General features: G+C 26.7%; 72 protein-coding genes and 1 pseudogene (2 of these 73 running past the window's edge). 8 read left to right on the top strand and 65 right to left on the bottom strand.

Annotated elements, in window-relative coordinates; translation table 11 throughout:
- The 3 genes in view from NT01CX_RS05650 to NT01CX_RS05640 are tightly spaced (at most 17 nt apart) and all read left to right on the top strand, a layout consistent with a single transcriptional unit that may run on beyond the window.
- On the top strand, positions 1–917 hold the 3' portion of the coding sequence (locus NT01CX_RS05650; protein WP_011722090.1) for a hypothetical protein. 628 nt of this gene lie to the left of the window's left edge; 917 of the gene's 1,545 nt are visible here — the last part of the coding sequence; its start codon lies off the left edge, out of view; its stop codon occupies positions 915–917.
- A gap of 17 nt (positions 918–934) precedes the next feature.
- Entirely contained in the window at positions 935–1,819 is an 885-nt protein-coding gene (locus NT01CX_RS05645; RefSeq protein WP_011722089.1) for an ATP-binding cassette domain-containing protein, read from the top strand.
- The gene (locus tag NT01CX_RS05640; RefSeq protein ID WP_011722088.1) at positions 1,779–2,489 is read left to right on the top strand and encodes a hypothetical protein; all 711 of its coding nucleotides are present in this window, start codon (positions 1,779–1,781) and stop codon (positions 2,487–2,489) included. The genes NT01CX_RS05645 and NT01CX_RS05640 overlap by 41 nt, the downstream gene beginning before the upstream one ends.
- A 92-nt stretch (positions 2,490–2,581) precedes the next feature.
- Here NT01CX_RS05640 and NT01CX_RS05635 read toward each other — a convergent pair whose 3' ends face one another.
- The 15 genes and pseudogenes from NT01CX_RS05635 to NT01CX_RS05570 all read right to left on the bottom strand — a co-directional run bounded on the left by NT01CX_RS05635 (position 2,582) and on the right by NT01CX_RS05570 (position 13,722).
- Complete coding sequence (locus NT01CX_RS05635; RefSeq protein WP_011722087.1) at positions 2,582–5,476, bottom strand: DUF3427 domain-containing protein; 2,895 nt, start codon at positions 5,474–5,476, stop codon at positions 2,582–2,584.
- Between the two features lie 19 nt (positions 5,477–5,495).
- A complete protein-coding gene (locus NT01CX_RS05630) occupies positions 5,496–5,987 on the bottom strand; it encodes a GNAT family N-acetyltransferase (RefSeq protein WP_011722086.1) in 492 nt (163 codons plus the stop codon).
- Between the two features lie 52 nt (positions 5,988–6,039).
- Positions 6,040–6,483 (bottom strand): hypothetical protein, encoded by a 444-nt coding sequence (locus NT01CX_RS05625; RefSeq protein ID WP_011722085.1) that lies wholly within the window; start codon positions 6,481–6,483, stop codon positions 6,040–6,042.
- Between the two features lie 89 nt (positions 6,484–6,572).
- Entirely contained in the window at positions 6,573–7,082 is a 510-nt protein-coding gene (locus tag NT01CX_RS05620) for a GNAT family N-acetyltransferase (protein ID WP_242648504.1), read from the bottom strand.
- A 204-nt stretch (positions 7,083–7,286) separates the two neighbouring features.
- Positions 7,287–7,487 (bottom strand): ATP-binding cassette domain-containing protein, encoded by a 201-nt coding sequence (locus NT01CX_RS05615; RefSeq protein WP_011722083.1) that lies wholly within the window; start codon positions 7,485–7,487, stop codon positions 7,287–7,289.
- A gap of 84 nt (positions 7,488–7,571) precedes the next feature.
- Positions 7,572–8,183 (bottom strand): nucleotidyltransferase domain-containing protein, encoded by a 612-nt coding sequence (locus NT01CX_RS05610; RefSeq protein WP_256995290.1) that lies wholly within the window; start codon positions 8,181–8,183, stop codon positions 7,572–7,574.
- A gap of 105 nt (positions 8,184–8,288) precedes the next feature.
- On the bottom strand, positions 8,289–8,852 hold the full coding sequence (locus tag NT01CX_RS05605) for a class I SAM-dependent methyltransferase (protein WP_011722081.1): 564 nt from the start codon (positions 8,850–8,852) through the stop codon (positions 8,289–8,291).
- A gap of 230 nt (positions 8,853–9,082) precedes the next feature.
- A pseudogene (locus tag NT01CX_RS05600) lies at positions 9,083–9,763 on the bottom strand (MBL fold metallo-hydrolase); the annotation flags it as partial.
- 55 nt (positions 9,764–9,818) lie between these two features.
- Complete coding sequence (locus tag NT01CX_RS12250) at positions 9,819–10,001, bottom strand: hypothetical protein (protein ID WP_011722079.1); 183 nt, start codon at positions 9,999–10,001, stop codon at positions 9,819–9,821.
- On the bottom strand, positions 9,965–10,138 hold the full coding sequence (locus tag NT01CX_RS12245) for a hypothetical protein (protein WP_187146701.1): 174 nt from the start codon (positions 10,136–10,138) through the stop codon (positions 9,965–9,967). Before NT01CX_RS12245 ends, NT01CX_RS12250 begins: the two co-directional genes overlap by 37 nt.
- Positions 10,139–10,202: 64 nt before the next feature.
- Entirely contained in the window at positions 10,203–10,352 is a 150-nt protein-coding gene (locus NT01CX_RS12240; protein WP_011722078.1) for a hypothetical protein, read from the bottom strand.
- Between the two features lie 179 nt (positions 10,353–10,531).
- A complete protein-coding gene (locus NT01CX_RS05590; RefSeq protein WP_011722076.1) occupies positions 10,532–11,059 on the bottom strand; it encodes a ClbS/DfsB family four-helix bundle protein in 528 nt (175 codons plus the stop codon).
- 607 nt (positions 11,060–11,666) lie between these two features.
- Positions 11,667–12,443: a class I SAM-dependent methyltransferase gene (locus NT01CX_RS05585; protein ID WP_011722075.1), complete on the bottom strand. Its 777-nt coding sequence runs from the start codon at positions 12,441–12,443 to the stop codon at positions 11,667–11,669.
- Between the two features lie 530 nt (positions 12,444–12,973).
- Positions 12,974–13,333, bottom strand: coding sequence for a DUF952 domain-containing protein (locus NT01CX_RS05575; RefSeq protein ID WP_039225915.1), 360 nt, complete (start codon positions 13,331–13,333; stop codon positions 12,974–12,976).
- Complete coding sequence (locus tag NT01CX_RS05570; protein ID WP_011722073.1) at positions 13,330–13,722, bottom strand: hypothetical protein; 393 nt, start codon at positions 13,720–13,722, stop codon at positions 13,330–13,332. Before NT01CX_RS05570 ends, NT01CX_RS05575 begins: the two co-directional genes overlap by 4 nt.
- A 174-nt stretch (positions 13,723–13,896) precedes the next feature.
- Here NT01CX_RS05570 and NT01CX_RS05565 point away from each other — a divergent pair, with 174 nt between their 5' ends.
- Together NT01CX_RS05565 and NT01CX_RS05560 are read left to right on the top strand one after the other, a co-directional pair.
- A complete protein-coding gene (locus tag NT01CX_RS05565) occupies positions 13,897–14,682 on the top strand; it encodes an ABC transporter ATP-binding protein (RefSeq protein WP_011722072.1) in 786 nt (261 codons plus the stop codon).
- Complete coding sequence (locus NT01CX_RS05560; RefSeq protein ID WP_011722071.1) at positions 14,683–16,350, top strand: ABC transporter permease; 1,668 nt, start codon at positions 14,683–14,685, stop codon at positions 16,348–16,350.
- 161 nt (positions 16,351–16,511) lie between these two features.
- Here the strand turns inward: NT01CX_RS05560 and NT01CX_RS05555 are convergent, their stop codons facing one another.
- Entirely contained in the window at positions 16,512–17,918 is a 1,407-nt protein-coding gene (locus NT01CX_RS05555; RefSeq protein WP_011722070.1) for an APC family permease, read from the bottom strand.
- A 211-nt stretch (positions 17,919–18,129) separates the two neighbouring features.
- On the opposite strand from NT01CX_RS05555, the gene NT01CX_RS05550 reads away from it, so the two are divergent.
- Complete coding sequence (locus NT01CX_RS05550) at positions 18,130–18,780, top strand: superoxide dismutase (protein ID WP_011722069.1); 651 nt, start codon at positions 18,130–18,132, stop codon at positions 18,778–18,780.
- Positions 18,781–18,867: 87 nt separating this feature from the next.
- Here NT01CX_RS05550 and NT01CX_RS05545 read toward each other — a convergent pair whose 3' ends face one another.
- The 24 genes from NT01CX_RS05545 to spoIIIAA all read right to left on the bottom strand — a co-directional run bounded on the left by NT01CX_RS05545 (position 18,868) and on the right by spoIIIAA (position 37,823).
- Positions 18,868–19,089 carry a hypothetical protein gene (locus NT01CX_RS05545; protein ID WP_011722068.1) on the bottom strand — a complete coding sequence of 74 codons (222 nt, stop codon included), beginning with the start codon at positions 19,087–19,089 and terminating at the stop codon, positions 18,868–18,870.
- Between the two features lie 203 nt (positions 19,090–19,292).
- Positions 19,293–19,490 (bottom strand): hypothetical protein, encoded by a 198-nt coding sequence (locus NT01CX_RS12560; protein WP_039225949.1) that lies wholly within the window; start codon positions 19,488–19,490, stop codon positions 19,293–19,295.
- A 285-nt stretch (positions 19,491–19,775) separates the two neighbouring features.
- Positions 19,776–20,207, bottom strand: a complete 432-nt coding sequence (locus NT01CX_RS05535; RefSeq protein WP_338032959.1) for a metallophosphoesterase family protein — start codon at positions 20,205–20,207, stop codon at positions 19,776–19,778.
- A gap of 135 nt (positions 20,208–20,342) precedes the next feature.
- Complete coding sequence (gene spo0A / locus NT01CX_RS05530; RefSeq protein ID WP_011722065.1) at positions 20,343–21,155, bottom strand: sporulation transcription factor Spo0A; 813 nt, start codon at positions 21,153–21,155, stop codon at positions 20,343–20,345.
- Positions 21,156–21,334: 179 nt separating this feature from the next.
- Positions 21,335–22,552, bottom strand: a complete 1,218-nt coding sequence (gene spoIVB, locus NT01CX_RS05525) for a SpoIVB peptidase (protein WP_011722064.1) — start codon at positions 22,550–22,552, stop codon at positions 21,335–21,337.
- A gap of 184 nt (positions 22,553–22,736) precedes the next feature.
- Positions 22,737–24,431, bottom strand: coding sequence for a DNA repair protein RecN (gene recN, locus NT01CX_RS05520; RefSeq protein WP_011722063.1), 1,695 nt, complete (start codon positions 24,429–24,431; stop codon positions 22,737–22,739).
- Between the two features lie 10 nt (positions 24,432–24,441).
- Positions 24,442–24,897, bottom strand: coding sequence for an arginine repressor (locus NT01CX_RS05515; RefSeq protein WP_011722062.1), 456 nt, complete (start codon positions 24,895–24,897; stop codon positions 24,442–24,444).
- Between the two features lie 19 nt (positions 24,898–24,916).
- Positions 24,917–25,738: an NAD(+)/NADH kinase gene (locus tag NT01CX_RS05510; RefSeq protein ID WP_011722061.1), complete on the bottom strand. Its 822-nt coding sequence runs from the start codon at positions 25,736–25,738 to the stop codon at positions 24,917–24,919.
- An 11-nt stretch (positions 25,739–25,749) separates the two neighbouring features.
- A complete protein-coding gene (locus NT01CX_RS05505) occupies positions 25,750–26,562 on the bottom strand; it encodes a TlyA family RNA methyltransferase (RefSeq protein WP_011722060.1) in 813 nt (270 codons plus the stop codon).
- 32 nt (positions 26,563–26,594) lie between these two features.
- The gene (gene dxs, locus NT01CX_RS05500; protein ID WP_011722059.1) at positions 26,595–28,466 is read right to left on the bottom strand and encodes a 1-deoxy-D-xylulose-5-phosphate synthase; all 1,872 of its coding nucleotides are present in this window, start codon (positions 28,464–28,466) and stop codon (positions 26,595–26,597) included.
- 133 nt (positions 28,467–28,599) lie between these two features.
- The gene (locus NT01CX_RS05495) at positions 28,600–29,469 is read right to left on the bottom strand and encodes a polyprenyl synthetase family protein (RefSeq protein WP_011722058.1); all 870 of its coding nucleotides are present in this window, start codon (positions 29,467–29,469) and stop codon (positions 28,600–28,602) included.
- Entirely contained in the window at positions 29,469–29,690 is a 222-nt protein-coding gene (locus NT01CX_RS05490) for an exodeoxyribonuclease VII small subunit (protein WP_011722057.1), read from the bottom strand. The genes NT01CX_RS05495 and NT01CX_RS05490 overlap by 1 nt, the downstream gene beginning before the upstream one ends.
- A 23-nt stretch (positions 29,691–29,713) precedes the next feature.
- Positions 29,714–30,916, bottom strand: a complete 1,203-nt coding sequence (xseA, locus tag NT01CX_RS05485; RefSeq protein WP_011722056.1) for an exodeoxyribonuclease VII large subunit — start codon at positions 30,914–30,916, stop codon at positions 29,714–29,716.
- A gap of 1 nt (position 30,917) precedes the next feature.
- A complete protein-coding gene (locus NT01CX_RS05480) occupies positions 30,918–31,754 on the bottom strand; it encodes a bifunctional methylenetetrahydrofolate dehydrogenase/methenyltetrahydrofolate cyclohydrolase (RefSeq protein ID WP_011722055.1) in 837 nt (278 codons plus the stop codon).
- A 25-nt stretch (positions 31,755–31,779) separates the two neighbouring features.
- The gene (nusB, locus tag NT01CX_RS05475) at positions 31,780–32,181 is read right to left on the bottom strand and encodes a transcription antitermination factor NusB (RefSeq protein WP_011722054.1); all 402 of its coding nucleotides are present in this window, start codon (positions 32,179–32,181) and stop codon (positions 31,780–31,782) included.
- A gap of 109 nt (positions 32,182–32,290) precedes the next feature.
- Entirely contained in the window at positions 32,291–32,695 is a 405-nt protein-coding gene (locus NT01CX_RS05470; RefSeq protein ID WP_011722053.1) for an Asp23/Gls24 family envelope stress response protein, read from the bottom strand.
- A gap of 83 nt (positions 32,696–32,778) precedes the next feature.
- Entirely contained in the window at positions 32,779–33,291 is a 513-nt protein-coding gene (locus tag NT01CX_RS05465; RefSeq protein ID WP_011722052.1) for a SpoIIIAH-like family protein, read from the bottom strand.
- A gap of 65 nt (positions 33,292–33,356) precedes the next feature.
- Positions 33,357–33,989: a stage III sporulation protein AG gene (gene spoIIIAG / locus NT01CX_RS05460; RefSeq protein ID WP_011722051.1), complete on the bottom strand. Its 633-nt coding sequence runs from the start codon at positions 33,987–33,989 to the stop codon at positions 33,357–33,359.
- Positions 33,990–34,020: 31 nt separating this feature from the next.
- On the bottom strand, positions 34,021–34,605 hold the full coding sequence (gene spoIIIAF / locus NT01CX_RS05455) for a stage III sporulation protein AF (RefSeq protein WP_011722050.1): 585 nt from the start codon (positions 34,603–34,605) through the stop codon (positions 34,021–34,023).
- Positions 34,606–34,615: 10 nt separating this feature from the next.
- Positions 34,616–35,779, bottom strand: a complete 1,164-nt coding sequence (spoIIIAE, locus tag NT01CX_RS05450; RefSeq protein ID WP_011722049.1) for a stage III sporulation protein AE — start codon at positions 35,777–35,779, stop codon at positions 34,616–34,618.
- Between the two features lie 23 nt (positions 35,780–35,802).
- A complete protein-coding gene (gene spoIIIAD, locus NT01CX_RS05445) occupies positions 35,803–36,186 on the bottom strand; it encodes a stage III sporulation protein AD (protein ID WP_011722048.1) in 384 nt (127 codons plus the stop codon).
- A gap of 9 nt (positions 36,187–36,195) precedes the next feature.
- Entirely contained in the window at positions 36,196–36,393 is a 198-nt protein-coding gene (gene spoIIIAC, locus NT01CX_RS05440; protein WP_003365078.1) for a stage III sporulation protein AC, read from the bottom strand.
- Positions 36,394–36,403: 10 nt separating this feature from the next.
- A complete protein-coding gene (gene spoIIIAB, locus NT01CX_RS05435) occupies positions 36,404–36,925 on the bottom strand; it encodes a stage III sporulation protein SpoIIIAB (protein ID WP_011722047.1) in 522 nt (173 codons plus the stop codon).
- Position 36,926: 1 nt separating this feature from the next.
- Complete coding sequence (gene spoIIIAA, locus NT01CX_RS05430; protein ID WP_011722046.1) at positions 36,927–37,823, bottom strand: stage III sporulation protein AA; 897 nt, start codon at positions 37,821–37,823, stop codon at positions 36,927–36,929.
- Positions 37,824–38,092: 269 nt separating this feature from the next.
- Here spoIIIAA and NT01CX_RS05425 point away from each other — a divergent pair, with 269 nt between their 5' ends.
- The gene (locus NT01CX_RS05425; protein ID WP_011722045.1) at positions 38,093–39,532 is read left to right on the top strand and encodes an IS1182-like element ISCno1 family transposase; all 1,440 of its coding nucleotides are present in this window, start codon (positions 38,093–38,095) and stop codon (positions 39,530–39,532) included.
- A 103-nt stretch (positions 39,533–39,635) separates the two neighbouring features.
- On the opposite strand, the gene NT01CX_RS05420 is transcribed toward NT01CX_RS05425, so the two are convergent.
- The 13 genes from NT01CX_RS05420 to dapF all read right to left on the bottom strand — a co-directional run bounded on the left by NT01CX_RS05420 (position 39,636) and on the right by dapF (position 48,466).
- The gene (locus NT01CX_RS05420) at positions 39,636–40,007 is read right to left on the bottom strand and encodes a CD1247 N-terminal domain-containing protein (protein ID WP_011722044.1); all 372 of its coding nucleotides are present in this window, start codon (positions 40,005–40,007) and stop codon (positions 39,636–39,638) included.
- A gap of 23 nt (positions 40,008–40,030) precedes the next feature.
- On the bottom strand, positions 40,031–40,588 hold the full coding sequence (gene efp / locus NT01CX_RS05415) for an elongation factor P (RefSeq protein ID WP_011722043.1): 558 nt from the start codon (positions 40,586–40,588) through the stop codon (positions 40,031–40,033).
- 200 nt (positions 40,589–40,788) lie between these two features.
- On the bottom strand, positions 40,789–41,205 hold the full coding sequence (locus tag NT01CX_RS05410; protein ID WP_011722042.1) for a hypothetical protein: 417 nt from the start codon (positions 41,203–41,205) through the stop codon (positions 40,789–40,791).
- Positions 41,198–41,674: a hypothetical protein gene (locus NT01CX_RS05405; protein WP_011722041.1), complete on the bottom strand. Its 477-nt coding sequence runs from the start codon at positions 41,672–41,674 to the stop codon at positions 41,198–41,200. Before NT01CX_RS05405 ends, NT01CX_RS05410 begins: the two co-directional genes overlap by 8 nt.
- A gap of 3 nt (positions 41,675–41,677) precedes the next feature.
- Positions 41,678–42,418 (bottom strand): hypothetical protein, encoded by a 741-nt coding sequence (locus NT01CX_RS05400; protein ID WP_039243268.1) that lies wholly within the window; start codon positions 42,416–42,418, stop codon positions 41,678–41,680.
- Positions 42,419–42,429: 11 nt separating this feature from the next.
- Positions 42,430–42,870, bottom strand: a complete 441-nt coding sequence (locus tag NT01CX_RS05395; protein WP_011722039.1) for a hypothetical protein — start codon at positions 42,868–42,870, stop codon at positions 42,430–42,432.
- Entirely contained in the window at positions 42,834–43,301 is a 468-nt protein-coding gene (locus NT01CX_RS05390) for a prepilin-type N-terminal cleavage/methylation domain-containing protein (RefSeq protein ID WP_011722038.1), read from the bottom strand. Before NT01CX_RS05390 ends, NT01CX_RS05395 begins: the two co-directional genes overlap by 37 nt.
- Before the next feature lies 1 nt (position 43,302).
- Entirely contained in the window at positions 43,303–43,779 is a 477-nt protein-coding gene (locus NT01CX_RS05385) for a hypothetical protein (RefSeq protein ID WP_011722037.1), read from the bottom strand.
- Positions 43,780–44,280 (bottom strand): hypothetical protein, encoded by a 501-nt coding sequence (locus NT01CX_RS05380; protein ID WP_011722036.1) that lies wholly within the window; start codon positions 44,278–44,280, stop codon positions 43,780–43,782.
- Positions 44,261–44,776: a type II secretion system protein gene (locus tag NT01CX_RS05375; RefSeq protein WP_011722035.1), complete on the bottom strand. Its 516-nt coding sequence runs from the start codon at positions 44,774–44,776 to the stop codon at positions 44,261–44,263. Before NT01CX_RS05375 ends, NT01CX_RS05380 begins: the two co-directional genes overlap by 20 nt.
- A 21-nt stretch (positions 44,777–44,797) precedes the next feature.
- Positions 44,798–45,988 (bottom strand): type II secretion system F family protein, encoded by a 1,191-nt coding sequence (locus NT01CX_RS05370; RefSeq protein WP_011722034.1) that lies wholly within the window; start codon positions 45,986–45,988, stop codon positions 44,798–44,800.
- A complete protein-coding gene (locus NT01CX_RS05365; protein WP_039239105.1) occupies positions 45,975–47,510 on the bottom strand; it encodes a GspE/PulE family protein in 1,536 nt (511 codons plus the stop codon). The genes NT01CX_RS05370 and NT01CX_RS05365 overlap by 14 nt, the downstream gene beginning before the upstream one ends.
- A 131-nt stretch (positions 47,511–47,641) precedes the next feature.
- A complete protein-coding gene (dapF, locus tag NT01CX_RS05360) occupies positions 47,642–48,466 on the bottom strand; it encodes a diaminopimelate epimerase (protein WP_011722032.1) in 825 nt (274 codons plus the stop codon).
- Positions 48,467–48,571: 105 nt separating this feature from the next.
- On the opposite strand from dapF, the gene NT01CX_RS05355 reads away from it, so the two are divergent.
- Positions 48,572–50,305, top strand: coding sequence for an Rqc2 family fibronectin-binding protein (locus NT01CX_RS05355; protein ID WP_011722031.1), 1,734 nt, complete (start codon positions 48,572–48,574; stop codon positions 50,303–50,305).
- 66 nt (positions 50,306–50,371) lie between these two features.
- On the opposite strand, the gene pyrR is transcribed toward NT01CX_RS05355, so the two are convergent.
- The 12 genes from pyrR to NT01CX_RS05295 all read right to left on the bottom strand — a co-directional run.
- A complete protein-coding gene (gene pyrR, locus NT01CX_RS05350) occupies positions 50,372–50,908 on the bottom strand; it encodes a bifunctional pyr operon transcriptional regulator/uracil phosphoribosyltransferase PyrR (RefSeq protein WP_011722030.1) in 537 nt (178 codons plus the stop codon).
- A gap of 2 nt (positions 50,909–50,910) precedes the next feature.
- Entirely contained in the window at positions 50,911–51,825 is a 915-nt protein-coding gene (locus tag NT01CX_RS05345; RefSeq protein WP_011722029.1) for an RluA family pseudouridine synthase, read from the bottom strand.
- Positions 51,825–52,271, bottom strand: a complete 447-nt coding sequence (lspA, locus tag NT01CX_RS05340; protein WP_011722028.1) for a signal peptidase II — start codon at positions 52,269–52,271, stop codon at positions 51,825–51,827. Before lspA ends, NT01CX_RS05345 begins: the two co-directional genes overlap by 1 nt.
- Before the next feature lie 39 nt (positions 52,272–52,310).
- A complete protein-coding gene (locus tag NT01CX_RS05335; RefSeq protein WP_011722027.1) occupies positions 52,311–52,931 on the bottom strand; it encodes a TraR/DksA C4-type zinc finger protein in 621 nt (206 codons plus the stop codon).
- 93 nt (positions 52,932–53,024) lie between these two features.
- A complete protein-coding gene (locus NT01CX_RS05330) occupies positions 53,025–53,717 on the bottom strand; it encodes a 5'-methylthioadenosine/adenosylhomocysteine nucleosidase (RefSeq protein WP_011722026.1) in 693 nt (230 codons plus the stop codon).
- Positions 53,718–53,852: 135 nt separating this feature from the next.
- Positions 53,853–54,557: a DivIVA domain-containing protein gene (locus NT01CX_RS05325; RefSeq protein WP_011722025.1), complete on the bottom strand. Its 705-nt coding sequence runs from the start codon at positions 54,555–54,557 to the stop codon at positions 53,853–53,855.
- A 16-nt stretch (positions 54,558–54,573) separates the two neighbouring features.
- Entirely contained in the window at positions 54,574–55,359 is a 786-nt protein-coding gene (locus tag NT01CX_RS05320) for an RNA-binding protein (RefSeq protein ID WP_011722024.1), read from the bottom strand.
- 25 nt (positions 55,360–55,384) lie between these two features.
- Entirely contained in the window at positions 55,385–55,846 is a 462-nt protein-coding gene (locus NT01CX_RS05315) for a cell division protein SepF (RefSeq protein WP_011722023.1), read from the bottom strand.
- A gap of 2 nt (positions 55,847–55,848) precedes the next feature.
- Positions 55,849–56,520 (bottom strand): YggS family pyridoxal phosphate-dependent enzyme, encoded by a 672-nt coding sequence (locus NT01CX_RS05310; protein WP_011722022.1) that lies wholly within the window; start codon positions 56,518–56,520, stop codon positions 55,849–55,851.
- A 41-nt stretch (positions 56,521–56,561) separates the two neighbouring features.
- Positions 56,562–57,308 carry a DUF881 domain-containing protein gene (locus NT01CX_RS05305; protein WP_011722021.1) on the bottom strand — a complete coding sequence of 249 codons (747 nt, stop codon included), beginning with the start codon at positions 57,306–57,308 and terminating at the stop codon, positions 56,562–56,564.
- A gap of 9 nt (positions 57,309–57,317) precedes the next feature.
- On the bottom strand, positions 57,318–57,659 hold the full coding sequence (locus NT01CX_RS05300) for a small basic family protein (protein ID WP_011722020.1): 342 nt from the start codon (positions 57,657–57,659) through the stop codon (positions 57,318–57,320).
- A 10-nt stretch (positions 57,660–57,669) separates the two neighbouring features.
- On the bottom strand, positions 57,670–57,671 hold a 2-nt sliver of the coding sequence (locus NT01CX_RS05295; RefSeq protein ID WP_011722019.1) for a DUF881 domain-containing protein. It continues 757 nt past the right edge of the window; only 2 of the gene's 759 nt are visible here; its start codon lies beyond the right edge, outside the window; only part of the stop codon is in view: it crosses the right edge, with 2 bases visible at positions 57,670–57,671.

Genomic DNA, 57,671 nt, shown 5'->3' with positions numbered 1-57,671 from the left:
TAGTATTTTTAGCTCTATTTGTTTTTTCTTTAACTTGTGTATTTAATAAAAATATAAAAAGATTATATTCTAGTTTATTTGTTTGCTTTACTGCCCTTTGTATATGCCTAAACGTATTTTTTAGTTTTAATCATGGAAGCACTTACTTAAAGGAATACGAATCTTTAAAAGATGTTAATTATACTATTGAATCATATAATATGAATCTTAAATTAAAAAACACTTTAGAAAACACTGTTACAATAAATATAAAAATTAATAAAAATTCAGATAACATTAATATGTTATTTGATGATTTGTTTAATGTAAAGTCTTTATCAATAAATGAAGTACAATCTACCTTTAATCATGAAAATAATACCTTACAGATTAAACACAATTGCACTAAAGGAGACAAGCTAAAAATTTTAATTAAATATACAGGATTTGTTGATGTTGTAAATAATATTGGTTCCCCTATTTATTATGTTAGTAAATATGCCACTAACCTACCAATAACATATTTTTATTGGTATCCTATAGGAATTCAAAACTCTTTAATTGATTTCGATATTTCTGTGAAGGCTTATAATTCAATATATTCCAATTTAAATCTGCTTAATTGCAGTAATAATATTTATAAATTCAAAGGACAATCTTTAGGTTTAAACTTATTCTCAGGACAATATAAAAAATATACTCTTAACAATATTGAATATATAATACCTACAGCTATGGAGCTAAAATATTTCAAATCCTCTATATCAAACCTTATTAAGGATGAAAATAATCTTAAAAATTTATCTAAAAAACAGTTAGACTTTTTAAGAAATCATAAATATAAAAAAGTTATATGCTCTATTTGGGAAGATAATTCTAATAATAAGGATTTAAATCCTTTTATACAAATATTTGAAGACACTTTAATAATAAAATAGAGATAGGAGAAATAATTATGGATAATACATTATCAATTAAAAATATTAACTTTTCTTATGGAAATAGAAAGGTATTAAGTAATATATCTTTCACATGTTCTAATGGCATTACTGCCCTTTTAGGCAATAATGGCGCTGGCAAAACTACTTTAATGAGTATACTTACAGGATTAAGAAAACCACTAAATGGTGAAGCCTATTTAAATGGTACTAACTTATTAGATATAAAAAATGTTAGCTTGAAAGAAGTAGGGTATCTTCCTCAAAATTTCGAGATATTTCCAAATGTTATTGGTCATGATTTTTTATCATATGTATGTGACCTTAAAGGAATTAAAGGAATTGATAAAAATAATGCCATTGATGAAGTTATAACTTCATTTAACTTAAATAAAGTCATAAAATTACCTTTCAGAAAATATTCTGGAGGATATAAAAGAAGACTAGGAATTGCTCAAGCAATGCTAGGTAATCCCAATTTAGTAATAATTGATGAACCAACTGTTGGTTTAGATCCAGAACAAAGAATTGAATTTAGGCACTATTTAGCTAAATGTGGACATGATAGGATAACATTAATATCAACTCATATAATAGAGGATGCTGAACTATATAGTAAAAATATTTTAATTTTAGATCATAAAAAAATAGCATTCAATGGTTCTGTTGATGATATGATATCAAAAACTTCAAAAGAAATTTATACTGTTAATTGTAACATTAAGGATATAGAAGATATTAAAAATAAGGTAATTGTACTTGAAGAAAAACGTTTAGATAATGAATATGTTAAACTTAAATTCATTAAAAATAATATAAATATTGAAAATAGTAAACCCGAAAAGGAGGTTTCCCTAGAAAATGCTTATGTATATTTTCAAAAACAACAGAATAATTTATGATAATTACTTTAAAATATTTGACGTGAAAAAATATAAATTAAAGATTAGTTGTTTGATTTTGATAATATTGCTGATTAATTCATTACTTTGTCCAATACCATACAATTACTTACAAATGATATCACAATCTCATATGTTAAAAGGTTTTGATAATTTATATGATTATACTATTCCTATAATATCTGCATTTATGATAATATATGTTTTTTATAAAGACTATACTACTGAAATCTATAAACTTTTGACATTTTATAATAGAAATAATATTAATTATATATTACTTTATAGATGGATTTTTTATACTTTAATTTTTTCAATAGGATCTTTTATTACAGGATTACTTTATTATAGAAATATATCCTTTTTAGATATAACCAATCTATATTTAAGCATTAGATTTATACCAAATATATTGTTTTTATCTTCTCTAGTGTTATTGATTATGACAGTTTTGAAGAATGTTTATGCAGCTATATTAATATTAACTTCCTATTTCTTTGTAGATTTTTTATCAGGCGGTGCAATATTTAAAATATTTTCAATTGGAGCTCATGCAAATAATTTTTATTACACTATATCTCCCTTATATTACATAATAAATAGAATAGTTTTAATAATTTTAAGCTGTATTTTTGTATTTATTTCTTGCAAAATTTCTTGTAAAATTTAAAACCTAATAAAAAATCTCTCTAACAGGCACAATCATACAAATTAAATAATTGAAAGGTATTTTATTTATAGAAAAAGTATAGCATTTTATTGCTATACTTTTTCTATAAACTCTGTATATATCCCATTTGGAACTTTATTTTCTAATTTTAATATTGTAGTTATAGGTTTTTCACCATAAAATTCTTCTACATCTCCTTTTCCAATGTAAATATAAGGTTGTACTATTCTATCTATACTCTTATACTTTCTTATAAATAGATGTAGATTAACTCCTCTTTCTTTATTGTATATAATATTTTTTCCTCTTTCTGATTCTTGAGAAGTATTATTAGGACTTTGCCATTGAAATGTATGCCTGTTTATGAACTTGTCATTGTAATTTATACTTTCTTTTATATCTTCTTCTTTATGCAGATCTATAAATAAAAAGTAATCCTTACCATTTGCTAAAAGCCCACTTCCCCTAAATGAGCTATGTGTCTTAGTATAATTAGATAAAAGTGCAATATCTACCATTTGATACTGCTCATATAGCTTTAAAAATGGTACTCCGTAGTATTCTTCTCCAAATTCTTTTTCATATCTTACAACGCCATAATTTATAACATCTTCTATATAAACTCTATATTTTTTATCATTCATTATATTCTTAAACTCTTCTGTAACAGTTAAAATTCCATTATCTAAATTAAAACATCTTATATTATTTTTCAACTGTCCTGAATCATCATATTCTTGATTTAACACCTTTAAAGCATGTACTATACTTTTATCATCTACACGATTTATGTGCTTTAATATCTCTCTTTTAGCTTCATTTAAATTTATACTCTCATTGCACATTAAATACTTTATAATACTGAATTCATATATCCTTTTTAATGGCAACTTACTTGAAAATTGTCTTAATATCTTATAAAAAGTCTCATTTTGCAATAGTTTTTGTAATTCTTTATCTTTCTCTATTCGTGATACAAATCCTATATATGTTTTATCTTTACTTACAAATCTTAAAGGTTCTGGCGCCCCATCATATTTAATATAATCTAACAATAAGTACGGTACTTTTCCCCCATTTAACTTTTTAAATTCTAAATATTCTTCCTTTAAATATTTCATAGAATTAAAGTTTTCATTATTTAATTGTTCTAAAATTCTTTCTTGAACTATCCTATCCATTTGAATGTTTGTACATCCCGGTATATTCTGAAATTGCTTAGCTACAGATACTTTCAAGCTATCTTTATCATAGTATCTACCACCATTTAAGGCTAATGCTATCAAAAAAGCTTTATTGTGATTTCCTATAAAGTCTAGTACCGTTAAAAAAGTTTTATCGCTATGTTTTCTAAGTCCTCTTCCTAGCTGCTGAATAAAAACAATAGGTGAATTTGTAGGTCTTAACATTAAAACTAAATTAATAGACGGTATGTCTACACCTTCATTAAAAATATCAACAGTAAATATGACTTCTAAATCATCTTCTTCTGATTCTAGAGCTCTTATATATCCTTCTCTTTCCTCTGGGGAATTTTCTCCCGTTAAATGTACACTTTTTATTCCTCTTTTATTAAATTCCTCCGTCATGTATTTAGCATGTTCAATACTTACACAGAAACCTATGCACCTGCACTTTTCCCCTTCATGTCCATAGAAATTCATTTTATCTATTATAAAATCAACTCTTTCATTAACCTTTAATCTTTTAGTTAACTCACTTATATCATTAATATCTACATCTTCAAGATTAATACCTTCAATATCTGTAATACCAAAGTAATGAAATGGAACTATTAGCTCATTTTCAAGTGCCTCACTAAGTCGTATTTCTAAAGCTAAGTTTTCATCAAAAATTTCAAATATACTTTCATTGTCACATCTTTCTGGTGTAGCAGTCATTCCTAAAATAAATTTAGGCTTAAAATAATTCATAACTTTTTTATATGATGGACTAGCTGCATGATGTGCCTCATCTATAATGACATATTCAAATTCATCTGCTTTAAAACTCTCTAAATTATTATTCATAGACTGAATGGTAGAAAATAGATAATCTGAACCTAAGTCTTTTCTCGTTCCAGTTAGAAAACCTGTGGTCTTATTCTTATTTTTAACAAGTTTTCTAAAAGTAGCTTCTGCACCTTTTAAAATATCCTCTCTATGTACTAAAAACAACATCCTTTTAGGATTATAATTAATTACATCAAAAGCAGACATATATGTCTTTCCAGTACCTGTAGCTGCAACTACAAGTGCTTTATCTTCTCCTTGAAGTCTAAGTCTATTTAGATTACTAATTGCCCTATTTTGCATATAATTAGGTTTTATTATTTCATAGTTTTTAAACTCTAAAGTTTTCTTTTCTGTCTTTCTAATTTCTTGTATAAAGTTATTATAGCTATTTAAAAATTCATCATCTACAAAGGAAGTACTTTCCCATAACTCTAAATATTCTTTAATAACATTACAAGAGAACTTGTCTTCTTTTTTGGATATTACCTTAACATTCCACTCAACATTACTTTTTAGTGCTCTTTGAGTTATATTTGATGATCCTATAATTATTTTATAATCATCTTGATTTTCGAATATATATGCCTTAGTATGAAATCCCTTTTCATTACTTGCTACAAATATTTTTAAATCTATATTATTAAAATCTTTTATTCTCTTTAAAGCTTTAGGTTCAGTAAAATTAAGATAAGTGGAAGTTATAATCTTACCCTTTACCCCTTTTTCCTCTAATTCCTTAAAACTATCTAGTAATAATTGAAGTCCACTAAAGTTAATAAATGCAACACTAAAATAGAACTTTTCACATTCACTTAAACACTTCTTTAATTCATTTAAAAGATTTCCTTTTTCAGAATTAGTTATAAGACTCTTATCTACTAAATATTTTTCTTCTATATCCTTATTTCTAATACTTGATTCTTCGATTTCTTTATAATCAACTGTAATTGCCTCATTGATATTTACTTTCATAACTTTCTTCCCCTATGATTTAGTAATTATATTCATGATTTCCGACACATATTTTTTTAGTTAACACTTCATTTTTCCAAGGCTTTCTTATTTCAATAAGATTTAAAACATTATATCCCATTTTGGATAAAAATGCTATTATTTTATCATTATTATGATGAACCCAGTTAAAAACTGTATAACCTCCTAAGTTATTTGCAATTTTTTCTGCCTCTTTATATAGTTTCGATGCAATTTTATTCCTTCTTTCATTATTATCAACAAACAAAGATTCCACCCACACTAAGTTTCCATCAATTCTACAAACTAAGTATCCTAAAAAGTTTCCTGTACTGTCTTCAGCAATAAAAATAGGAAATTTAGAATCCATATATTCTCTAAATTCTTCCTTAGCTTGCTCTATATTTAAGGTTGATTTAATGTTTTTAAGCTCTTTTAATTCTACTCTAAATTGTGCTATTAGCTCCGATATTTTTTCTTCGTCCGAAATTTCAGCTGATCTTATAAGCATGATTTTACCTCCTAAATAACTACTAATGTTTATTATCCCTTCAAAGTGAAGTTTATATATTACATTTTCTTGCACGAACAATTATTACATCTGGTTTTTCTTTAACTCCAAAAGATTCTTCATAAAAACCATCAATTACAAAACCACTTTGAAAACACAGATTAAATATTTCTTGTAATGAACGATGGTAGTAACATTGTAACATTGGTTGACCTGAAATAGCCTCACCATTATAACTACTCGCAGACAAATATTTCTCTGTTAAAGTGACAAAACAAGGATGTTGTGTAGCAAATACAAATATACCATCTTCTTTAAGAAGGCAATTTACACATTGAAACAATATAGATATATCTGAAATATCCATCAATTCACTTACTCTTGGTCTTACAACTTCTCGATGAAATTGGTTTGACTCATCACCTATACAATTATCCCAAAATTCGGCATTAAATTCCCAAGCCTTTAAACTATCTTCAACTGAATGTTCACTCATTAATGACTTCCTCCATTTATACTAGAATCTTCATTTTATTTTGAATAAATAATGTGCTAATGTTACATATTTCGGGTTAGGTCAGGCACCTAAATGGATTTCTCCATTAAAAGCAAATCAAACTCACCATTATTTTTTTCTATAAAAACTTTAAATCCAACCTTCTTCCAAAAATCTAAAGCCTTAGTATTTTCTTTTATTACACCTAATTGAAGTATTGTTTTGCTATTCTTTTTACAGACATCAAATAAAATATTAACAATTAGATTTCCTAGTCCTGTATTATGCTTATTTATATCTATTTCTAATAATCCAATCCAAATTGCATTTTTATTATTTTTATCTTGAAAACTATATCCGTCTATAATATCTAATACTGCTATTAACTCATTATAAATATTGTATATACTTATAAATTTTTTACGAGTAATATCTATACAAGTAGGTCCATTTTCAACATCATTTTTTACATTTTCCATAGTAATAGGATAATTATTAGATAACTTTGCATACTCCTTATTCCCTTTATATAAGTTGAATATATCTTCATAGTTATTATCTTTAACTTCTAGATGATTTAATTTTAATTTTTGTTTCATATACTCTAATAACATTAATCTATTCCTCCAATGTCCTCAATGTCGCAATTTAAGACAGAACCATTATAAAGATTAATAAAATACGAATTACTTTTCATTAATTCAGCAAATATTCCTTGTCCAACTATTTTTCCTTGGTTAAAAACAATAATTCTATCAAATTCTTTAATGGAATTAAGTCTATGTGAAATAGCTAAAACAGTCTTATCTTTTAATATTTAATAAATTAATAACTTCATCCATTAGCAATTCTTCAGTAATATTATCCATAGCTGAAGTAGCTTCATCTAATATTACAATGTTATTTTTATGAAACCATAATCTAGTTAGTGAAAGTCGTTGCTTTTCACCACCAGATAAGATAGTTCCCCTCTCACCAATCATTGTTTCAATACCATCTTTCATATTATTTATTGTTTAAAATAATATTTCTCATATTAGTTCACTCTCCTTTCACTTAAAAATAAAATTCAATTCTATATAACAATATTACTCATCACATTTATTAAGTAAATATCTTAAATAATTTATCCATTGTTTTAAAGATTCATAATTAAATTTAGTTAACGCATTGTTATAATATTTAAAACCTTTTGGATTTTCTTTTTTTATTTTTGCAATACTTTTTTTAGGACCATAATAATATTCATCGCAAATGGTAAAATAAATTTCAAGACTGTCCACTAATAGCCAGTGCCATCTAAAGTAACCTTCTGAATCATTTCTTTCAACACGAAGAAGCATTTTTTCACACCATTTTACCTGCCGTTCTTTTTCTTCCTTAGACTTTTTAGACATGTTTTCAATGAATTCACAAACTTTTTCTTGCAGTTGTTTTCCTAATCCGTATTTATCAAATACTATATTTCCATCATGTATTTGAACATATTCTTCATAATTTATCTCATTTTTGAAATGTGATGTATTATAAATAAACACATCTAATAATATTCCATCCACTTCATTTTGATCATGAAATATGGTTTGTTTATCTGTAATTACCAATGCATCAAAATCACTATTTATGCCATTAGAACCATCTGCATAAGACCCGTACACAATTATGGTATGTGGTTCATATTTATTAATTATATACTCTATTATCTTATCTTTTATAATTATTACCCCCTAAGTTAATAAACCTTCTGTTAAGAGTAATGAATATTTATTACTCTTAACGAATTTGGTATGCCATTTTAATTACATTTATTTTCTCCAAATACATCTAATAAATTTTCTTTCACCTATGTTATAAAGTTTTTTATTTTCTAATTTATAATTACCTAAAGCTATAAAATCATTTTCTTTTAATATATCTAATTGAGTGATACTAAGATTATCATTAGGAACCTCCCTAAATCCATTAACCCATAAAACACCACCTGTGTTAATATGATTCATTAAATCACTATATAACTTTGGATTTAATCTATAATGATTAATTATAATTCCATCAAATTTATCTAGATTGGTAAATACGTCATCCCTTGATAAATCCATTAATTTAGTCTTTATTTTAAAACATTCATTTTTTACAAAATAGTTTAATCTACTTAGTGCTTCTTTACAAAAATCTATAGCAAACACTTCATATCCTAACTTTGCTAAATAAATGCTATTTCTTACATCACCACAAGCAAGATCTAAAATTTTGCCTTTTTTAGGGAAATACAGAATATCTTCTTCTAAAATTTTTTCATGATCCATTATATTTAACTTTCTAACTTTAAATCGTTCATCCCACCAATTACTGTCTCCCATGTACTTCATTTTTAAATCTCCCTTTTAAATTAGCATTTCTATTAAACTATGAAAATATTTTTTAAATATTAGTACATATTATTTTACCATAATATTCTTGTATGATTGTATCAAATATTACAATAAATTTAAAATTTCAGTCATCAATTCAATAGCTTTTACGATCTCCTCATTTAATTTTATCAAAACAAAAACACCTACCATTTATTGATAGATGTTCTCTGTTATATATAAATTTCTTATTTTAATAAATTATTATTTTCCAGAATATCATAACTCAGCGTACGAAATACCTGGCAATATTTTCGAAATCCATCCTGCCTAATAATATAAATATTAGGCATATAACTCATTCTTGTTTTTGAATACATAATACGTTCCAAGCCATTATCAATAGCTGTATGATTACTTAAAGCAACATCTACTTTTTTACACATTGCTTGTGCAATAAAATAATCCAATGACTTGAGATATTGTTTTACTTCATTTTTTGTCCATGGTGGTGTTGTACCTCCCCATAATGCTGCCATATGTAGCTTTCCATCTTCTTTTACAGGAAATATGTAACTTAATCCTCCAGGAGTATGTCCAGGTGTTCCATAAACATATATTGTTTTATCACCTAATGTTATTGTATCACCATCATCAACATAAATATCAATTTTATAATCTTTCCACGTTTCCGGTCTATCAGGTTTTGTTGGATGATTTCTCCAAAAAATATCATCTAATTTAGAAAGATATGTATCAACATTATACTTTTCAACAAACCATCTCCCACATCCTGTATGATCAACATGTCCATGTGTCAAAACCAGTTTTTTTATTGTATCAGGATTCCAACCTACATCTTTAATTGCATCTATTATTGCCTCAAAAGCTTTTTCTGATGGCCAAATAGCGTCTATTACTATCAATCCTTAAAAAAACTTTAAGTTTCTTTTCTACTTCTATCATACTTGTCCTCCTCAATTACTATTTTTCAAATGCAACACACCCTACTAAATAAGGATGATCAACTATTATTGCATTCTTTGCTTTACGAATCATCCATAAAATATATATGTCTCCACCTCCTGCTACAATATGAACTACACCAAACATAGCTAAAAAATAATTTTCTAAACATTTGCTTTTAAAGTACTCACACTTAAACAATTTTCTTTATATCCTTGTTCCAGCAGCTCTTCACGAATTCTATTAAATTCTTCTAAACGTTTTATTTGAACATCTGTTAATTTTTTTTTATTCTTTGATGTTTTACTTTTAAATTCTTCATAATATATCTCCCTCATATTTTGTTACCTACTTATTTACAATTGTTTAACACTTTAATTAATGTAAGTATCAAATTACTATTTATTCTACTGAAATTATTTTTACAACATCATTCCTAGCTTGATTTAAATACCAATTAGAAATCTTATCCGTATCTATAATTTCTCTAATTATACGTAAGTCACTTGAAACTATTTCCGAAATCACTTCACCATCTGGAGCAACTAACATAGTAGGACAATGCTGCTTTTCATGAGCATTGTTTGAACTAATAAGAAATCTTTAATTTTCAGCAGCTCTACTTATAAGATGACTTCTCCATACTGATAGACCTTTTCCTGTAATAGCATTAGTTAAGTATATGAACATTTGAGCCCCATTCATGGCTAGATTTACTTTTTTAAGCTAACCTAATAATTACACTCTACCTGTTGTAACTTTTTCCACTTTCGTATCTTTGTCCTAAAAGACTTGAAAGGTGCAACCGTATTTATGTGTATCCATTTCCATATTGGCCAATTAGAAGGAGTTGATGACGACCATTTTCTTCCTCCTTGCTGAAATAGCTCAATATCTGTATACTTATTAATCAATTGAATTATTTGCTCTTCTGCCTTTATAAACATAGTACATAACTCTTTAAGGGTATATTCCTCATATTGTTTATAAAAACTATCATATAGTCCACCAAGATTATTCCATTTATAATCTGGAGTTGGTGTTATAACAATATCTCCTTGTTGTTCTTGATTCTCCCAATCAAGAATAAGATTCATCCACCCCAACTGATAAGCAATCATTTGAGTAGGTGTTCTGTCAACTCCATCAATTAACCTATCTTTATCTTTTTCATTAATATCATTAAATTCTTCTATAAATAATTTTGCGCGCTTTGAAATTTCTAAAATTAATTCTTGTCTATTTTGATATTCTGCCAATTTAACACCTCATTTTTAAATACCTATTTATATTATCTAGCCTTAAATTTAAAATTTAGTATAAAACACTTACAACAATCCGTAATTTTTGCAATCAGAAAATATACTCTGCAACACAAAAATAATTCTGAATATCCTTTTCGTCCAATCCTCTGTAATGCAAATTTTATATAATTATATCATTTTTTACCTAAATTGAACATAAAAAAACAAATGCATGCTTTTAACTAAAATCATACATTTATTTATAACTTACTTTTAATCATATAATATACGACCACCAAAAATATTTCCCCTTTTCGCTTTTTAGATTTCTATTTTCCCTCTTAAGCAAATCATATCATCTTCTATATGAACTTCTACACAACATTTATTACTTATATTTAATAAACAAACCTTTAGATTGTTTTACCTCTTTCATGTAATTATAAGTTATATTGTAATTTTTTTACAATATAACTCCAAGAAACCTTTAAAGCCCCTTCCTTGGCACTTGCAGTTTATGCTCTTACCATAACTTTAGTTTTTTCTACAAAACAAAAGCCATAATCAACATTTGGCTTTTAATCATGGCTTTTATTAAATAATATAATCTTTTTAATTTTTCTTATTTTTTTCTCAGAATATCTAGTGTATGAGCACTTGCCCCTAATAGCTCTGGTCTTTCACATGTTGTAAAATGATAATCCATAAAAATCTTAAATGTATCTTCATCCATAGCATTTAAAATAGGACGCATATAATTAGCTGGTCCATCTGCTGCAATTAGTTTTATTCTTTCTAAATCTGCTATTTCATTTATCTTATTGATATCTTCAATTCTCACATAATCATATAAATCTTTTGGTTCTGATATAACATGAAAATCATCACTAAGCTTTCCATTTTTAATGCTTTCTCGAATATTGTTTTCCTTAAAGCCATATGTTAATACACTATATTCATTCATACAATATGCTACTAGTATATATCCTCCAGCTTTTGTTACTCTTTTTGCTTCTTTAAGTGCTTGTACTTTATCTTCAAAAGTATATAAATGATACATTGGTCCAAATACCAATGTCATGTCAAAAGTATTTTCTTCAAATCTTGATAAATCTAATGCCGTTCCCTGATATGCTTTTACTGAGCTTCCCTTCGACTTTAAAACACCAAGATTGTGCTTTACAAGTTCAATTGCCGTAACATCATATCCTTCATTTGCTAACTTAACAGAGTATCTTCCAGTTCCTGCACCAACATCTAAAATTTTTGCATTCTTATTATCTTCTAGATAGTTATGAATATACTTCATAGAAGTAATATATTCAACTTTTGCATATTTTCTAGTTAATCTTTTATCTTCACAAAATTTGTTGTAATATTTTTCTAATTCCCTTGTCATTTTTCTTATTCCTCATCTATTATTTATATTAATTTTTCTTTTATTATCCTCATCTTCTCAAAACTATAATCAATTCATATTCTAACAAATATATTATACATCGTCTATTTTAAACTGTCTATTTCTCATGATTCTTCCATAAAAAACTTTCTTTCTTCCATTCCTGAATCTTTTAATAATGTAGTATTTTAACAAATATAAGTAAACTTTTATACGACAGATCATACTTTTTAAAATGCATTAATTCATGAGTTAATATTATTTTTAGTTCTGCAAAGTTATAAGAAACCTTTGTCAGTGCTACACTCAACCAGACCTTCACATTATTCACATGTAACAATGTGCTCAATACAATCCTTTAAGTTAACTAACTTATCTGCAAAAAAGCTTGGATAAGCAACATAATTTTTCAACTTATTAATTGGTAACCAATGCATATATTCACGTACCCCCTGTGAATAGCTATTGCTATTTAACTCTTTTGTACCTCTTGATTTCATTAAAAAATAATAACCTTATAAATATTGATATCACTTATTTTCAATTTCACAAAACTCTGAATTTTTAATGTAATTTCCTTTATTATCTCGTAAATATGGTAATACATCTATTATTGAATTTCTTGGAATCGTTCCATATATATGTGGATAATATCGTCCACGATTGCTCTCACAATCTTCCCATTTAATTTCTGACCTAACTTTTGCAGTATCAATACATAAAATGACATATTCTGTATCCTTTTGATTGAAATGTTTAGTTACTCTCCAAAAGTATTCTATTGATGAACAATGAATAAACCCATTTTTTTCAATCTCCATATATCCATATTCATTTTCACTACAAAATTTATCCCAATTTTTCTTTTCAGTGCAATGCAATATTATCAATCTTCTAACCCCCTTTGCATTTTCCTGCATCTTTCATACCATAAGATCTCATACTCATCATTACTAATAACTCTTTGGTCTAGATGTGATATACTTTTTATACCATCCTTAGTACACCAATCAACACAAATTTCATATGCTCTCCAGTCAAGCTCATCTTCATCCCAATATACCTTAATATTTTCAATACCCATTTTATACATAGCAAATGCTCTTGTATGTCCATCTGTAAAAATTACTTTTCCATTTAGATTTTTAACTGGAATAGGATCACATTTATTTATACTATCAACATTTAACCACTTTAAAACATTTTGTAGTTTAGTCTTTGATATAAACAGTTGAGATGGTTGCACATCTAATAATTTCATTTCAAATATATTTGGCATTTTATCACTTCTTTCTAGTATTTCTGTTATTAAATATACTTTTTCTACACATAATATATTTTCTAATTATAACATTAAATCGTAAAAATTTCTCAAATTGATATTGAAATTTGTACCATTTGTAGTAATATAAAAACAATTCTAATAATTGTCAAAAACAACTGGAGGGATTTTATGAATAAAGAGACTCTACTTAATATCAAAGATTTAAAAATGAGTTTTGGATCAAAAGAAGTATTAAAGGGAATTAACTTAGAAGTAAATAAAGGAGAAATTATAGGCTATATAGGGCCTAATGGTGCTGGTAAAAGCACTACCGTAAAAATAATCTTGGGACTTTTAAAGGGATATGAAGGAAGTATTGAAATTTTTGGAGAGAAAATATCTGAAAATGATACAGATTATAAAAAACGAATAGGATATGTACCTGAAGTTGCTGATTTATATGATGTTTTAACAGCTAAAGAGTATTTGACTTTTGTAGGAGAGTTATATGGTCTTGACTATAAAGAAACTTTATCTAGAGCAAACAGACTTATGGACATACTAGGCATTGGTAATATGATTAACACCCGATTGTCTAGTTATTCTAAAGGAATGAAACAAAAGATTTCCATAATATCAAGTTTACTGCATAATCCAGACATACTATTCTTAGACGAACCTTTAAGTGGACTTGATGCAAATAGTGTGATGATAATTAAAGAAGTTTTATCTAAACTAGCATCTGAAGGTAAAACAATATTTTATTCTTCTCACATTATGGATGTTGTTGAAAAAATAAGCAGTAGAATTGTTCTCTTAAATGATGGAACTATAGTTGCTGATGGAACTTTTGAAGAACTTAAAGAAAGTTCACGTGAAAAATCTCTTGAAAATATATTTAATGACTTAACAGGTTTTACAGATCATAAAAGCATTGCTGAAAACTTTACTTCAATTATTAATGAGGTGAACTAAATGGAAAACAATAAGGAATTTAGAAGTTTAAAAATAATAGACAAGTTTAAATGGGTATATTCTAAGCTTGGAGTAGACTATAACGTTATGAGAAGTATTCTTAAAATAAAGCTTACAATGGATAAAAGAAACGTACCTACAGTTCTTAATAATCGTGAAGATAAAAAAGATAAAGATAACAATTTTAGAGTATTAATTATTACTTATTTAGTTATGGGTATGTTTTTATCCTTTTTCATAGGCATAAATGAAAATATAATGTGGCAGATGACTATTTACTTTACATTATTCATGTTTATTATTTTAAGCACATTTATATCAGATTTTTCAAATGTAATATTAGATATTAAAGATAAGATTTTAATAGGAACTAAAGGTATAGACTCTAAAACATTAAATGCAGCTAAAATTACTCACATACTTATATATATAGGTTCTATAACATTAGCACTAGGTGGATTTTCTCTAATAGTTGCTTTATTTAAGGGATTTTCCTTCTTTATATTGCTTTTTGTAGACTTAGTTTTAATAGACTTATTTATGATTCTATTAACTGCTTTAGTATATCTAATAGTTTTAAAATTTTTTGATGGTGAAAAGCTTAAGAACATGATAAATATTGTTCAAATAATACTATCATCTTTTATGGCAATAGGATATCAACTTTCAAATAAATTCTTTCAGCTAATAGATCTAGATTCAAACGTAAATATTAAAACATGGCACTACTTTTTACCTTCAACTTGGTTTGCTGCACCCTTTTATATTATAAAAACAAATGAAATTACAAAACCACTAATAGTATTATCATTATTTGCTATAGTTGCTCCACTTATGACTATTATTATTTATTATAAGTGTATACCATCCTTTGAAAGATACTTAGAAAAATTAAATTCTAATGATTGCATTAATAAAAATAAAAAAGAATCATTATATTTTAAGCTTAGCAAAATTATATGTAAGGATAAACAGGAAAGGGCTATTTTTAATTTTACTTGCACATTAGTTTCAAAAGAAAGAGAATTTAAACTTAAATACTATCCATCTTTAGCTTTAGCATTCATCTTTCCTTTTTTATTTATATTCATTATTGATAATTCTCATAGTTTTGGTAGCTATTCACAGTGGAAACTCACAATGAGCACATCTAATAAGTATTTATCAATATATATTACTATAGCACTTTTATCCTCCATGATATATTGTCTCCATTATTGCAGCGAATACAAGGGAGCTTGGATTTATGTAATAACTCCTATAAAAAACATCTCAAGCATATTCAAGGGGGCTTTTAAAGGTATGTTTTTTAAAATTATAACTCCCATTTTCATATTTGAAAGTATACTTTTTATATGGATTTTTGATTTTAGAGTTATTCCTCATTTAATAATTGCATTTTTAGCTACAATATTCCTTAGCATTATAAACTTTAGGCTTACTGATAAAGAACTTCCTTTTTCTAAAGACTTTCCAAAAGGTAGCTCCAGTAATGATTTTTCTTCTGCTATTTCAACAATATTTTTATGTATTTTAACTGCTGGACTTCATTTTGCAGCAAGTTTAAATGTATATTGTCTATATAGTTATGGATTTATATTATTATGTTTAGTGATTTTATTGTGGAAAAAAAGTTTTAATATTAGCTTAGAACAGCTAAAAAAATAAATATTATAATTAAAGAGCTGTGGCATTAAAAATACTTATCATAATATTAGCCACAGCCCATTTTTCTTAAAAGCTAAAAATCACTTTTGCTTTAACATTTAATGAAATTGTTACTAGTATAGATATAATATCCATTCATATCTATACTAAACTTTAAACTTTTATACATTATTTTTCTTTGCAAGATAAGGCATAATTACTCCAAGACCTATTAATACAAATGGCGTTATTATATTAAGTGCAAGTTGGAATTTATCAGAAGAATACATTCCTCCAATACATGCAAATGCCGTAAATGCAAAACACCAAGCTCCTAAAATAATTCCTAAAGTCTTATTTTTTACAAAATAGTACTCTCTATTAAACTTATGATCTAATCTCTTTAATGCAATATAGGCAGCAAATACCCATAAATAACGAAGTGGCATACATACAGCATTTAATTTTACTAACCATCTTACTAATTCATCCACATTTCCAATTCCAATGGTTGGTACTATAATTAAAATAGATACTATAACCAATATAAGTATATTTCCATTTTTGTATGAACCATATTTATTCTTTTCAAACATCTTTTTAGGAATAAATCTTTCGTCAGCACTATCAAGCAACATACGTAAAGGTGCATCAATAGAAATAATAAGTACAGCAAACTGATTAATCATATTTGTAATTGCATATATTATTACAAATAAATTGCCAAGTTTATAATATCCCCCCAACTTCTGAAATGCATAATATGCCCCATTAGTCATTAAATCCTTAGGTACGTTATTTGAATCAAACATCATACCAAGTGAAATAGTTCCTAGAATAGCACATACTGCAACCATAATTGATAATGCTATCATCCCTTTTGAAAAACCTGTTTCAGGTTCTTTCATTTTGTTAACATATGGTGATATTTTTTCACATCCTCCAACTGCAAACACCAAAATAGCAAGTCCAGTAAAGTATTTTAAGTCAAAGGTCGGCATAAATGTCTTAAATGACCAATCAATTTTATATAGATGTGCATTTGTAATTGATGGTGCTGCTACCATTAAAATTATAAACAATATAGACATTATAAACATTGATGTCCCTGCAAGTGTTGCTAATTTTTTCAATGGATTTAGTCCTTTTGATGCAATATAAATTCCAACTAAAAAAATTATCAAACAAATTAACTGCATAAGTTTTGTATTCATTGAACTAATACGATTGTCCTGAAAAACAGCCCAACTTGTTGCAATCATAAGTCCTGAAGGCTTTTGAGAAATGTATGGCATATGAACTATCCAATATGTCCATCCAGCATAATATGCAAGTTTAGGCCCTATTGTTTCATGTATCCATGAACTAACTCCTCCACCATAATCTTTAAATGCAGATCCTAATTCTCCAACCATTAGAGCATAAGGTACAAAATAAATAGCAAATATTATAATCCAAGAAACAATTGCTTGAAGTCCATTATACTCCGAAAAACCATTTATAACGTTTCCAAATCCCCAAACAGCAGAAAAGGCCATAAAAGCGAGCATATACCAAGAAATTCGCCTATCTTCATTATTCTTAAACATTTTATCCCCCTTATATAAATATTTTTATTTTAAACTTTTTACTACTGTTATTATAATATTGTATTTTTGAAATTTGGTTTATATAATTTTCTTTTAGATAATTTAAATTGTATAGTATACAGATAGTTAATTTATAAATAATAAATTACACATTAAATGCACATATTAATTCTATATAAACATCTAAAAAAATTGAATTGGAGGATTTAATATGTACTTAGATTTTTCTGACAACACTAAATGTTGTGATTCTAGAACTACATTTACATTAACACCATTACCTTATGGATATGAACATTTAGAACCATCCATAGATAGAGAAACTGTTACAATTCACCATGATAAACATCAACAAGCTTATGTAGATAAACTAAATGCTGCTATTTCAAAACATCCTGAGCTTTTCAAAAAAGGAGTATTTGAGATTTTATCAGATTTAAATGCTTTACCAGAAGATATAAAAAAAGCTGTTATAAATAACGGCGGTGGTGTATTTAATCATGAATTTTATTGGAGTATACTAGGAAGCAAAGCTTTAAACGAAAATAGTAATTTAGCTAAAGCTATAACAAGAGACTTTGGTTCTTTTGAAGCATTTAAAGACATTTTTACTCAAACAGGTATAACTACATTTGGTTCAGGTTGGGCTTGGCTTATAAGTGATGCTAATGGAAAACTTTCAGTAGTTTCTACTAGCAATCAAGATTGTCCAATATCTGAAGGTAAAATTCCTATACTTACTATGGACGTTTGGGAACACGCTTACTACTTACAATACCAAAATAAAAGACCTGAATATATTACTAACTTCTTTAATATAATTGATTGGTCAAAATGTGAACAATATTACGATAATATATAACTTTTACGTTAATTTTAATTATTGCATTAAACTAAAAAATAGCTATGTTAAATAAAAAATTACTTTTTATACAACATAGCTATTTTTTTAATCTTCGTTTAACATTCCTTTTATCATATTTGCTATACACTCTTTAAATGCGTCAGTATTTTCAATTCTCTTTTTAGCTTCTAAATTTTCTTTGTATAGTTGTTCAGTTTCTTTAAGCTTATCTTTATTTCCACTTGTCCTATATTGAAATAATCTCTTTTCTAAAATTTTAATATTATGCTTTACATTCATATATGCTTGAAATACTCCCTGTGCCATTATAAACTCCCCTTATTATTATAGTTAAATTTATCTTTTTATAGTTTCAATTTTATCATAATATTAGTAAAATTTATCTATAAAATTATCCTACCATTGTTTCTTATCTAAAAAAAGACAATAAAAAAAGACTTACCTCAAAAGTCCTAATTTACCGCCGTCATATAAAATTCTAAAGCTAAAAATTTAAATATGTATTTTTATCATTGCATCAATCCTAATTGCCTATTCACTTCTTTATTTGTCCTATTAGAAGCCTCCAATATCTTTTCATAGAGCAAATTGCCAGTATATCCTTGCTTTGAGTATTTACTTTCATAATATTCAAATGGTAAGTTGGAATTATTATCATCTAAATATCTTGCTAATACTCTATCCTTCATTAATTTTCTAGCTTGCATTCTATACTTATTTCTTAATAAATGAGCCTTCCTTGCTTGTTCCTTTATAGCTAAGGATTTATCTATTTTATTAATAATATTTTTATCATGATAAATATACCATTCTCTAACTTTTAAATTACTTAACTTTCCCACTAAATTTTCATATTTTTCAAAATTAATATCTATTATAATATTTACCTTTTTAAACCTTCCTTTTTATTTGCCTTGAAGATTAATTATACTATAAATATGGGCATTTGTAAATATAAGTATGAAAAATATACCTACTACTAAATATTTAAATTAAACTTTATTCATATACTTATTTAACACCGTAAAAAATTTCTTAATATCTTCATAGCCTGGATACTTAACCGAATCAATTTTTTCTAAAACTCTTTTAAGATCATATTCAGCAAATACTTTTTGAAAAACGGGTTTCTGATTATCTATGGTTAATATTCCACCCTGTGCAATTCCTTCATTTGTACTGGTACATCCTAATGAACCACAGTTAATATATATTTTATCTTTTCCATAAACAATAGAACCCCTGTGATCATGCCCATACAATATAATATCTGCATCAGTGTTTGAAAACATTTTTTTACAATCTGTAATATCAGGATTAGGCTTAAAATTTATGTATCTATTCTCCTCACTAATTGAATAATGAACAACTTCTATCTTGAAATTTCCTCTATGTAACTGAAGTCTATATGGTAATTTTTTAATCTAACCATAATAAAAAGACCTTCTATATTCTAATGAATACAAAAGATCTCTTACTTTACAAATAAGTATATTTATTAGCTTAAAAATATGTTTAACCTATTTTAGATGGAATCCTAAACCGTTTATAATTATGCCCTAGCTTACTTTATTTTTAAGTCTTAATTTATCAGCTACCATTGCTATAAACTCTGAATTTGTTGGTTTACCTTTACCATTATGAATAGTATATCCAAATATTCTATTTATAGTTTCTACTTGTCCTCTTGACCAAGCAACTTCAATTGCATGTCTTATAGCTCTTTCAACTCTACTAGCAGTAGTATTGTATTTTTTAGCTATAGAAGGATATAATTCTTTTGTCACTGCAGATAAAAGCTCTACATCATTTACAACCATACTAATAGCCTCTCTAAGATACATATATCCTTTTATGTGGGCTGGAACACCTATTTCATGTATAATGTTTGTTATTTCAGATTCTAAATCCATTGGTTCATTATTTGGTACTTGTATATCTCCAGATTCTATTATTGGTGTTGCTTTTTTAACCCCTTCATTGGATATAGTATTATTAAACATTTGTCTTATTCTTTTTGTAAATACATCCATATCAAAAGGTTTTACTACATAATAATCTGCACCTAGTGTTATAGCTCTTTGAGTAATTTTATCTTGTCCTACTGCTGAAAGCACAATTACTCTTGGTAACTTTTCTATATTCATAGTATTTATCTTTTCTAAAACGCCAAGACCGTCTAAATGAGGCATTATTATATCAAGAATTAGTAAATCTGGCTTTTTTTCTTGTATTAATTTTAAAGCCTCTATACCATCTTTTGCAACTCCAGTTACTACAATATCTCTTTGATTTAAAAGATAATCATTTAAAATGTTGCAAAATTCTTTATTATCATCTGCAATTACCACACTTATTTTGTTATTATCCATAAATTTTTATCCCCCTTATTCTTTTTGTTCCATTTCTTAACAATTACTATTTCGACAAAACCACGATAAATCCTTCTATTTTCCAAAAATTTACTAAAACCAGGATAATTTTTTAAAATAAAAGACAACTATACTATAATATAGCTATCTTTTATTTTACTATTGTTTAGTTATAATTACTAGTTATTTTGTAACATTTCAGCATCCTTTAGCATCCATTCTATATATATTCCATATCCTACATCTGGACGATTAATAAGAACATGAGTTACAGCGCCTACAAGCTTATTATCTTGAATTATAGGACTTCCGCTCATTCCTTGTACTATACCACCTGTTTTTTCTAAAAGTTCTTTATCTGTTACCTTAATTACCATACTTTTAGGCCCTGGTGATTCTTGAGGTAATAATTTTTCTATTTTTATATCATATAGTTTAGGTTCATTTCCATCTATTGTTGTCAAAATTTTAGCAGGTCCTTCATTTATTTCATTTCTTAATGCTATTTTAATAGGTTTATCGTATTTTGGTGTTGACAAATTTACATTTGATTTACCGTATATTCCACAAAAAGTATTTTTGTATACACTTCCTAGTGTTGAGTTTTCATTTATAAATATTCCTCTCAATTCTCCGGGATTTCCTTTTTGCCCTTTTCTTACAGATATTATAGATGATTCTACAATTTCTCCTTTGTTTATCTTTAATACATTTCCTGTATCAACATCTGTTATAGGATGTCCTAATGCTGCAAACTTATTACTTTTACTATCATAAAATGTTAAAGTTCCAACACCAGATGTGGAATCTCTTACCCACAATCCTATTTTATAAGCGTTTTTTGTATCCTCTTTTACAGGAGTAATTACTTTAGTTAATACTTTATCTTTTCTTTCTATTTTTACCTTTAATTTATTGTTTTTATTTAGACGTATTTGTTTTATAAGATCTTCTGAACTATTAATAGGTGTATCATTTATATTTATGATCATATCACCTACTTGTATTCCACTTTCTGCTGCTGGACTTATGATTTTTCCACTGGAACACTTTACATCTGACAGGGATACAACTAAAACACCTTTAGTTGTAAGACGTACTCCTATTGGAGTTCCTCCAGGATATACATAAGTTTCAGGAACCTTTTTTACATCAACTGACTTCACAGGTAAAACACCTAATAAATTTAAGTTCATCTTTTTTCCGTCAATAAACTTTATACTATTTAATTTACTATTATTCCTAGCCATATTTATAATATAGTCTGAACTTGTTTTTTGATTATCTCTTATAAAAATAGTATTAGGAATATGTGAAATTTGAAAACATGCAAGAGCAATTAATAAAAATATAGGAACTAAACTCCAGCATATTATGCATTTCATTTTATTCTTCATTTATTTTCCCCTCCTGCATAACATACTTTTTTTGTTCAAGTTTAATTTTCCCCTTTGAAATTTAATTATGCTATTGTATAAATTCATATAAAGTAATACTTTATTAATAAAACAAATATATGAAATTATTAAAGAAAAAACGGAAAAAAAATTCATAATCATATACTGATTATGAATTTTAATATTAAATTAACTCTTTTTTTCTTTTTAACGCCATGTTGACCATTTCCATTGAATTCTTTAGTGTAAGTTCTGTAATTTCTGATCCGCCTATCATTCTTGCAATTTCGTGCTGTTTTTGTTTATTTGTTATACATTGTATATTAGTATATGTTTTTTCATCTTTTACATTCTTAGAAACTAAAAAATGATTATCTGACATACTAGCAATTTGAGGAAGATGTGTTACACAAAATACTTGATGCCCACGAGATATTAAATACATTTTTTCTGCTACCCTTTGTGCAACTCTTCCGCTTATTCCTGTATCTATTTCATCAAATATAACTGAAGGTATTTTATCTTTATCTAAAAATACAGTTTTTAAACTCAACATTATTCTCGATAACTCTCCTCCAGATACTATTTTTTCTAAGGGTTTTAATGGTTCTCCAGGATTAGTTGATATTAAAAATTGTACTTTATCACAACCGTTTGCATAAAATTCTTCTTGAAAATCTATACTTATTTTTAAAATACTTTTTTCAAGTCCAACATAATCTAATTCTTCTTTTATTTTTTTTTCTAATTTTTTGCTTACATCAACTCTAATATCGTGTATTACTTCAGCTTGTTTTTTTAGAGTATTCATTAAATTTAATTTTTGTTTTTTTAATTCTTCTATTATTTTACTGCTATTTATCATTTCCTCATATTGATTTTCTATTTTCAACTTATACTCTAAAATTTCTTCAATAGTAGCTCCATATTTTCTTTTTAGAGAATCAATTTCAAATATTCTACTATTTATAAATTCAAGTTCATCTTTATTATATACAAATGTACTTTCTATATTCCTAATTTCAGATACATTTTGTTCTATATTAAAATAACATTCTTCTAATGAATCTGCTATATTCTTTACTTTAGCCATGTGTCCTTCAACACTTCTAAGCTCTCGTATAACTGTATTTAATGAATCATATATAGACATATAATTGTCATTACTAGCATATAATATATTATAGGATTTTCCTAATGATTTTGCTATTTTTTCTGCATTATTTAGTATAGTGTATTGTTCTTCAAGTTCTATATCTTCATTAGTCTTTAATTTAGCATTTTCTATTTCATCTATCTGATATTTAAGAAAATCAACTAATTTTTCTTTTTCACCACCATCTATCCCAAATTCTTTAATTTTTTCATCTATTTGCAATAACTTTTTGTAATTTTCTTTATACTCTATTAAGAAGGATTTTAATAATTCCTCCCCAAATTCATCTAAATAATTAATATGTTTTGATGGATTTAATAATTCTTGATTTTGATGTTGGCCATGTATATTTATAAGTGTACTTGATATTTTTTTTATATCTGAAATTAGTATTGATTTTCCATTAACCTTAACTATACTTTTACCTGATTTAAATGTTTCTCTACTTACAATTAATAGTTCATCAGAAGGCATCTCTAGAGATTTTAACATTTCTAAGGTATTAGTATTTTCCATATCAAATATAGCCTCTACAAAAGTTCTATTTTCACCTGTTCTTATGAGCCCTTTATTAAATTTTTCACCTAATACATAGTTTATAGCATCTATTAGTATAGATTTACCTGCTCCTGTTTCTCCTGTTAGAACATTAAATCCTTTTTCAAAATTAATAGTTAAACTTTCAATTAAAGCAAAATTTTTAATATTTAATTGAAGAAGCATACTAAGCCCCCTATTTATTTTCAAGCATTTTTTTTAGTTTTTTCACTATTTCTTCAGCTTTATTTTCATTTATTGTTAAAATAAATATAGTATTATCTCCAGCTATAGTTCCCGCAATTCCATCGAAGTTCATAGAATCAATTGATTCTGCAGCGGCTGATCCAGATCCTGATAGAGTTTTTACTACAACAAAATTTTGTACATTTTCTACACTTATTACAGTATTAGAAAATACATTTACTAATTTATTAGCTAATAAGCCATCACTTTTAGCTATGGTTGCATATTTGTATCTTCCATTTTCGGATAAAACTTTGATTAATTTAAGTTCTTTAATGTCACGAGACACTGTTGCTTGAGTTACATCTACTCCTCTTTTTTTTAATTCTTCAGCCAATTCTTCTTGTGTCTCTACATCTTTTGTGTTTATTATTTCTAAAATTTTAGAATGTCGTTGAATCTTCATTTTACATCTCCTTAGCTTCCTAAAAAATTTTTTCCCTTAATACGTCAAAGTAGTTATATCCATCTATTCTTATAAGTTTACATTTAAATTCCGATTTTTTTATTGTTATTTTTGTAAATTGATCTATTTCCACGCCTTTTTGTCCATCTAATGTTAAAAATACACTTTCGTTTTTGTCATCTACATTAATAGAAATTTCACTGGTGCTTTTTATCATTATGCTTCTATTTTGCATAGAATGAGGACATATGGGTGTTAGTGATATAGCTTCTAAAGTAGGGTATACTATAGGTCCTCCAGCAGATAATGCATATCCAGTAGATCCTGTTGGTGTTGATACAATTATGCCATCAGAATTAAATTCTGTATAAAGTTCATTATCTATATATATAGTACTGTTTAATATTCTAGCCAAAGGTCTTCTTGAAATTACTACATCATTTAAAGAATTATATAATTTTGTTTCATTTTTATTCTTAACTTCACATGTAAGCATCATTCTATCTTCTATTTTATATTTTTTTAAACTCAATTTTTTTATAGCTTCTTCAAACTCCGATACTTCTACAGCAGTCAAAAATCCTAAATGTCCCATATTAATTCCTAGTATAGGCACCTGAAACTCTGCAACACTTCTTGCAGCTCTAAGTATAGTTCCGTCTCCACCTAGTACAACTACCATATCAAATTTTCTTGTATTTTCAGAATCTAGTCCTCTTGAGTCTTTATATAATACAACGGTAGAATCCTTAAAATACTTTTGTATTTTATTTATAATACTTTCAATTATACCTTCATCTATAAATTTACTACTATTAATATTTAAAGCTATATTTTTCATAATTACACCTACTATAAATTTTCATGTGAAGAATCAACTACTAAATCAATAATGTTGAAGTCAAATTCTTTATCATAATTTCTATCCTTAGTAAAATACACTAGATATTCTATGTTTCCTTCTGGTCCTTTTATTGGCGAATGATCAAGACCTTTAATTTTCAAATTATTTTCCACTAAAAAATTAAGTATATTTGTAATTACTTCCTTATGTGTACTTGCTTCTCTTACAACACCCTTTTTACCAACCTTATCTCTTCCAGCTTCAAATTGTGGTTTTATAAGTGCAACCACTTCTCCATCATCCGATAATAAATTTACTACAGCTGGAACTATCTTCTTTAGGGATATAAAAGATACATCTATACTAGAAAAGTTTGGATACTCTCCTAAATCCTCAAAAGTTAAATATCTTGCATTGGTTCTTTCCATACAAACTACTCTTGGATCAATTCTAAGTTTCCACGCAAATTGTCCATATCCAACATCTATTGAAAATACCTTTGTAGCACCATTTTGAAGCATACAATCAGTAAATCCTCCTGTTGATGCACCAATGTCCATACATACTTTTCCTTGAAGTTCTATATCAAAACTTTTCATAGCTTTTTCAAGTTTAAATCCGCCCCTACTTACGTATGGCATTACTTCGCCTTTGAATTCAATTTCTGAATCCACCTTTATCTTTTGACCACATTTATCTACTCTTTGACCATTTACAAATATTTTTCCTTCCATAATTGCAATTTTAGCTTTTTCTCTAGAATCAAAAATATTTTTTTCAACTAAAAGTATATCTAACCTTTCACTTTTGACACTACTCATGATTTAACTCCTTTAAATTTAAAGATACTAAATTATAAAATCTTAACTATATTTTTTACTACTCCATCTACATCTAAATTGTTTGCCTTATAAAGTATATCTACACTTCCATGAGGAATAAATTTATCATCAAATCCTAAATTTACAACCTTAGATTCACTATTTATAGAATTTGTTGTAATTAAAGAATTTGCATATTGAAGAACACTTTCACCAAATCCTCCAGATAATACATTATCCTCTAGAGTTATTATTTTATAATTCTTAGATACTAATTTTTTTATAATAGATTTATCAATTGGTTTTACAAAACATGCATTTATAACTGTTATGTTTACGCCCATAGCTTTCATTTTTTCTTGTACTTTAATAGCTGTAGCAACCATTTTTCCAGTTGCTATTAGAGCTATATTTCCTTCTGTCTTTAATACTTCCCATTTTCCAACAATATAATCTGTCTTTGCTGATAACTCTATACTATCTCCACCCCTTGGATATCTTATAGCCACTGGTGAATTCTGATTAGCCGCCCATTTTAACATATACTTTACTTCATGTAAACTCTTAGGACACATAATAGTCATATTAGGCATATGATTTAAAAATGATAAATCAAATACTCCTTGATGAGTTTCTCCGTCACTTCCAACTATTCCAGCTCTATCAATTGCAAATACTACTGGAAGATTTTGATGACATACATCATGGATAACTTGATCGTATGCCCTTTGAAGGAATGTGGAGTAAACCGCAAATATAGGCTTTAATCCTGATTGTGCCATACCTGCTGCAAGAGTTACTGCATGTTGTTCTGCTATTCCCACGTCAAAAAATCTTTTAGGATACTTTTCACTAAATTTTTTAAGTCCCGTTCCATCTCTCATAGCTGCAGTAATTGCAACTATTCTTTTATCTTCTTCTGCAAGTTCTACAATTGCATCTCCAAATGCTTTTGAATATGTATCTCCACTAATTTTAGACACTTTTCCTGTATCTAAATTAAAAGCTCCTATGCCATGAAATCTGTTAGGATCTTTTTCTGCAAATTTATATCCTTTGCCTTTTTGAGTAATTGTATGTATTAGTACAGGTCCGTTTAAATTTTTAGCTGTATTTATAACTTCAGTGAGTTCTTTGATATTATGTCCATCTATTGGTCCTAAATATTTTATTCCCATTTCTTCAAAGAACATTCCTGGAACTAACATCTGCTTTATTCCAGATTTAAGCTTGCTTAAGGAATCTGCAACACCTGTTCCAATATTTGTTTTTCTTAAAACATCATTAAAATCAGCTTTAAACTTATTGTATTTCGGATCAATTCTAATTCTGCTTAAATATGTAGAAACTCCTCCTACATTTTTTCCTATAGACATTTGATTATCATTTAATATGACAATTAAATTTGTTTTTTTATCTCCTACGTCATTTAAAGCTTCAATTGCCATACCACCAGTTAAAGCTCCATCCCCAATTACTGCTACAACATTGCATTTTTCATTTTTTAAATCTCTCGCTCTTGCCATACCTAGTGCAGCAGAAATAGATGTGCTACTGTGTCCCGTTTCAAAAAAATCATATTTACTTTCACATCTTTTAGGAAATCCACTCATACCACCGAATTGTCTTAAATTGTCAAATCTATCCGCTCTTCCAGTAAGTATTTTATGAACATAAGTTTGATGTCCTACATCCCATACTATTTTATCTTTATCTAAATCAAAAACTTTGTATAAAGCTAAAGTAAGCTCTACTACACCTAAATTAGATGCTAAATGACCCCCAGTTTTAGAAATTTTATTTATTAAAAAATTTCTAATTTCCTGAGCAAATTTATCTAAATCTGAAAAAGACATTTTTCTCAGTTCGTAAAGTCCTTTATAATTATCAAATATTTCACTCATATTATCATCTTTCCTTTTTAATTCATCTACATTACTTTTAATAGAGCGTTTTTTATACCGTGTTTTATACTTCCATTCACCACTATTTTATATACGGATTATAGCATAGGATTAATAATATTTCAAAACTTCATTAAAATTCTCTTTTCATTAAAAACTTAGTTATTTCCTCTAATTCTCTTGTATTTCCTTGAATCTGTTTTAATAAATTTAAACATTCTTTTGTTAGATCTATGCACATCTTCTTACAACTTTCAAGTCCAAATTCAGATATAAAAGTTGTTTTATTATTTTCTTTATCTTTGTGAATTTCTTTTCCTAAAACTTTAACATCACCAATTACATCTAATATATCATCTTTTATTTGGAATGCTAATCCTAATTTTTCTCCAAACTCTTCTAAAATATCAATGTCTTCTTTAGGTGCATTCCCTAAAATTGCTCCTGCTATTATAGGACTTTTTATAAGCTTACCTGTTTTATTTTTGTGCATATATTTAAGATTATCTATAGTTATTTTCTTTCCTTCACTAATAATATCAACTACTTGTCCACCGATCATACCTTCAACTCCTGAAGCTTCACTAATTATTTTAGAAGCTTTTAGAGCCCTTATGTCATTGTTTAACGAATAATTAAACATAATATTCATAGCTTCATTTAAAAGACCGTCTCCAGCAAGTATTGCCATAGCTTCCCCAAAGACCTTATGATTAGTTGGTTTTCCTCTTCTTAAATCGTCATTATCCATTGCAGGAAGATCATCATGTATTAAAGAATAAGTATGTATCATCTCTATTGCACAAGCCATAGGCATTATGTCTTTATAATTATCCTTATATACATTGTAAGTGCATAGCATTAATGTTGGTCTTATTCTTTTTCCACCAACTTCAACACTATACTTCATAGCATCATACACTATTTTGTTATAACTACCCTTGTTTTCAAAATAATTATTTAACCATACATTTACTTCTTCTTTTAAATTATTCATATTCATTAATTATCATTCCCAACAAATTCTTTTTCTTCATTACCATCTAATATCTTTATTTTAGCCTCTGCTTCATTTAATACTTTATACATTTTATTGCAGAGTTTTATTCCTTCTTCATAGTTTTTCATGGATCCTTCTAAAGATATTTCTTCACTTTCCATCTCTTCAATGATATCTTGCAACTTAATCATTAAGCTTTCATAAGATTCCTTTTTTCTTGCCATTTTAATCCTCCATTTTTTAGTGATTATTTATACACATCACTTATTCTAACCTTAGTACTTCCATCTTTTAATGTAATGTTTATGCAGGTATTTTCTTCTATTTTTTCTTTTGTTGTAATTACATTATTTTTTTCGTCTTTAATAATAGAAAACCCTCTACTTAAAATATTTAGTGGATTATGTGCATTAAGTAAAGAATTAGCTTTTGAAAGTTTTATTTTTTCGTATTCTATTTTAGATTCTATTTTATGGCAAAGCTTATTTTTTAAATTGTCTATTCTTATATATTCATTAGCTATAGTATTCATTGGACTATTTATTTTTATTGCGTTTTCCAATGAATTTAGCTCTTTAAATTTTAAATTTATTGTATTTCTAATTAAATTGTACAATCTATTTTTATAATTTTCAATATTTGTATTTACTTCATTTAAATTAAAAACACCTATCTCAGCAGCAGCAGATGGTGTAGGTGCTCTTCTATCACTTACAAAATCACAAATGGTAAAATCGGTTTCGTGTCCAACTCCACTTATAACTGGCTTATTACAATTATATATAGCATAGGCTAAATCTTCATTGTTAAAAGCCCAAAGTTCTTCTATTGATCCTCCACCTCTTGCTATTATTATGGTATCAATATCATCTCTATTTGAAAAATAATTGATACCATTTATTAAATCTTTAGGTGCATTTTCTCCTTGAACAAGTGCTGGATAAATTAATAGTTCTACACCTTTGTTTCTTCTTTTAGATACATTTATTATATCTTTAACTGCAGCTCCTGTAGGAGAAGTTATAACTCCTATTTTCTTTGCAAATCTAGGTATTTCTTTTTTATTATATTCATCAAACAATCCTTCATTATACAATTTCTTTTTCAACGCTTCAAAGGCTATAAATAAATCTCCTACGCCTTCTTTTTCTATATCTTCACAGTAAAATTGATATGCACCATCTTTTTGATATACTGATACTCTTCCTTTGAGTATTACATTATCTCCATTTTCAGGTATGAATTTTAACCCTCTAGCATAGGATCTGAACATAATACAATTTATTTTGCTATTTTTATCTTTTAAAGAAAAGTATATATGACCACTTATATGTATTTTAAAATTAGATATTTCACCTTTTATTTTAGAATTTTTTAAAATAAAATCATTATCAATTACATTTTTTATATAATTGTTTAGCTCTGAAACACCCAATGTTTTCATCTGCATATTATTTCAATCCCTCACAAAGATTTTTTATAAGCATAGTAGTTGTCATTGCTCCAACTCCACCTGGTACTGGAGTTACATATGCTGCCTTTTCTATAACTTCATCAAAGCACACATCTCCAACCATCTTTCCATTTACAGAAGATGTACCAACATCAATAACAACTGCTCCTTCTTTAACATAATCTTTTGTAATAAAATGTGGTTTACCTATAGCTGACACTAATATATCTGCATTTAAACAGATTTCTTTTAAATTCTTAGTTTTTGAGTGGCATATTGTAACTGTTGCGTTTTCATTTAGTAAAAGCTGAGCTACAGGTTTTCCTACTATATTGCTTCTTCCTATTACAACAGCATTGCTTCCCTCTATATCTATATCACAAGTTTTTATAAGCTCTATAATTCCTCTTGGTGTACATGGTACAAAGCATTTTTCTCCCTTATAAAGCTTCCCAACACTTATGCTACTTAGTCCATCAATATCCTTATTTATATCTATTGCTGATGTTATTTTACTTTCATCTAAATGTTTTGGAAGGGGAAGTTGAAGTATTATACCCTTAACTTCATTATCATTGTTTAACTCATTAATAATATTTAATAATTCTTCTTCTTTTATGCATTCATCTAAGTTTATGTTTTTTACTTTTATGCCTAAAGCATGACATAATTTATTTTGATTTCTAACATAAAACTGTGATCCACCATCATTACCTACAAGTATATTTGCCATGCATAACTTAACATCTTCATTATTATTTATATTTTCTACTTGTTTTTTTAACTCTTCTCTAATATCTTGAGCTAATCTTTTTCCATCTATTTTTATCCCCATAAATCCACCTCCCAGAGTTTTATTATTATGCTTTTATCATGTTTCCAAGCACTCCGTTTACAAAGGCTGGAGAATTGTCTGCTGAATATTTTTTTGCAAGTTCTATAGCTTCATTAACTGCAACCTTGTTAGGTATATCCTCCATAAACATTATTTCATATGTAGATATTCTAAGTATTGTAAGGTCTATCTTTGAAAGTCTGTTTAATTTCCACTTTGTTAAGTTTTCTTCTATTTTTTTATCTATGTCTTCTTTGTTTTGTTCTATGCCATTTACTATTTTATTTATGTATATGAAATCAACATTTTCCATATTTGTATCAGTATTTTCTTTAAAGTTTTTTAATATCTCTGAAAATTCCTCTTTGTTAATACTCATTTCAAATAATAATTTCATAGCCACTTCTCTTGATTTTCTTCTGTTCATAATTTCCTCCTAGTATATGAATTAAAATATATTTTAATTATTGTCATTATAAATATTAATATACATATTTAAACATGGAAACACCCTCTGTTTTCAGAGGGTGCAATAATTAATCTTGTTTTTCTTTAGATCTTACTTCCTCTTTTGGAAGCACAACATTTTGTACATAAACATTAATTGCTGTCAAATTTAACCCAGTCATTAGCTCTACAGATTTTTTAACACTCTCTTGTACCTTCTTTGCAACATCTACAATTTTAACACCGTACTTAACTACAACATATAAATCTATAGTAGCACTATTTTCTTCTACATTTACTTTAATTCCTTTAGATAAGTTCTTTTTTCCGCTTAGTATCTGAGTTATTCCTCCAACTAATGTGGTACTCATTCCTTCTATTCCGTCTACTTCTGAAGCAGCAAGTCCTGCTATTACTTCAACTACCTCATCTGATATTTTAACAATTCCCATTTCCATATCTGTTTCTTGTTCCACATTTAAGTTTTCGTCCATCTAGGTGTACCCCCTTTGTCCGGATATTCAAAACATTTATTATGTGCTTATTATATCAAAGATAGTATGAATTTACAAACATATTATTCTTTTAATTGTATATCTACATCCTTTATTTTTGTAATATCCATAACTACATCTTGAATTTGTTTTGTTTGAGTTTCAGTAAGCTTTTTAGATGATTTTACTACAACTGTAACTTTGTTATCTTGAATGTAACATAGTACATTTTCATATCCTTTACTTTTTAATACAGATTCTATTTGATGTTGTTTAGTATCTGCAAGTGCAAGATCACTATATTTTTTAGATATTTCTGCCCTTTGTTCCTTTGATGTATGTTCATCATCCATAATACCCTTTAAATCTTGAAGAGCTTTTGCATTATGATTATCTCTCATCATTTGAGATTCTTCAAAGTAATTTGAAGTATTGTTCTTTTTATTTGAATCATTAAATGATATAGTTGTTTTTCCATTTTTTATATCATTTTCAGCCACATAGTCTAAATTATTGTTTAACCTAACCGCAAGTACCCCTGCACATGAAATAAGTGCTAGTAAAACAACTATAATTACCCCCTGTTTCCTATTCATTAAAATACCTCCATTCCTTATTTTAACCTTATTAAAATTTATATGTCTCTTTTTAAACATATATGTTATTTTTTCATAGAATATACATTTACATCTTTTTCTTTTAAGTCAAATAAATTTACGACTGCTTTATGAATTTGAAGCTTAATTAAGTTATCATCTGCACCTTCTGCAACAACACAAACACCACTTACTTCTGGTTTATTTTTTTTAACTACAAAAGGTTCTGTTCCTTTTTCTGTATTCATCATAACAATAGTTTTTCCATCATTCTTTTGAGTTACTTTTCTTGTTCCACCATCTGTATCTTTTTCTTCCGTAAGACTAGTAGAATCATTAACATTTATTGCAGGTATCTGCTCTTCACCTCCCTTAAAATAAACCATTACTTTAACCTTTCCAACTCCCTCAATATTTTCAAGGGTATCTTTTAGTTTTTCTTCAATTTCTTTTTCTTCATTTGATATTTCATTTTCCTTGCTACTATCTATATTTTTAACTTCTTTTTTATTATCTTGTGAAACACTTCCCTTATTTTCAGAACTTACTTTAACAGTGTTAGGTGATTTAAATATATTACTTGCAATAAGGCAAAATACACCTAGTATAGCTAAAAAAATCAACTTTTTAGTGTAATCTTTTCCATTTTTATCTTTTAAACTCTCTTTCACTCTATCTTTATCAAATAGTTTTTTCATATATCAGTTCACCCCTTATTTATATACTTATTTATTCCTTATAAACTCTTATTTTTTCTTTTGGAACATCTATAGCTTCACTTAAATAATTAATAATTTTTGAACTTTTTTCTTTTTCCATAACTTTTTTTGTAGCCACTTCCTTTGTTTCGTCCAATGTAACTTTTTTCACTTTTTTTACGCCTTCTTCTTTTACTCCAACATTAACTTCTTGGATATCAAATTTTTCTTTTTCATCATCATATAAAACTTTAACTTTTACATTGTATTTATCCTTTGGATATTTATCTTTTAGTTTTTTATCGCACAATTTTTCTAGATTTTTGGCAAAAACCTCTGTTGTATTATCTATAGTTTCTGTTTTATACTTTCCATAGTTGTTTTTGTACTGTTTTTCATCTATATATTGAGATGCTGAATTTATATATCCTTCGAAACTAAAACTTCTATTAAATAATTTTATTATTGGATTTAAAATAACTGTTATTAATATTAATCCTAGAACGAATTTAGCATATTTTTTCATTGAGTTATTAGGCAATATCATTTCCACTGCTGTTATAAAAAATATTGCAGTACAAATGCTTACAATCCATTGCTTTATACTTGCTATCATTTTACCCTCCTTATATGCCTATAGCGCCTCTTCCAGCTCCAGCAATTATACATATAATTATGAAGAACATGACAGATACACTAATAACGCAGGAAGTCATAAGTATAATAGAGTCCCCTGCTGATTCTATGCATTTAACAAGTTTACTATCGCTTATGGGTTCTACCAAAGCTCCTGTTAGTTTATATATAAAACCCATAGCCAGCATTTTAATTATTGGAAATAATATTATAGTTACTAAAATAACAAGTCCTACACTACTTAGTGCATTTTTTAGAAGAAGTGAGTATCCAGCTACGGTAGATATTGCATCTGATAAACTTTTTCCAACTACAGGAACAAAGTTATCAATGGCAAATTTCACAGTTTTTTCTGCAACTGCATCTATAGTACTAGTGGTTAAACCACGAATTGTAATTACCCCTATAAATATAGTCATTATAATTCCTTGGATCCAAAGAACTGACTTATTTAATAGTCCAGATAATTTCTCCATTTTATGATCACTACTTATGTTGTTACATAATTGTATTACAAAAGAAATTGTTATTATTGGAATTATTAAATCAGTAAAAACTCTAGCACTAATATTGGTAACCCCTATTATCACAGGATCCATGGTTGCAGCTTCAGTAAATCCTCCAACAGATGCAAGTAGCATCAATAATACAGGAATAAGCGCTGCCATAAAATCAGTCATTCCTTTTAGAATATCCTTAATTTCAAGGACCCCTATATAAAAACTTTTAGTTACTATGATAATTAAAAGTGCATAACATGCAAAATATGCAACGTTAGATAAGTTTCCATTACTAAATGCATTTTCAAGATTATTAATAAGAGCACATATTATTGCTATTATTATTATCATTGCCATAAGCTTTGAACATGCTATAACTTCCCTAAATGAATACATAAGTATTGCCTTTGCAAACTTACCAACTGAAATATTTCCACTTCCATTTTTCATATAATCCTTTACATATGTTTTTACATCCATATCATTTAGTATTTCATATTTAGTTTTTACATTGGTCATATAATCGTATAACCTTTCTACCTTACTACTCTGTTCTTGATTTAACTGAGGTTTTTGTTTTTCTACTAATGTTTGTGCTTGTACATTAAGAGGAATCATTAAAAACATAATAATTACCAGTAATATCTTTTTCATAATGTTCTCTCCTATACATCTTTTTAAATTATATTGACAATTCCTTGTAGTACTGCCATTAATATTGGAACTGCCAATACTAGTATTAGTATTTTTCCAGCAAATTCAACTTTAGATGCTAAACTGCTTTGTCCTGCATCTTTGCAAATTTCACTACAAAATGAAGCTAAATAAGCAATTCCAAGTATTTTGAAAACTGTATTTAAATACACAAAATCTATGTTAGCTTTAAGTGCTAACTCCTGAAGCAATTGCATTACAGCTGTAATTTTATCTATCATAAATAAAAATATTATTATTCCAGCAGCTATACTAATATGTACTACGTATTCATCATTTCTATTTTTAAAAATAAGAATTATAAATAATGTAATAAAGGCAAATGCAACTATTTTTACTATTTCCATATGTGCCTCCTAAAATTGGAACATTGTTTTTACAGTGCTGAATAACTTGTTTATCAAATTTATAACCATCATTAAAACAATGATTATTCCAGCTAAATTAGCTATAACCGCGTAGTCCTTTTTCCCTGTACTTTCTAGTATCTTATCAAGAATAATTATAAGTATGCTTACAGCTGCTATCTTAAAAATTAAACTTACATCTAACATCTTTTCCCTCCTATAACATCATTATTACTAGTATAGCTCCAAAGGAAAATCCTAAGTATCTATACATTTTTATGTTTTTTTCCATTACATTTTTGGCACTATCTAATTGACTTTTTATATTTCTAATAGTTAATGTAAGTATATTTTGTTGTCCTTCTATATCTGATTCTCCTAATGATTTTGATAGATTTAAAAGTATATCAATATCGTACTTTTTTAGATTTAACTGTTTTTTATTTTCATTTAAAGCTTTTTTAAATCCCTCATGCACACTTTCAACCTCATGATCATACAATAAACTGGAAACCCTCTTAAAAATATCACCTATAGGTTTAGTCCCTTTACTTCCAACACTCATAAATATCTCTGGAAGAGAATTATGGGTATATACAATTTCATTTTTAAGTTGATACAATGCTTGTTCTATTTCTTCTAATTGCAGAAAACGTCTTTTTAAATTTTCCCCACATATAAATCCCAGTAAAGTTGATGATAATAGAACTAATATAGATCCTAATATTTTAAAATACATATTATTTCCTCCAAAGTTCCTCATTTTTATTGAAATCATATATATATTCTACTGTTCCAATTCCATTTCTAGAACTTAAAATTATAGCTCTATTAAAAATTTTATTCTCAACAACTTCGTTAAATACAGGTCTTCTATATAAATCTTCTATTCCAAAACCATGTATAGTTGTTATTAAATTCACTCCTGAATTCATAGCCATTACTATGCTTTGTATATCACTATGAGTTCCTATCTCATCACAGACTATAACCTCAGGTGCCATACTTCTTATTGCCATTATTATTCCTTGACTTTTTATGCAATTATCAAGTATATCAGTTCTTATACCTACATCCATTTGAGGTACTCCTTCAAAACAAGATGCAATTTCACTTCTTTCATCAATGATGCACACTTTCTTTTTTGCCGTAGATAAGTTTCTTGTTATATCTCTTATTAAAGTAGTCTTTCCACATTTAGGTGGAGATATAATAATTGTATTAAGTACATTTTCCCCTTGTAAAATATATGGCATAACTTTATTTGAACATCCCAAAACTTCTCTGCAAATTCTTATATTTAAAGATGCTATATTTTTTATTGTTTTTACGGTTTCATTTTGTATCACACAAGAACCACATATTCCTACTCTATGACCACCTTTTATAGTTATATATCCCTGTTTTATTTCTTCTTCAAAAGCATATATAGAGTAATTGCTTATTCTTTGGAGTATAGTCTTAATATCTTCTTTTTTTATAATGTAATCTAATATGATTTCCTTATTTTCCAAATACACTATTAGTGGCTTGTTTACTTTTATTCGTATTTCCTGCAATTTATCTATGATAGTTATTGACTGTAACTTCATTTGCATTTCCTTTGGTAAAACATAAAATACATCTTTAGTACTCATAATCATTCCTCCTTTTTATGAATTTAATTATATAAATTATCATTTTACATACTAATTACTTATTAAATTTTTATTTATATGTTAGAATAATTATTCCAAAAAATAAAAAATAAGAAATATCTATTTAAGATATTTCTCAGGCTGTTGATAAACATAATTTGTCAACAGCCTTTTTACATTTATTACAAAAAGGATTTTTAGTGTTTATGTAGAATATATATTTTAGAACAATAAATCTTTTAGCCCGTTAGGGCTCCTACGGAGGAAAAATGCTTACTAATAATGAAAGAAAACAAAATCAATTAGAACTAGTTTATATAGAAAATTTAGTACCTGAAAATCACATACTTAGAAAGATAGATAAACACATAGACTTTTCATTTATAAGAGATTTAACTAAGGATTTATATTGTGCTGATAATGGCAGACCATCAGTGGATCCAGTTGTATTATTTAAAATGCTTTTTATAGGATACCTATTCGGTATACGTTCAGAGCGTCAGCTTGTAAAAGAAATCCAGGTAAATGTAGCTTACAGATGGTTTTTAGGATATGGACTTACTGATAAAATACCAAGTCATTCCACTATAAGCCAGAATAGAACAAAAAGATTTAGTAATACAAATATACATCAAGAAATATTTGATAATATTGTATTTCAAGCTATTAATAGAAACTTGGTTGATGGCAAAATTCTATATACTGATTCTACTCACTTAAAAGCTAACGCTAATAAACATAAATTTATTAAAAAAGAAATAACTAAATCCACAAAGGAATACTTTGATGAATTAGAGAATGACATTAATAAAGATAGAATTAATCATAATAAAAAGCCTCTAAAAAAAAAGACTAAAATAGCTGAAACTAAGGAAATAAAAGTAAGTACAACTGATCCAGACAGTGGATATATGGTTAGAGATGGAAAACCTAAAGGCTTTTTTTATTTAGATCATAGAACTGTTGACGGAAAGTATAATATTATAACAGACGTTCATGTTACTCCCGGGAATATAAACGATGTAGATCCTTATGTTAAAAGAATAGAAACTCAAATAGAAAAGTTTAATTTTAATACAAAATATTTAGTAGCAGATGCCGGATATTCTACGAATCCTATTTGTAAACAAATTTCAGACAAAAATTATCAAGGTGTTTTTGGGTTCCGTTTAGGACCCCATGTTAAAGGAAAATATACAAAATATAGATTTCAGTATGTTAAAGAATTAGATGGATATGTGTGTATTAATAATTGCTTTTTAAAATATAGAACTACTACGAGGGAAGGTTATAAAGAATATTTAAGTAATGCGGAGCATTGTGCTTATTGCAAATATAAAAATAATTGCTTAACATCTGATAAATCCATTAATAGAACTATACGTCGTCATGTTTGGGAAGACTATAAAGATCAAATTTTTAGCTTTACTAAAACAGAAAAAGGTAAAAGTATTTACAAACGACGTAAAGAAAAGATTGAGCGTAGCTTTGCTGATTCAAAAGAATTACATGGGCTACGTTATTGTCGCATGCGAGGAATTAAAAATGTTTCTGAGCAGTGCCTACTTACAGCGGCAGTTCAGAATATGAAAAAGATAGCCATGGTGCTATCGCATTATTTTTTGTGTACATTAATTCAAATTTATTCCAAATTAACATACATAATAAATATTTTTCGAATGCTATCGCATAAAAGAATTTTGGCGTAAACAAAAGCCCCCAATTGTTGGGGGCTTTTTGAACAATCTGAGAAATATCTATTTAAGATATTTCTTATTTAAAATTATATTATTTAACTTTTCTCTATTTATGCTACTTTAGCTTTATGGAATTTTGGCAATTAGGACAATTAATTTTGTCTTCATTTTCAATGAATTCTTTCTCAACTGCTAAGATTTCGTTACATTTATCACATACTATATCAACGTAATCTTCAGTGTGAAAATCATCATCTTCTTCCTCAAAACCATAAACTTCCTCTTCTACATTTCCTAAATTTTCATCAAGAACTGTAACATATTCATCCATTTCAGTTAACTTATCTTCAAGAACATGTATCTTTTCCGTCATTTCAAGTAAAATATCACCTATATCAAATAATATTTTATCTTTTGTCTCTTCCCTCAAATCAAGTTTTTCTATATCTTCTTTTAAAGAAAGAACTTTTGACATAAGAGGATTCATTTTACCACTCCCTTTAGGGTAGTTTATACTCTTTCCATGTAGTCACCAGTTCTAGTGTCTACTCTTATTGTTTCTCCTTCATTAACGAATAAAGGTACGTTAACAACAGCTCCTGTTTCTAATTTAGCAGGTTTCATAGCGTTAGTTGCTGTGTTTCCTTTTATTCCTGGTTCACATTCAACGATTTGTAATTCTACGAAGTTAGGTGCTTCAACTGAGAAAGCAGCTCCTTTGTAGAATTTGATGATTGCAAACATATTTTCCTTTAAGAATTTGATAGCATTTTCTACTTGTTCAAAGTTTAAAGGTATTTGTTCGAATGTTTCTTGATCCATGAAGTAGTATAATTCTCCATCACTGTATAAGTATTGCATTTCTTTTCTTTCAATAACAGCTTCTTGAAGCTTAGCTGTTGGGTTAAATGTAGTTTCAGTAACTCCTCCACTGATTACATTTCTAAGTTTTGTTCTTACGAATGCTGCTCCTTTACCTGGTTTAACATGTAAGAAGTCAATTACAGTATAAACTTGTCCATCTAGCTCAAAAGTAGTACCTTTTCTTAAATCTCCAGCTGAAATCATTTATGTATCCCTCCACTAATCTATATAATTTTATTATAACCCTAAAATTCATATTAATACCAATATTATTTATGCTTACTTTATTAATAAATAATATATTTTAGGACTCGATTCTAACCAATGATATTTTATCAAAAGATGCGAATATTTGCAAATACATTTATAATATGTATCGTATATTACTATATGAATTATTAAACTCATATAGTAATATTTAAAACAATATATCCTTTATATAATTTGTGATCATAAGCAGTGAGCTTTATACTCTCCATTTCATATAAATTATGGCTTTTCTTTATACCATCTATAAATTTTTCTAATTGTTCTAATGTTCCTATAAACTCTAAGTTCATGGAAAACATCTTACTATCATTATTATTTATTGCTTTTTTTATTTTTATACATGGATTTTCTTTTATTTTTCCTATAATTTTTTCATATTTTATATCATAATTTTTATTTTTTAAATTTTTCATTTTTGATGAAGTCATAATATATAAATTGCTTTTGCTTTTATTAAGTAGTTTCTTTTGTTTATAACATATAAAAAATGTTCCTATTAACATAAATATCATACAAAATAAAATTAAGTTATTTCTAAATTTTTTACTCATTTTTACCTGCCTTAAACTCCACTTTTAGAGAATTTTTTTTATCCTCTAATTCCTCTATTTTTATATCCTTTATTTCATACTTTAAATTATTTTTTATACTATCAAGTGTTCTCGCTGCTTCTTCCATACTATTAAATTCCTTTTGCAAAAATATCTTATTTTTATTTATATCAACATATTTAAAACTATTGATGTTTTTTATCTCTTCTTTTAAATCATAATAAGTATTTATAGTAAAGTGTTTATTTATTTTATTCTTCTCATTTATTTTCTTATTGTGCATATTTTGCAAATTAATCTTTTCTATTTTATTATTAGCAGCTATTATATCTTTTCTATATTTCACTATTCTAAATATATTTATAACCAAAAGTACTATTGTTATACTTAAAACCACCATAAATCTAATTTTTTCTTTCTTCTCTATTTTATTTCTATACCACATAGGTAAAAAATTATATTCTTTCATAGCTTACTTCCTTTTTATTGAAAAATATTTAACTACATCAGTTTTATCTACATAGCCAAGATCTGTATACTGATACTTGTCATTTTGCATATAAAGTTCTTTTTCTTCTTCTTCAAAATTAACACAATAAATATTTTTCACTCCTCCTGAAAACTTCTCTAATCTATTAATACAATAATTAAAACTTTCCATTAAAAAATACTCACAATTTTCGCTATTCACATTTACTATTCTGTTAGAAACTAAGTTTTCATAGGTAACCCCTAAAAAATATACCTTATTTCTATCTTTAAATATTAAAATATATGTTTTATCTTTTATATAATTTTTAAAATAATTCACCATGCTAAATTGAATTATATTAATCTTTTTTATTTTATTATTATTAATAATCTTTTCTAAAGCTTTTACATCTTTTAAATTCATACAAAACACTAAAACATCTATATCTTCCCCAGTTTCATTTAATACCGTATAAGTATAAAATATATTATTAGCTTTTTTACCATATAGGAACACTAATTCATTCCTAATTAAACTATTTAGATCCCACTTGCTAACCCTTGGCAGTTTTAAAAGTTTTATATGAACTTCTTCTCCTTCAACTATTATGTATACATTTTTATTTTTTATATTTATTCCTGTAATATCTTTAAATGGATTTATATTTTTGTGTTTTAAATGCTCATTATTCATTTTTATGCCCTCTTCAGACACTTTTAAAAATACATTTTTATTAAACACTTAATATCACCTCACTTATACTTAGAAATTAAATATTTAAATCTAACTATATTAGATTTTTCATCTATTTCATAGTTATATACATCTTCTCTTTTAACACCTTTTTCGTTTTGTAAATTTAGAATTATGTTTTTATTTTTATCATCAAATTTTACAAAAGTATTTTCATAACTTACAGTTTCATCATTGACACTATTTAAAATTAAATTAAGATTTTCTTCATTTATATCCTTACATTTTTCTGTTATAAAATTATTTAATCTAGCTAGTAAATACTCCCTTTGTTTACTGTAAATATCATCACTTAGCTCTATTGATTTATAGCTATAATTACGCATTTTTTTACTTACTTCTAATTTAAATGAGTATAAAAATATACCCATTATTATACTTATTATAATTAAAGTAAATACAACTATGTATCCTCTATGTTTTGATTTAAACCTATACATTTATAAAACTTCTTTCCTTTTAGAGATTCAATATAAATATACACAACATTCTTGTTTTTATTTATTTTTACATCTTTTAAATCCTCTGCAATGGTATTCTTGTTTTTATTCCCATCTATTAATTTATCGTAAAGTATTATAAGCTTGTATTTACCATTATTACCCTCTGTTTTTATAGTATACTTATCTCCATTTTCCTTTTCTAATACAATATTATTGTCCTTTATAATTAAGCTCTTATTTTTTATATCATTTATCTCGTTTTCCACAAAATGCAAAGCACTATTACAATAACATTCCTCTCTATCTAAAGATATATTTCTCTTATACCTTATTGACTCTTTTGTTACTAAGTCAACTTCTATGAGCATTAGTATGCTTATAATAAATAATGTAACTAAAACTTCTATTAATCCATATCCTTTTTTCATATTAAGTATAATAATCTCCTTTGTAAAAATATGAATTTATATTTTCTATCCTTCCATTACATTTAACTTTTAAATTTATATCAACTTTTATAACACCTTTCTCTAAAGATCTTATAGTGATTTGTGCATAGGGAATTTCATTTAATTTATTTTTACTAATTAACTTATTTATGTGACTTTTTCTTATAGAATCAATATTTAAATTATCTTGATTTATATAGAAATTATTTTCGCTGTGGTCTTTTAAAAGAGATGATTCTAATTCTTTATATGATAAATTATACTTTAAATTATTTTTTAAATTTTCTGACAATTTGATATATTCATCTATACACTGATTTTGATTTTTTAAATGGAAGGTTTTTATTTGTATGTTACTTAAATAAACAATAAATATACTAAGTATAGCTAAAGCACATAAAGGCTCTAATATGCATAATCCTTTTTTCTTGTATATGATAAACTTATTAAGATTCAATTAATGTCTCCTTTTATTCTTTTTTATATATTCTTTAACTTTAACATAGTGACTTCCTACTCTTATTGTTATATCATGAACATCTTTGTTTGCATCTTCATAACTAATAGTACACGCTGTAATTATTGTACCAAAGTTATTTATTTTAACATTATTGTTAAAAACACCGCTACTCATAAACTTAAATTCCTTTGGTATTTCATAAACTCTTATTAATTCCTCATTAATATAAAACTTTATTTTATTTTTATCACAAAATTCTAATCTACCACTTACATTTTGTTGCTTACAGTATAATGCAGAATTTTGTAATACATGAAGTATATAGTTATCACAGAAATCTACATTTGTATTATTACTCCATTGTCTATGAAATTTATATAAATTTAAAGAACATCCTCCTACAATTATAAATAAAATACCAATTATAACCAATAATTCTACTAGAGAATATCCCTTTTTTATAATTTTTAATTTATTTTTATTTACCATCATTTCCATCTTGACTTATATCTTCTTCACTACCAGTTCCTTCTATCTCTTCTGGATTAGTTTTTTTTTCATTTTTAGGATTATATGTAGGATATATTTCTCCATTTTTATCATCTATATAAAAGTTACTACTATTCTTACCAAACTTTAAAGAATACTGTTTATTGTCAACATCATAGTTTATAACAACATTATCCTCTGAAACAATTTTAATATTTAACTTTTCTATTCCTAATAACTCTTTTGAAGTTTTCTCTAGTTGACCTTCATTAAATACGCCTTTATTTTCCATATAGCTTTCCATAGCGGATACATAAATTTGTCTACCAGTGTCAATTGCCTTTACCCTTTCCGCTTTTCCTCTATATCCATTAAACTTTGGTATTAAGAAACTTGCCATTACAAGTATTATAGCCATAACTATTATTAACTCTATTAATGTAAATCCCTTTCTTTTAATATGTTTTTTATATTTTAATAAAAACATTAATTTTAATTCTTCCATATGTATATCCTCCTTATTTTATTAAATAATAGAATCCATAGTACTTATCATAGGAAATAAAATATTAATCATAATAAAGGTTACAATTAACCCCAATACCAAAATTGTGACAGGTTCTATACTTTTTATTAACTTATTAATTAAAGAGTCTATATCTTCTTGTTTTACGACTATTGCATTTTCTATAAGTTCCTCTATATTTCCTATTTTTTCACCAACTGAAATCATACATAGAAAAAACTCATTAAACATTTTTTCATATCTTAGTGAATCAGCAAAACTCATACCTTCTTTAATATTTGAAATTACTTTTATAATCTTGTTTTTGATTGTTTTATTATCAACACTATTTAAAATAATATCTAAAGCTGAAACCAGTGGAATTCCACTACTTAAAAGAATACTTAAACTTTGAATTATACTAATTTCATGTACCTGTTTATATATTGATCCTAGAACCCCTCTACATGTGAATTTTTCTAATAAGTTGTTTATATATCCCTTTTTATATAATGTTCTCAGCGTAACTAATATACAAATTAGAATTACATATAATTTATATGACTTTAATGCATTATTAAATTGAAGTATTCTCTCTATACCAATTGGCATAGGTTTGTTTAACTTAATGAAGTTTTCTGCAAATTTAGGTACTATATTAAATGTAATAAACATTGTTATCATGATAATCATAACAAATACAAATATTGGATATGTAAATACTCCTTTAACTTTTTTCTTTATTTTATATTGTTTAAGGTAATATTCTGAAAGTTTTAACACTACCTCATCTAACTTACCACTTTTTTCTCCAACAGATATCATTTGCCTCATAAAATTTGGATAAATTTTAGTAAACTTATTTATACTACTAGATAAACTTTTTCCTTTTTCAATATCAGTTTTTATAGAGAATAAGCTTTTTCTAATGGGTATCTTTAGTTTCTCATTAATTAATATATCCAATGCTTTTTCTATGTTTATTCCACATTTTAATAACTCACCTAGTTGTTTTAAAAGCATTCCTATATCTTTGTAGTTAATATAATTTAACTTATCAAATATATTTTTGTCTTCAGTTACTTTATAATCTAATATATATAAATTTTTATCATGGAGATCTTCTATAAATTCTGTATCCTTACTTGCAATCTTCTTTCCCTTAACTATACGTCCATTTATATCTACAGCTCTATACTTATATATACCCATAAGACACCCTCATAACTTCTTCAACTGTAGTGACGCCACTTAACACTAATTTTTCACAACTTTCTTTAATACTTTTCATTCCACTTTTAATACTATAGTTCCTTATTTTATTAGAAGATTGCCCTTTTCTTATAAGTTCTCTATGGGTTTCATCTAAGTACATTATTTCAAAAACAGCTCTTCTGCCTTTGTACCCACTTCCATTACAAAACTTGCATCCTCTTCCCTTATACACTTTTTCTTTATTATGTATATTTAAAAACTCCATTTCTCTATCATTTAAAATATACTCTTCTTTACAATATGGACATATCTTTCTAACCAATCTTTGTGCTATTACAGCCACTAATGAATCAGCAATGAGATAATTTTCTACATTCATATCGCACAATCTCATTGGTGTAGTTGCCGCATCTTTTGTATGAAGTGTAGATAACACTAAATGCCCAGTTATTGCTGCTTTTACAGAAATATCAGCTGTCTCTGCATCTCTAATTTCACCGATCATAATCGTATCTGGATCTTGCCTTAAAATACTTCTTAAAGCTGATGAGAATGTAAGTCCTGCTTTATTATTTACATTCATCTGGTTTATTCTTTCAATTTCATATTCAACGGGATCTTCTATTGTTACTATGTTTCGCTCTTTAGAATTAAGCTCATTTAACATAGAACATAAAGTAGTAGTTTTCCCACTGCCTGTTGGTCCTGTTACTAAAATAATTCCACTTGGATGACTTAGTATTTTCTTTATTAATATTAAGTCATCCTGATCTTCTATTAAATTATTAATATCTATATTTTTGTTGGTTTTATATAAAATTCTTATTACTATTTTTTCTCCATTTATTGTTGGAATTGATGAAACCCTTAAATTAAAAGTTTTATCTCTAAATTCATATTCCATTTTTCCATCTTGAGGTATCATTTTCTTTGAAATATCCATTCCTGATTTTATTTTTATTCTAGTATTTACAAGAACATATACTTCTTTTGGTATTGTCATCCTTTCATTTAAAACCCCATCAATTCTAAATCTAACTATAACTTTATTCTTAAAAGGTTCTAAATGAATGTCACTGGCTTTTTTATTGATAGCTTGATTAATTATTGAATTTGTAAGCTTTACTACTGGAGCATTTTCTATAATTTTATTATTTTCCTTTATAATCTTACTTGTATATCCTATGTCTTTTATATCTTTAAGCACTTCATCCACTATTTCTTTTTCATAATAAACTTCTATGGCTGAAAATATACTATATTTTGTATCTTTGTATGGTATAACCTCTCTTCCAGTAATGAATCTTATTTCTTCAATAGTAGATGTATTATATGGGTCTATCATAGCAATGTGTAGCTTATCATATTCTAATTTAAATGGCATTACTCCATACTTTTTAACTACTTCTTTAGTTAAAAGTTTTAAAGCCTCTTTAGAAATGTATATATCATCTAATGAAATACTTTTTATATAAGGTACTTTATTTTTTAATTTTAAACATGATAATTTATTTTCCAATTTAGCCTCCACTTTAATCCTTTTTCTGAAATGATTATTATTACATATCTTTGACAATTAAATTTTATTTAATCACAAAAAAAGAAAAAACTTAGTAAATTTTTACTAAGTTTCATAAATTAATCCTAATTTTATAAATTAATCTTTCCTTCAAATACAATTTCAGCAGGTCCAGTCATAAACACAACATCATCTTTAAGTTCAATGAATAACTCTCCACCAGGTACTATAACTTTGCATTTATTACCTACATATCCTAGAGTATTACTTGCAACTACAGATGCACAACTTCCTGTTCCACAAGCAAGTGTAGGTCCTGCACCTCTTTCCCATGTTTTAACCCTAATAGTATCATTGTCTTCAATCTCACAAAAGTTAACATTTGTTCCTTCACTAAATAGTTTATATTTTTCTATATATTTTCCCTCTACTACATCCACATCATGAATATTGCACATTACAACCGTATGAGGAACTCCAAGTTTCATAGATGTAATTTTATATTCTTTATTATTTATGTTTACATCTTTATTTATAATTTTTTCATTTACACTTAAAGGTATATCCACAGGTTCAAAAGAAAAATTACCCATATTAATAGTTATACCTAATACTTCGTCTTCATTATTTATAGTTAAATGTGCTATTTTAATTCCATCTCCAGTTTCTATTTCTATAATAGGTTTTTTTACTATATTCTTATCATAAACATATCTTGCAAAACATCTTATTCCATTTCCGCACATAGCTGCATAGCTTCCATCTGCGTTTATTATATCCATTTTTATATCTGCAACACTACTTTTTCTAACAAGTAGTATTCCATCTGCCCCTATACCAAATCTTCTATGACAAAGAACCTTAGCTAAGCTATCTTCCTTTCCTTTAAAATCATCATAAAGATCTTCAATAACTACAAAATCATTGCCTGTCCCTTGCATTTTAGTAAAATCCATAACTGTCTCACCCTTTACTTATTGATTATTAATCTTGTAAATAATATACTATAAAGAGTAACTCCTTGTGAAGTCTTTATTTTGACATTAAGAAAGGATGATAATATGGCATTAGATGGAATATTTTTATATAGTATAATAGATGAATTAAAAAATACTATAATTAACGGAAAAATAGACAAAGTAAATCAACCTGAGAAAGATGAAATAATACTAAACATTAGAAAAGGAAGACTTTCTTTTAAATTACTTATAAGTTCTTCATCAAATTATCCAAGAATACATTTAACAGATTTAACCAAACCAAATCCAATAAAGGCACCTATGTTTTGTATGGTTCTTAGAAAATATATAAGTAACGCAAAAATAGTTGATATACATCAAATTAACCAGGATAGAATAGTAGTTATAGATTTTGAAAGTACAGATGAACTTGGATTTAACAGTATTTATTCTTTAATTATTGAAATAATGGGTAGACATAGTAATATGACTCTTATTAGAAAAAGAGACAATATTATTATGGATAGTATAAAACATATTACTCCAGATATAAATACATATAGAAGCATTTATCCAGGTATAGAATACGTATACCCACCAAAATCTCCAAAGCTAAATCCTTTTGATTTTTCATATGACATGATTGAAAATTTTACTAAGGAAAATTCTCTTCAACTCAATGATAATATATTTTCTAAAATCTTTACAGGTGTAAGCAAAACACTTTCAAGTGAAATATGTTTTAGATTAAAAAATAACTCAATTGATTTAAGTCTATCAAACTTAAAAGAAATAGTAGAAGTTTGCAAAGATTTATTTAAAGAAATTCAATCAAATAAATTTGAATTTAATTGTTACACTAAAAACAATAGTTTTGTTGGCTTTTATTGTTTAAATTTAATGAGCAAAGAAGATTATAAAAAAATTCAGTACGATTCATCAAGTAAACTTCTTGAAAATTTTTATTATGCTAAAGATAAATCAGATAGATTAAAATCCAAAAGTTCAGATCTTCAAAAGATAGTTATGAACAATATAAATAGATGTACTAAAAAAGATAAAATACTTAATAACACATTAAAAAAGTGTGAAGATAAAGATATTTTTAAGCTTTACGGGGAACTTCTTACAGCAAATATTTATGCATTAAAAAAAGGACTTTCTCATATAGAACTTGCAAATTATTATAGCGAAAACTATGATACTGTAAAAATAACTTTAGACGAGAATAAAACACCTTCTCAAAATGTCCAATCATATTATAAAAAATATAATAAATTAAAAAAATCTGAAGAAGCAGCAAATGAACAATTACTTCAAAATGAAGAAGAACTAAATTATCTTTACTCTGTTCTAACAAATATAAATAATGCAGATAACTATGATGAAATAGAGGAAATAAAAAAAGAATTAATTGAAACAGGATATATTAAATTTAAGAAAATATATAAATCTAAAAAATCTAAAACTTCAAAACCTATGCACTTTATATCAAAGGATGGAATAGATATATATGTTGGTAAAAATAATATTCAAAATGATTATTTAACACTTAAATTTGCAAATAAACATGACATTTGGTTCCATACAAAAAACATACCAGGTTCCCATGTTATAGTAAAAAATATTATGGATATACCTGAAAGTACATTACTTGAAGCTGCAAATCTTGCTGCATATTACAGTAAGTCTCAAAATTCTTCTAATGTACCTGTAGATTATACAGAAGTTAAAAATGTAAAAAAACCTAATGGTGCTAAACCAGGAATGGTTATATATTCTACAAATCAAACTATTTATGTAACTCCAACTAACCCTAACTTAAAAAATGATTAATAAAAAAATGAACAACTTTCTGCTAAACCAGAGGGTTGTTCATTTTTCTTTATTTAACTAAACATATTATTTTTCAAATATCTTAACTGCATCTTCAGAATCAATTTCTGAAACCATTACAGATACAAGCTCCTTTTTAGAAGTAGGTACATTTTTACCAACATAGTCAGCCCTTATTGGAAGTTCTCTATGTCCTCTATCTACTAATACTGCAAGTTGAATATTATCAGGTCTTCCATGTTTAATTACAGCTTCCATAGCTGCTCTTGCTGTTCTACCAGTGAAAAGTACATCATCAACTAATATGATTTTCTTATTTTTAACATCAATATCTAAACTCTTTTCATTAAGTAGTGGTTGTTCAGCAACTTCTGTTAAATCATCTCTATAAAGAGTAATATCAACTGAACCAACTTCAACTTTAACATCTTCAAATTGTTCAATTAAAGCAGCAATTCTTCTAGCTATTGGAACTCCTCTACGTTGTATTCCAAGAAGAACAATATCCTCTACTCCTTTGTTTTTTTCTATTATTTCATGTGCTATTCTTGTAAGCGTTCTTTTTATTGCTTTTTCGTCTAAAAGTATAGACTTAAATTCCATATCTATTCCTCCTTACTAAGTTTAAATAATATCTCTTTATAATAATTCGGCAATTCCGATTGAAATTCCATATACTTCTTTGATGAAGGATGTATAAATCCAAGTTTTCTTGCATGTAACATTTGACCATTTAACTTAAATCTTTGTTTCTTAAATCCATACATAGGATCTCCAACAAGTGGATGGTTTATATGCGCCATATGTACTCTTATTTGATGAGTTCTTCCTGTTTCTAGTATACATTTAACCAATGTATTTTTATTAAACCTTCTTATAACCTCATAGTGAGTTATTGCATTTTTTCCATTTCTCACTACTGCTCTTTTAATTCTATCTTTAGGATTTCTTCCTAAAGGCTCATCTATTGTTCCTTCATCATCTTTAATTATACCTTCTACTAAGGCTACATATTCTCTTTTCATAGAATGTTCTTTTAATTGCTCTGAAAGAATTATGTGAGCATTATCATTTTTAGCTACTACCAGTACTCCGGACGTGTCTTTATCTATTCTATGTACAATTCCAGGTCTTACATCTCCATTTATAGAAGATAAACTGTCACAATGATATAATAATCCATTAACTAATGTACCACTATAATTTCCGTTACCTGGATGAACCACCATACCTTGAGGTTTATCTATAACAATAACATCCTCATCTTCATAAAGAATATTTAATTTTATATCTTCTGGCTCTATATTTATTGTTTCATCTTCTTTAATGGTTACTTCCACATTGTCCCCTGTTTTTAATTTATAATTACTCTTTTTTATACTACCATTTACAAGTACATTTTTATCTTCTATAAGTTTTTGAGCATAGGATCTGGACTTTTCTTCAAAACATTTTGATATAAATACATCCAACCTAGAATTTGCTTCATCTTCATTTATTAAAAAATTCTCTGTTTTCATTACTTACCTTCCCTTAAAAGAAATATGGCTAACATTATTGTACCTACCACAACTAAAATATCTGCTATGTTAAATGTAGGATAATAATAAACATTTTTATAATGAATAAGAATAAAATCAACTACATATTTATAAAATATTCTGTCATATAAATTTCCTAAAGCTCCAGATACTATAAAAGATACTCCAATTCTCATAAATCTAGAGGTAGGTCTATATTTTATAAAGTAATATATAACTCCTATCATAATAAGTAGAGTTACTAAAACTAACAAAACTGTTTTTCCTTGAAATATTCCAAAAGCAGCGCCTCTATTTTCTAAATAATTAAAGGAAAAAAAGTTTTTGATTATCTCTATTTCATGTCCACTAGATAGTTCTTTTAAAGCCCATAATTTTGTAATTCTATCTAAAATTATACCAAATATAATAATTAAAACTTCCATAATTAATCTCCCCATCCCAAAAATAAAATAACTATATTTTTAATCTGGTAGTTGGTTTATATATTGCTGATTGCTTATCTTTTCTACTTCTTCTACAAATCCAATATTTTCATCTTCTTCATTATAATCATTAAATGTATAAACATTCTCTAATTCATTATTCATTTCTACACTTAAATAACTATCTTCTATATCGAAAAACATAGCTTTTGAATTATTGTTATTTCCTGCACCAAAAGTTTCTTCTATTGCTTTTTCATCATTAGGCTTACCACGATTTTTCATTGCAATAAGTTTATCTTGGTTGTTTTTACAATGAACACAGTATTTAGCATAAGGCACAGCTTCAAGTCTATCATCTGGTATTTGATTTTTACATATTCTGCATATTCCATAAGTTCCATGTTCCATATCATACAATGATTCACTTATTTCATGTAACTTCTCAAGTTCCGCTTTCTCAAGTGCTATGCCCTTTGCTTTATCTAAAAATTCTTGTCCTATATCAGCTGGATGATTGCTATAAATAGACAACTCTGAATTTGCCTCACTGCTAAATTTCACCGGTTCAAATTCTTTTATCTTATTTATTAACTCTTCTACTTGCTTTTTTTCTTTATATAACTTATCTCTAAAATGTTGTTTTCTTTTCTCTTTCATAAATAACAACTCCTTTTATATTAAGTAAATTTAATAAAGGTCTGTTATTTAGTTTTTTCAAAGAAATTTTTTTTATTACACAAGCTATATATTTTATATATTTTCTAATATTCCCTTTAATATATTAGTTGAATTTTTAACTCCAATAGGTATAAATTTTTCATAATCTATATGTGCTCCATTATTTGCATTGTCAGATATTGATCTTATTACTACAAAAGGAATTGCATTTAAATAACATACTTGAGCAATACTTGCTCCTTCCATTTCACAAGCAATAGCATTAAACTTTTCATTTAACCACTTTATTTTTTGTGAGTCTGCAATAAATTGGTCTCCTGATACAATTCTTCCCACAAAACTTTTGTGTTCTGTAGATTTTTCACATGTTTTTCTTGCAAGTTCAATAAGATATTTATCACATTTAAAGTCATAAACATCTAATCTAGGTATTTGTCCAAGCTCATCTCCAAATGCTGTAGTATCCATATCATGTTGAACTAATGTATCTGCAATAACCACATCTCCTGGCATTATATCTTTTCCTATTCCACCTGCAACTCCAACATTTATAACTTTATCTACATTATAATCATCTACTAATATTTGAGCACAAATTGCTGCATTTACTTTTCCTATTCCACTTCTTACTACTACAGCATCTTTCCCCCAAAGTTTTCCATGGTTGAATTCCATATTAGCTTTTGTTTTTTTATCTTTTAATTCTATATTTTCTAATAAAATTGATACTTCTTCGTCCATTGCACCGATAATTCCAATTACCATACTCTATCTCCTTATCCTTTCAATTTAAAATTCATATTATTTTTTTATGTATACTTATATAAGAATACATTAATCTTTTTTTGTTGTCAACGATACCTTTTTATGTAAAATTAAAAGTCTCACAAATTAGTGAGACTACTTTACTTCTTCTTCTGCAAAAAAACTTTTTATAGCATCTAAATCTTCATCATTTAAGCTTTCATTTTCACAAATATTTTCTTTTTCTATAGATACCTTATCTTCTATATCAGTATTTATAGTTTGAAAATCATTTACTTTTTTCTCTGATTCAGTTTCTATTTCTTTTATATTAATATTATTTATATTATTTATATTATTAATATTATTTATATCGCTATTTTCTGCATTACCTATGTTATAATTTTTTATAAATTCTTTTTCAAGACCACTAAATGTATCTAACTGAGCATTCATAAAATGTTTAAACTTAGATCTAAATTTTAAAAATTCTTGTTTTATAGAATCATAATCGTCATTTATTCTTATAACATCATTATGTGCTTTGTTTATTATTCTTTGAGCTGATTCATTAGCTTGTCTAATTATTAATTCAGCTTCATTTTGTGCTGATGACTTAGCTTGTTCCGCTGCACTTTGTGCTAGCACTAAAGTCTTTTGGATATTTTCTTCTATTTTTGAATAATGCTTTAGTTTTTCATCTGCAACTTCAAGTCTTTCTTTTAAAAAGGAATTTTCTTTGTAAAGTGCTTCATAATCTTCTGCAACTTTATCTAAAAATTCATCAACCTCATCACAATCATATCCTCTAAAGACCTTCTTAAACTCTTTATTATTAATATCCATTGATGTAACTACCATACAGACCACCCCATACTCATATGTATTTTTTAATTATAATTCTCTCTCTACCCTTTAAAGTTTTTCCAATATATTCATCTATTCTAAATTTACCATATCCCCTTATAGTTATGATAGAATTAGGTTTTACAATAGCATTTCTTTTTGTAATCTTATCATAATTAATTAAAACTAAGCCTTTTTTTATAAGATCCTCTGAATTACCTCTAGATAAACCACTTAAAGCTGCAACTATAGAATCTAATCTCATAGAAGAAATCACTACACTTTTTTCTTGAAACTGAAATGTAGGAACTTCATTTCCATCATAATGATTTATTATTTTTATACTGCAAGGATTTTTTCCTATTTTGGTTACATTGTCTATTATAAATTGAGATATATCACTGCATATTGGTACATAGCAACTATCCCCTTTTACTATAAGATCTCCAAATTTTTCTCTTTTTAGTCCTTGCGCCATTAAAGCTCCTAAAAAATCTGAATGCTTTAATTTTTTAAATGTGGATTTATTATCTATTCTTATAAGTTCTATGGGATAGTTATATATTTCTTCATGATCATAAGCTCCTAAAATAGAAATAACTCTCCTATCACTTTCTTTAAAAATCCCAAATGCCCCTATATTGCATCCTAATTTACTACTTAAACTCAATAACTTGCTCCAAATTAAAGGACTATAGAATTCATTAAGATATATAGGCTTACTTATTTTTTCATGTAACAGTATTTTATCATATAATTTAGATAGTAAAATTTCATCATCATTTTTAAAATACTCTAAGAATTCTTTTTTATTCATAATTATAATTTCAACACCCTAAAGTTTATTTAGTCCAATTTAAAATTCCTTTAGTAGAAAGTTCATTTTTTAATTCATTAGTTATTTCTACATTTGATGGAGAAACTATGTATACACCTTTATCAATTTCATCAAGTGATCCACCTAATGCATAACTTGCTCCTGCAATAAAGTCAAGTAATCTTTGTGCTATTTTTGACTCAAGGCTTGTCATATTTACAACTATTATTTTTCTTGATTTTAAATTATCACAAATTTCTATTGCAGCATCATAGTCCATAGGTTTTAATATTAAAACCTTAGTACTTGTTGTTGTATGTATAGATACAACCTTTCCCTTTTGATTTCTAACATTAGAAGAATCGAATATATTATCTATTTCTTCATTACCCTCTACAATTGCTTCATTGTCCATTTCTTCTATTTCATCAATTTCCTCTTCTAATCCTAAAAAATCCATAACTTTATTAAGCATTTTTTTTGCCATTTTTAACCCTCCTTGATATTGTATACTCTTTTTCCAAATATCCCTTCACCAATTCTTACAATATTAGCTCCTTCCTTAAGAGCTTCCTTATAATCTCCAGTCATGCCCATTGAAAGAAATTCCATTTTTACATTATTATACAACTTATTTGATAAAAAATCATATATTTTTTTCATCTCTATAAAGTATTCTATATTAGTAGCTGAATTTCCTTTAGGAATTACTGTCATAAGACCTTTTACTTTAACATTTTTACATTTTTCACATTCATCTATTAATTCTTGTAGATTTTCTAAAAGTACCCCCGACTTGTTAGGATCTCTACCTATATTTATTTGTATAAGTACATTTGCAATTTCATTGGCTATAGAATATCTTCTTTCAATTTCTTTTAAAAGTTTAATACTGTCTAAAGAGTGTATTAAATACACTTTTCCTACAATATATTTTACTTTATTAGTCTGAAGATGTCCAATTAAATGCCATCTGACATCTTTATGGAAATTATCAAACTTATAGATTAGTTCTTGAACCTTATTTTCCCCAAAATCCCTTATATTACACTTATATGCTTCTTCTAGTTCTTCTAGTGTTCTAGTTTTAGAAACAGCAAGTAATGTAACATCTTTAGGTATTTCGTTTTGAAACTTTATAACATTTTCCCTTATGGACACTAAAATCGTCTCCTTACAAATTATTTTTATTTTATCTTATATTATTTATTATCAGCTTTACTATCTTTCATATAATTATAATGTAATTTTTTATCATTTTCTATAATTTTCATATTATCTTCTTTAGTTACTGTAATATCTACCCCTCTAAGTTTAAGTAGAGATACAGAAGCCTCGTTTCCTTCTATATAACTATAAAGTTTTTCTTTATCTCCTATAGCTTTTATATGAAAAGGTCCAGGCACTTTAACCCCATCTACTAAGACAAATACACCTACGCATAAAATATAAGATCTATTCGTAACTCTTTGACCATTTATTGATATTGCTTCAGCACCTGCATATCTTAAATCGTTTATTACTCCTAAAATATCTTTATCATGTACCATAAGAAAGTTTCTTTCTTCGGGCATAATTTGAGGATTTCTTAACTTATCAATTGCATCACCTAAAGTTACAATTACTCCTTCACCTTCTACATCTTCATTTCCTAAAATCATTTCATTATTTAAGATTTCATTTTTCATTTCATCTTTTAATCTATCTTTATTTTCATTATGTTCATCTTCTTTATACTTCTTTAGCTTTTTACTGTATTCCTTATATTCATCTTTAAGATTTCTAATATCTCTATCTAACTTCATATTATAATTATATGCTTTTTGATATTCCGCTGGATTTAAAAGAACCTTATTGTTGAACTTTCCTAAGTTCATATTAGATGATATAAGTACACCTAAAATTATGGAAGCTATAAAAATAAATATAGTAGCTTCATTATGTTTCATCTAATCACCTCATTGATGTGATTTTGCTTTTTCAAGTAGCAATCTTCTTAAAGCTGCAAAGTTATTAAATATTCTTTCTCCAAAAACTATAATTGCTGCAAGATATATTGGCATACCTAATTTATCTCCTAAATATGTTAGTGCTGCTGCCAATACAGCATTCCCAAAAAATCCAGAAATAAATACATCTGCTCTAAACTTTTTTTCAACAGATGCTTTTATAGCTCCAAACACTGAATCAAGGCAAGCAAATATAGCAACAGAAATATATGGAGAAAAATTTATAGGAATATTTATATTCCAAAAAACTCCTATTATTGCTCCAATAACAAGTCCTATTACTATTATCATAATATCACCTCT

The organism is Clostridium novyi NT, assembly GCF_000014125.1.
GTDB classification, from domain to species: Bacteria; Bacillota; Clostridia; order Clostridiales; family Clostridiaceae; genus Clostridium_H; species Clostridium_H novyi.
This window is presented reverse-complemented; position numbering and strand designations above follow the sequence as displayed.

Bases quoted from the DNA above. Each gene is read 5' to 3' on its own strand.
- spoIIIAA (WP_011722046.1), bottom strand. From the start codon at position 37,823: ATGAGTACTAAAGATGTATTTTATGTTTTACCAAAGGAAATGCAAATG.
- dapF (WP_011722032.1), bottom strand. From the start codon at position 48,466: ATGGATTTTACTAAAATGCAAGGGACAGGCAATGATTTTGTAGTTATT.
- NT01CX_RS05380 (WP_011722036.1), bottom strand. From the start codon at position 44,280: ATGGAAATGATGGTAAATAAAAATAAATTAAAAATTATAAAAAAGGGA.
- spoIVB (WP_011722064.1), bottom strand. From the start codon at position 22,552: ATGAAGAATAAAATGAAATGCATAATATGCTGGAGTTTAGTTCCTATA.
- NT01CX_RS05635 (WP_011722087.1), bottom strand. From the start codon at position 5,476: ATGAAAGTAAATATCAATGAGGCAATTACAGTTGATTATAAAGAAATC.
- NT01CX_RS05625 (WP_011722085.1), bottom strand. From the start codon at position 6,483: ATGAGTGAACATTCAGTTGAAGATAGTTTAAAGGCTTGGGAATTTAAT.
- NT01CX_RS05560 (WP_011722071.1), top strand. From the start codon at position 14,683: ATGGAAAACAATAAGGAATTTAGAAGTTTAAAAATAATAGACAAGTTT.
- NT01CX_RS12245 (WP_187146701.1), bottom strand. From the start codon at position 10,138: ATGAGGGAGATATATTATGAAGAATTTAAAAGTAAAACATCAAAGAAT.
- NT01CX_RS05405 (WP_011722041.1), bottom strand. From the start codon at position 41,674: ATGAAAGAATATAATTTTTTACCTATGTGGTATAGAAATAAAATAGAG.
- recN (WP_011722063.1), bottom strand. From the start codon at position 24,431: ATGCTTCTTCAATTAAATATTAAAAATTTTGCTTTAATTGAAAGTTTA.
- spoIIIAB (WP_011722047.1), bottom strand. From the start codon at position 36,925: ATGTATTTTAAAATATTAGGATCTATATTAGTTCTATTATCATCAACT.
- lspA (WP_011722028.1), bottom strand. From the start codon at position 52,271: ATGGAAGTTTTAATTATTATATTTGGTATAATTTTAGATAGAATTACA.
- NT01CX_RS05630 (WP_011722086.1), bottom strand. From the start codon at position 5,987: ATGCTTATAAGATCAGCTGAAATTTCGGACGAAGAAAAAATATCGGAG.
- NT01CX_RS05615 (WP_011722083.1), bottom strand. From the start codon at position 7,487: ATGAAAGATGGTATTGAAACAATGATTGGTGAGAGGGGAACTATCTTA.
- NT01CX_RS05495 (WP_011722058.1), bottom strand. From the start codon at position 29,469: ATGAATATGAATAATTTAAAAGAAGAAGTAAATGTATGGTTAAATAAT.
- NT01CX_RS05570 (WP_011722073.1), bottom strand. From the start codon at position 13,722: ATGCCAAATATATTTGAAATGAAATTATTAGATGTGCAACCATCTCAA.
- spoIIIAD (WP_011722048.1), bottom strand. From the start codon at position 36,186: ATGGAAATAGTAAAAATAGTTGCATTTGCCTTTATTACATTATTTATA.
- spoIIIAF (WP_011722050.1), bottom strand. From the start codon at position 34,605: ATGATAGCAAGTATAAAGCAATGGATTGTAAGCATTTGTACTGCAATA.
- efp (WP_011722043.1), bottom strand. From the start codon at position 40,588: ATGATTTCAGCTGGAGATTTAAGAAAAGGTACTACTTTTGAGCTAGAT.
- NT01CX_RS05645 (WP_011722089.1), top strand. From the start codon at position 935: ATGGATAATACATTATCAATTAAAAATATTAACTTTTCTTATGGAAAT.
- NT01CX_RS05335 (WP_011722027.1), bottom strand. From the start codon at position 52,931: ATGAAAGAGAAAAGAAAACAACATTTTAGAGATAAGTTATATAAAGAA.
- NT01CX_RS05425 (WP_011722045.1), top strand. From the start codon at position 38,093: ATGCTTACTAATAATGAAAGAAAACAAAATCAATTAGAACTAGTTTAT.
- NT01CX_RS05470 (WP_011722053.1), bottom strand. From the start codon at position 32,695: ATGGACGAAAACTTAAATGTGGAACAAGAAACAGATATGGAAATGGGA.
- NT01CX_RS05510 (WP_011722061.1), bottom strand. From the start codon at position 25,738: ATGAAAAATATAGCTTTAAATATTAATAGTAGTAAATTTATAGATGAA.
- NT01CX_RS05490 (WP_011722057.1), bottom strand. From the start codon at position 29,690: ATGGCAAGAAAAAAGGAATCTTATGAAAGCTTAATGATTAAGTTGCAA.
- NT01CX_RS05585 (WP_011722075.1), bottom strand. From the start codon at position 12,443: ATGACAAGGGAATTAGAAAAATATTACAACAAATTTTGTGAAGATAAA.
- NT01CX_RS05420 (WP_011722044.1), bottom strand. From the start codon at position 40,007: ATGAATCCTCTTATGTCAAAAGTTCTTTCTTTAAAAGAAGATATAGAA.
- NT01CX_RS05395 (WP_011722039.1), bottom strand. From the start codon at position 42,870: ATGTATAGGTTTAAATCAAAACATAGAGGATACATAGTTGTATTTACT.
- NT01CX_RS05330 (WP_011722026.1), bottom strand. From the start codon at position 53,717: ATGGTAATTGGAATTATCGGTGCAATGGACGAAGAAGTATCAATTTTA.
- NT01CX_RS05545 (WP_011722068.1), bottom strand. From the start codon at position 19,089: ATGGCACAGGGAGTATTTCAAGCATATATGAATGTAAAGCATAATATT.
- NT01CX_RS05345 (WP_011722029.1), bottom strand. From the start codon at position 51,825: ATGAAAACAGAGAATTTTTTAATAAATGAAGATGAAGCAAATTCTAGG.
- NT01CX_RS05480 (WP_011722055.1), bottom strand. From the start codon at position 31,754: ATGGGGATAAAAATAGATGGAAAAAGATTAGCTCAAGATATTAGAGAA.
- spoIIIAG (WP_011722051.1), bottom strand. From the start codon at position 33,989: ATGAAAAAACTATTTGATAAAGATAGAGTGAAAGAGAGTTTAAAAGAT.
- NT01CX_RS05355 (WP_011722031.1), top strand. From the start codon at position 48,572: ATGGCATTAGATGGAATATTTTTATATAGTATAATAGATGAATTAAAA.
- NT01CX_RS05300 (WP_011722020.1), bottom strand. From the start codon at position 57,659: ATGATAATAGTAATAGGACTTGTTATTGGAGCAATAATAGGAGTTTTT.
- nusB (WP_011722054.1), bottom strand. From the start codon at position 32,181: ATGAACAGAAGAAAATCAAGAGAAGTGGCTATGAAATTATTATTTGAA.
- NT01CX_RS05410 (WP_011722042.1), bottom strand. From the start codon at position 41,205: ATGAGTAAAAAATTTAGAAATAACTTAATTTTATTTTGTATGATATTT.
- spoIIIAE (WP_011722049.1), bottom strand. From the start codon at position 35,779: ATGAAAAAGATATTACTGGTAATTATTATGTTTTTAATGATTCCTCTT.
- NT01CX_RS05555 (WP_011722070.1), bottom strand. From the start codon at position 17,918: ATGTTTAAGAATAATGAAGATAGGCGAATTTCTTGGTATATGCTCGCT.
- NT01CX_RS05390 (WP_011722038.1), bottom strand. From the start codon at position 43,301: ATGAAAAAAGGATATGGATTAATAGAAGTTTTAGTTACATTATTTATT.
- NT01CX_RS12560 (WP_039225949.1), bottom strand. From the start codon at position 19,490: ATGCAAGCTAGAAAATTAATGAAGGATAGAGTATTAGCAAGATATTTA.
- NT01CX_RS05550 (WP_011722069.1), top strand. From the start codon at position 18,130: ATGTACTTAGATTTTTCTGACAACACTAAATGTTGTGATTCTAGAACT.
- NT01CX_RS05605 (WP_011722081.1), bottom strand. From the start codon at position 8,852: ATGAAGTACATGGGAGACAGTAATTGGTGGGATGAACGATTTAAAGTT.
- NT01CX_RS05305 (WP_011722021.1), bottom strand. From the start codon at position 57,308: ATGAAACATAATGAAGCTACTATATTTATTTTTATAGCTTCCATAATT.
- NT01CX_RS05620 (WP_242648504.1), bottom strand. From the start codon at position 7,082: ATGAAACAAAAATTAAAATTAAATCATCTAGAAGTTAAAGATAATAAC.
- NT01CX_RS05315 (WP_011722023.1), bottom strand. From the start codon at position 55,846: ATGGCAAAAAAAATGCTTAATAAAGTTATGGATTTTTTAGGATTAGAA.
- NT01CX_RS05370 (WP_011722034.1), bottom strand. From the start codon at position 45,988: ATGGGTATATATAAGTATAGAGCTGTAGATATAAATGGACGTATAGTT.
- NT01CX_RS05465 (WP_011722052.1), bottom strand. From the start codon at position 33,291: ATGAATAGGAAACAGGGGGTAATTATAGTTGTTTTACTAGCACTTATT.
- xseA (WP_011722056.1), bottom strand. From the start codon at position 30,916: ATGCAGATGAAAACATTGGGTGTTTCAGAGCTAAACAATTATATAAAA.
- NT01CX_RS05565 (WP_011722072.1), top strand. From the start codon at position 13,897: ATGAATAAAGAGACTCTACTTAATATCAAAGATTTAAAAATGAGTTTT.
- pyrR (WP_011722030.1), bottom strand. From the start codon at position 50,908: ATGGAATTTAAGTCTATACTTTTAGACGAAAAAGCAATAAAAAGAACG.
- NT01CX_RS05640 (WP_011722088.1), top strand. From the start codon at position 1,779: ATGCTTATGTATATTTTCAAAAACAACAGAATAATTTATGATAATTAC.
- spoIIIAC (WP_003365078.1), bottom strand. From the start codon at position 36,393: ATGTTAGATGTAAGTTTAATTTTTAAGATAGCAGCTGTAAGCATACTT.
- NT01CX_RS05505 (WP_011722060.1), bottom strand. From the start codon at position 26,562: ATGAGTAGTGTCAAAAGTGAAAGGTTAGATATACTTTTAGTTGAAAAA.
- spo0A (WP_011722065.1), bottom strand. From the start codon at position 21,155: ATGGATAATAACAAAATAAGTGTGGTAATTGCAGATGATAATAAAGAA.
- dxs (WP_011722059.1), bottom strand. From the start codon at position 28,466: ATGAGTGAAATATTTGATAATTATAAAGGACTTTACGAACTGAGAAAA.
- NT01CX_RS05320 (WP_011722024.1), bottom strand. From the start codon at position 55,359: ATGAATAAAAAAGAATTCTTAGAGTATTTTAAAAATGATGATGAAATT.
- NT01CX_RS05375 (WP_011722035.1), bottom strand. From the start codon at position 44,776: ATGGAAGAATTAAAATTAATGTTTTTATTAAAATATAAAAAACATATT.
- NT01CX_RS05515 (WP_011722062.1), bottom strand. From the start codon at position 24,897: ATGAAGATTCAACGACATTCTAAAATTTTAGAAATAATAAACACAAAA.
- NT01CX_RS05325 (WP_011722025.1), bottom strand. From the start codon at position 54,557: ATGGTAGTTACATCAATGGATATTAATAATAAAGAGTTTAAGAAGGTC.
- NT01CX_RS12240 (WP_011722078.1), bottom strand. From the start codon at position 10,352: ATGTTAGTTGCTCCAGATGGTGAAGTGATTTCGGAAATAGTTTCAAGT.